Consider the following 40804-nt stretch of genomic DNA (forward strand, 5'->3'; position numbering starts at 1 on the left):
CGGTGATCGAGTCCAGGGTCTGGGCGGTGCTGCCGCCGTTGAAGAGGGTCGCGGAGATCACGGCCGGGCCGGTCGACTCCAGGTCCGGCTGGGTGATGACGAGGGCGTTCTGCACCTTGATGACGCCCACGCTGGTGGCCGCGTTGTCCGGCTTGACCTCCAGCGTCTGGGCGTTGTGACCGGCGCCGCACGCGGCGAGCGAGGCGATCGAGAACGCGATGGCGGCGGCGGCGAGGGCGCCGCGTCGAAGGCTGCTGCTCACGGCGGCGGCAACTCCTAGAACGTGGGCGATACGGGGTCGGGCGGCCGTACGGCTGTAAAGCCGCCCTAAGGGTCTGTCAGCGGGCTTAGGTTACCGAGCCGTTCCCGCGTCGCCGCACCCGACCCGCCTCTACGCACCGCCGGGCTGCGCGGGACCCTCGGCGGGCGTTCTCCGGCGCGCGCTTCCGGCCGGGGTGTGCCGGGTAGTTTGGCGGTGCACCGGTCCGCCATTCACATAAGCGGCGGGGCCCTTGACTTGCGGATTTCCGGGCCGGGATCGGTATCGGCGGGTGCGGAATGCGGGGGGTGCCGGAATATTGATCATCAGCCGTGGTGATCAATTCCGGAAACGTCCCGGACCCGACTCCGCTCACCGAACGGAGTAGCGGAAGTCGACCTCTTGGAGTCGGACAAAATAGGACGTTCGGTCCTCTGGTGGCGACTTCGGGGGCATGTGACGTACGTGTTTCGCTCGGCCTGGACAGCCGCTCCCACCTGCGAATACCCTCTTCCGCTCGCCCCTCGCAGCACGTTCCTGTTGTGGTTGTCAAGCCCCGAGATATGCCCTGACCTGCGAAAACGCCATTCAGAAGACGCCGTATCCGTGTTACTCTGGATAGCCACGGAAGGGGTACCTGTCACATGACGTTCAAGGTTGGCGACACCGTGGTCTATCCCCATCACGGGGCCGCGCTGATCGAGGCCATCGAAACTCGCCAGATCAAAGGCGTGGACAAGACCTACTTGGTGCTGAAGGTCGCCCAGGGCGACCTGACGGTACGTGTGCCAGCGGACAATGCGGAGTTCGTCGGCGTGCGTGATGTGGTCGGTCAGGACGGGCTGGACCGGGTCTTCGAGGTGCTGCGCGCGCCGTACGCCGAGGAGCCCACGAACTGGTCGCGTCGCTACAAGGCAAATCTGGAGAAGCTCGCCTCGGGCGATGTCATCAAGGTCGCGGAAGTCGTGCGTGACCTGTGGCGTCGTGAGCGCGAGCGCGGACTCTCCGCAGGTGAGAAGCGCATGCTCGCCAAGGCCCGCCAGATCCTGGTGAGCGAGCTGGCCCTCGCGGAGAACACGAACGAGGACAAGGCGGAGGCCCTGCTCGACGAGGTCCTCGCGTCCTGACGACGGCGGTCGTCGAGCGACGGCCGTCCCGACGGCGGCGCTCGTCGAGACGGCGGCCGGATTGACGCAGGCGGCGGCCTGTTCAGCGCAATGAAATGCCGCGGTGCCCGATGACGCGATTGCTGTCGCCGGGCGCTGCGGCATGTTCGTACCCGGACGCGCCGCGCACAACCCCCCGATGTCGAGCCGCGGAGCTGTGGTCGATCCCCCGGTCTGTCGCGGGTCGCGGTCCCCGACCGCCGGCCCGAGCCCCGGATGATCTCCTACGGCCCCGATACTGACGTACCGGGCCCGGGCAGGCGACTCGACCGGATGTCACGGAAGGGGTCCGGTCAAGGCGTCGCGCCCGGCACTGCCCCAACCGTCGGCCGGGGTACGCCCTGGCCATACCCACGTCGGCCGAGCACACAAACCTGACAGGAACCGATGTCTGACGAATCGCGCCCTTCGCCTCCGGAACCCCGCACCGCGGCCGTGATTCCGGCCGCCGGACGGGGCGTGCGCCTCGGCCCGGGCGCCCCCAAAGCACTCCGCGCGCTCAACGGCACGCCCATGCTCATCCACGCCGTGCGCGCGATGGCCGCCTCCCGCGCGGTCTCCCTCGTCGTCGTCGTGGCCCCGCCCGACGGCGCCGCGGAGGTCAAGACGCTGCTGGACGCGCACGCGCTGCCGGAGCGGACCGACTTCCTGGTCGTCCCCGGCGGGGACAGCCGACAGGAGTCCGTGAGGTCCGGCCTCGACGCCCTGCCGGACGGCATCGACATCGTGCTCGTGCACGACGCCGCCCGGCCGCTGGTGCCCGTGGACACCGTGGACGCGGTCATCGAGGCGGTACGGGACGGCGCTCCGGCCGTCGTCCCGGCGCTGCCGCTCAGCGACACCGTCAAGCAGGTCGAGCCGCGCACCGACGGCTCGCCCGAGCCGGTCGTCGCCACCCCCGAGCGGGCCCGGCTGCGCGCCGTGCAGACCCCGCAGGGCTTCGACCGCGCCACGCTCGTCCGCGCCCACGAGAGCGTGACCGACGACGTGACCGACGACGCGAGCATGGTCGAGCAGCTCGGGACGCAGGTCGTGGTGGTGCCCGGGCACGAGGAGGCGTTCAAGGTGACGCGTCCCCTGGACCTCGTACTCGCCGAGGCGGTTCTCGCGCGCAGGAGGCTGAACGATGGCTTCTGAGGCGACCGGCGGCTCCCTCCCGGCCGGCGCGCCGGTGATTCCGCAGGTGGGTATCGGGACCGACATCCACGCCTTCGAGGAGGGCCGCGAGCTGTGGTGCGCGGGGCTGCTCTGGGAGGGGGAGGGTCCCGGACTCGCCGGGCACTCCGACGCGGACGTCGTCGCGCACGCCGCGTGCAACGCGCTGTTCTCCGCGGCCGGGCTGGGCGACCTCGGCGCCCACTTCGGCACCGGGCGGCCCGAGTGGGCCGGGGCGTCGGGCGTCACGCTGCTCACGGAGGCGGCGCGCATCGTCCGCGCGGCCGGGTTCGCGGTGGGGAACGTCGCGGTCCAGGTCGTCGGGCCGCGGCCGAAGATCGGCAAGCGGCGGGACGAGGCGCAGAAGCTGTTGTCCGAGGCGGTGGGGGCCCCGGTCTCCGTGTCCGGCGCCACCACCGACGGGCTGGGTTTCCCCGGGCGGGACGAGGGGCTGATGGCGGTCGCCACGGCGCTCGTCGTCCGGGCGGGGTGAAGCCGGGGGGGGGGCCTCCGCGGAGAGCCCCCTTCGCCTCTTCCCCAACCGCCTCCGCCCCTTCCCGCGGCCCGAACGGCCCCGCCCCGGAACGCCGGACGGGCTGCGGGCCCCGCCCCATGTCACGAATACGTGTGCCTTGAGGCGTAAGGGGCTCGGGGCACTGGCCGGCGGCCACTACCCTGGAGTGGTGACTATTCGCCTGTACGACACCAGCGCCCGGCAGATCCGTGACTTCACCCCGCTCGTGCCGGGTTGCGTCTCGATCTACCTGTGTGGTGCCACCGTGCAGGCGGCCCCGCACATCGGGCACATCCGCTCGGGCCTCAACTTCGACATCCTGCGCCGCTGGTTCGAGTACCGCGGATACGACGTCACCTTCATCCGGAACGTGACGGACATCGACGACAAGATCATCGCCAAGTCGGCCGAGCAGGGCCGCCCTTGGTGGTCGATCGGGTACGCGAACGAGCGCGCCTTCAACGACGGCTACGACGTGCTCGGCTGCCTGCCGCCCACGTACGAGCCGCGGGCCACCGGGCACATCACCGAGATGATCGAGATGATGCGCGGTCTCATCGAGCGCGGCCACGCCTACGAGGCCGACGGCAACGTCTACTTCGACGTGCGCTCCCTCCCCGGCTACCTGGCGCTCTCCAACCAGGAGCTGGACAACCTGCTGCAGCCCTCCGGGGAGGGCGAGACCGGCAAGCGGGACCCGCGCGACTTCGCCATGTGGAAGGCCGCCAAGCCGGGCGAGCCCAGCTGGGAGACGCCGTGGGGCCGCGGACGTCCGGGCTGGCACCTGGAGTGCTCGGCGATGGCCCACAAGTACCTGGGCAGCGCCTTCGACATCCACGGCGGAGGCATCGACCTGATCTTCCCGCACCACGAGAACGAGATCGCCCAGGCCAAGGCGTTCGGCGACGAGTTCGCCATGTACTGGGTGCACAACGCCTGGGTCACCATGAGCGGCGAGAAGATGTCGAAGTCGCTCGGCAACTCGGTCCTGGTGAGCGAGATGGTCAAGCAGTGGCGCCCGATCGTGCTGCGCTACTACCTGGGCACCCCGCACTACCGCTCGATGATCGAGTACAGCGAAGAGGCCCTGCGCGAGGCCGAGTCGGCGTTCGCCCGGATCGAGGGCTTCGTGCAGCGTGTCGTGGAGAAGGCCGGGGGAGTGGTCGAGCCCGCCGCCGAGGTGCCGCCGGCCTTCGCCGAGGCGATGGACGACGACCTGGGCGTCCCGCAGGCGCTCGCCGTCGTGCACACCACCGTCCGCCAGGGCAACAGCGCGCTGGCCGCCGACGACAAGGAAGCCGCCGTCGCCCGCCTCGCCGAGGTCCGTGCGATGCTCGGCGTCCTCGGCCTCGACCCGCTGGACCCGCACTGGGCCGGGGAGAGCGACCGCGGCGAGGACCTGCACGGCGTCGTCGACACCCTGGTCCGCCTCGTGCTCCAGCAGCGCGAGGCGGCGCGGGGGCGCAAGGACTGGGCGACCGCGGACGCCATCCGGGACCAGCTCAACCAGTCGGGCCTGGTCATCGAGGACGGCCCGCAGGGTCCGCGCTGGACGCTCGGCCCGCGCTGAGCGGCCGCTCCGCCGGGCCGGGTCGGCCACCGTCGACCAAGATCGATTGTGCCGCCCGGGCCTCCGGGCGGCACACTTCATATACGTACGTACGCACGCCTCACACAGACAGGTAGGTCATGGCCGCTCACAACCGCCGCATGTCCGGCAAGAAGGGCGCGCAGGTCGGCAGTGGCGGCCAGCGACGCAAGGGCCTGGAGGGCAAGGGTCCGACCCCGCCCGCCGAGATGCGCAAGAAGCACAAGGCGAACCGCATCGCCAACGCCAAGGCGAAGCAGGCCGCCCGCCGGCCCGCGCCGCGCGGCCGGGGCGGCAAGGGCACGTCCGAGATGGTCGTCGGGCGCAACCCCGTCGTCGAGGCGCTGCGCGAGGGCGTGCCCGCGGTCACGCTCTACGTCCAGCAGTTCATCGACAACGACGAGCGGGTGCGCGAGGCGCTCCAGCTCGCCGGGGAGCGCGGCGGCATCCACCTCATGGAGGCCCCCCGCCCGGAGCTGGACCGCATGACCAACGGGCTCAACCACCAGGGCCTGGTCCTGCAGGTCCCGCCGTACGAGTACGCGCACCCCGAGGACCTCGCCGCCGCCGCGTACGACGAGGGCGCGGACCCGCTGATCGTCGCGCTCGACGGCGTAACCGACCCGCGCAACCTCGGTGCCGTCGTCCGGTCCGTCTCGGCCTTCGGCGGCCACGGTGTCGTCGTGCCCGAGCGGCGCGCGGCCGGCATGACCGCCGGTGCCTGGAAGACGTCCGCCGGCACCGCGGCCCGTACGCCCGTCGCCCGCGCGTCGAACCTGACGCGGGCCCTGGAGTCGTACAAGAAGGCGGGCCTCGTCGTGGTCGGTCTGGCCGCGGACGGCGAGGTCGAACTCGGTGAGCTGGAGGCGCTGGGCGGACCGGTCGTCATCGTGGTCGGCAGCGAGGGCAAGGGCCTGTCCCGACTCGTCGGCGAGACCTGCGACTTCAGGGTGCGGATCCCGATGCCGGGCGGCGCCGAGTCGCTGAACGCCGGTGTGGCGGCGGGAGTTGTCCTCTACGAGGCGTCACGGCGACGCGTCTGAACAGATGTGCCCGTAGTAACCCCCGTGGGGCAAGAGGGATGTTCCGGATGACCTTGACGCGGTCCGGACAGATCGGCCGGGTCAAAGCAGTGTCCTAATCAGACGTCACTCGGTTAGATGAGTGTGGACACCAGAACACCCCGCACACCCACGGGGGACCGCTCGTCGGGATACGACGACGCTCCCGCGCTGAGCATGGTGAAGGTGCCGAGCGACCCGGCGCAGATCATCGTCAATCATGCGAGCTTCCGCGTGCAGCTAGGCGCGTCGACGCGGACCCGATCCCCCCGTATCGCGCAGCACCCGAGCTCCGCCGCGGCCACCGCGCGCACCCCCGTCGTCGGCACGGGCGGTGCGGCGGGAACGCGCCGTCGCGCCCCCGTCGTCTGGAGCGGGAAGTCCGCGCCCGACGACACGGGTGCCACGCGGCTGCTGCAGGCCGCACGCAGTACGAGCGTGCGCCACGGCGAGGACCCGGCCGGCGACGCCGGCGCGACCCAGGTCATCCCGCGCATCGGCGTCGGCGAACCGGACCGCTACGACGGCGACATGACCGTCGAGACGGTCGAGACCCCGCTCGTGGGCAGCCAGCGCAACCCCGCCTCCGGCGAGACGCGACTCCTGCCGCACATGCGCCAGGTGGGCAGCGCCTACGACGAACCCGCCTACGCCGACGACCGGTTCACGGGCGGGGACCCCGACGCGGAGTTCGACGAGGACGAGGGTGCCGAGGACGGGTCCCGGGTCAGGCGCCACGGCGCGGACCCGGTGCGGCACGCCTACTACCCCGGCCGCCGGATGAACCTCGGCGTCGTGCTGCTCCCGCTGCGCGTCTTCCTCGGATTCATCTCGATCTACGCCGGCATGGGCAAGCTCTGCGACCCCGTCTACTTCGACGGCGGCAAGCGCGGCTCGATGGTCAAGTGGCTCAACTCCCTGCACCCGTGGGAAATGGCCGAGCCGCTGCGGCAGTTCGCCCTCCAGCACCCCGTCGGTGCCGGTCTCGTCATCGCCTTCCTCCAGGTCATCGTGGGCGTCCTCACGATCCTGGGCCTCTGGCAGCGCGTCGCCGCCGTGGTCGGCGCCGGACTGTCGGCCGCGCTGCTGCTCACCGTCAGCTGGAAGACGGTGCCGGTCTACGACGCGCCCGACATCATCTACCTCGCCGCCTGGTCCCCGCTGATCACCGCGGGCGCTCCGGTCTACTCCGTCGACGGACGGCTCGCCGGGGAGGCCTGGCGCAGGCTCGGGCCGCGTGCGGACATCTGGGAGCTGCGGCAGCGGGTGCTGCGTCGCGGCGCGCTCGTCACGACCGTCGTCGTCGGCCTCACGCTGCTCATCGGTTCGCTCCTCGGCGGTGCCGTACGCGACGCCGACCGGGTCGTCGTGCCGGGTCCCGGCGAGGCTCCGCGGAACGAACTGCCCGGTTCCCCGCTCCCGGGAGAGCCCGGCAAGCGGCACCACCGGGCCAGTCCGTCCGCCTCCGAGGCGCCCACCCGGGGTGCCTCCTCGTCCCCGTCGGGCGCGGCCACGACGCCCGGAGCGGTGACGACACCGGGTACGGCGGGCAGCGCGCCCAGCCAGACCCAGGGCACCAACCAGGCGCCGCCCCGGCAGTCCTCCCCCGTCCAGCAGGCGCCGAGCACCACCTCGGGGCCGACGTCGGGCGGCGGCACATCCTCCGGCGGCACCGGCTCGGGCGGTACGTCCGGTGGCAGTTCGGGCGGCAGCAGCTCGGGCGGCTCCGACCGGCTGGTGGGCGGCCTGCTGGGCTGACGTCCTCCCGCCGACACGTCGATGGGCCCCGCACACCGGGTGTGCGGGGCCCATCGACGTGCCCGGGTCCGTGCTGCCGCCGTCGCGGGGCGGGGCGGTCGGTTCAGCGGCCCAGCGCCGCCAGTTCCTTGGCCGCCTCGCGCAGGTCCTTCGCGGTGTCGATGGCGCGCCAGTAGGCCCCCTGCGGGATCGGGAAGCCGGCCAGTCGGCGTTCGCGCGCCAGCCGCGGGAACGTGGTGCGTTCGTGGTCGCCGCGCTCCGGGAGCAGGGAGGCGAACTCGGGGGAGAAGACGTAGACGCCCGCGTTGATCTCGTGCTGCGTCGGCGGTGACTCGATGAAGTCCGTGATGCGGCCGAAGCCGTCGGTCTTCACGGCGCCCCAGGGGATGCGGGGACGGGCCAGCGCGAGGGTCGCGACCGCGTCGCGCTCGGTGTGGAAGTCCGCCATGTCGCGCAGGGAGAAACGGGTCCAGATGTCGCCGTTCGTCGCGTACCAGGGCTGGTCCGGGTGCGGGAGGTGCGCGGCGGCGTACTTGAGGCCGCCGCCGCGGCCGAGGGGTTCCGTCTCGACGACCGTCTTGACGTTGACCGGCAGGTCGGCGGAGTCCAGCCACTTCTGCAGCACCTCGGCGAGGTGCCCGCAGCTGACGACGACGTCCGTCACGCCCTCCTCGGCGAGCCAGACGAGCTGGTGGCCGATGATCGGGGTCCCGGTGCCGGGAATCTCGACCATCGGCTTGGGCCGGTCATCGGTGTAGGGGCGCAGGCGGGACCCCTGACCTCCGGCCAGGACAACGGCTTGAACGGGGCGCGACGCGGCGTTCGGATCGGTCATGCCCGAACTGTACGTGGCGCCCCGTCGGGGGCTTCGACCGGCAATCGTTCCGTAACCGGACGGACGTGAACGGTGCCCGTGGCGGTCCTACCGGGCCGCGAGCCCGTGGGCCACCCCCGATGCGAAGGCGGTGTCGCAGACCGGCCGGGAGAAGGACTGGGCGCGCGTCGGCCCGTAGACCCGCACGGCTGCCCGGCCGAGGGCACGGGCGATCGAGGAGCAGTGCTTCGCCAGCGACGGCCGCCCGTTCACCGCCTGTTGGAGGTGGGTGAGGGCCACGCCCGGGTCCTTCTCCTGCAGTTCCATCAGGAGTCTGTCGCGCAGGACGTCCTGGGGTGCACGGGCGGACTGACGCTTGGAGACGTCGGTCGAGGAGGCGGTGAGCACCGAGTCCGAGGAGGTCCCCGACCAGTTGACTCGGGTGACCGCGAGGGTCCCGGAGAGCACCAGGACGACAGGCAGAACGAGGGCGAGGGTGCGGCCGATCCGGCGGGCGGGGCCACGGCCACGCCGGGTCCGTTGGTTAGTGGTGGAGTGCTTCACGCGAGTGAGGGTAGCGCGGGGTAATGATTTGGCGACATTTAGTCATCAGATCGGGGGACAGGGGTGGGGCGATATTCGGGTGACGGGTTGACGTACACGTATCGAAATGACCGCTCTGCCGGGGTATTTGTCGACAACGGAAAAGGCCCCGCAGCAGGCTGCGGGGCCCTTCTCGTCAACTTCGGTGAATTCACCCCTTGCGGGGGGTTGGCGCGGCCTCAGTCGGAGAGGCGCTCGCCCGTGGAGGTCGAGAACACGTGGGTCTCGCCCGGACGCGGGACGACGTGGAGCGTGGCGCCCTTGTCCGGGACCGCGCGGCCGCTGACGCGGACGACCAGGTCCTTGAGCTCGTCGCCGACCTTGGCGCTGCCGTAGACGTAGCCGTCGGCGCCGAGTTCCTCGACGACGTTGACGGAGACGGCCAGACCGGCCGGGGCGTCCTCGGTCGCCTTGGACAGCGAGGCGGCGGCGGCGCCGCCGCCCTGCTCGACGATGTCGAAGTGCTCGGGGCGGACGCCGACGGTGACCGTGCGGTCGCCCTTGTCGGCGGCGGCCTTGAGCGCGTCGCGGTTGACCGGCACCACGCTGTTGCCGAACTTCACGCCGCCGTCGGTGATCGGGACCTCGACGAGGTTCATGGCCGGGGAGCCGATGAACCCGGCGACGAACAGGTTCGCGGGGCGGTCGTACATGTTGCGCGGGGAGTCGACCTGCTGGAGCAGACCGTCCTTGAGGACGGCCACGCGGTCGCCCATGGTCATGGCCTCGACCTGGTCGTGGGTGACGTAGACCGTGGTGATGCCGAGACGGCGCTGGAGGCTCGCGATCTGCGTACGGGTGGAGACGCGGAGCTTGGCGTCGAGGTTCGACAGCGGCTCGTCCATGAGGAACACCTGGGGCTCGCGCACGATGGCGCGGCCCATGGCGACGCGCTGGCGCTGACCGCCGGAGAGCGCCTTCGGCTTGCGGCCGAGGTACTCGGTGAGGTCGAGGATCTTCGCCGCGTCCTCGACCTTCTGGCGGATCTCGGCCTTGTTCACGCCGGCGATCTTGAGCGCGAAGCCCATGTTGTCGGCGACGGTCATGTGCGGGTACAGCGCGTAGTTCTGGAACACCATGGCGATGTCCCGGTCCTTGGGCGGCAGGTGCGTGACGTCGCGGTCGCCGATGCGGATGGCGCCGGCGTTCACGTCCTCGAGCCCCGCGAGCATGCGGAGCGAGGTGGACTTGCCGCAGCCGGAGGGACCGACGAGGACGAGGAACTCGCCGTCCTCGATGTCGATCTCCAGGGCATCGACGGCGGGCTTCTCGGAACCCGGGTAGATCCGGGTCGCCTTGTCGAACGAGACAGTGGCCATGGTGAGGGGCCCCCTTCACCGGCAGGAACGTGCCGGACGATCCGTTGTAAAGGTGGTGATCCACTACGGAACGGTCCATAGTGGTGTAGTCCACATGGGTGAACTCGGTCAGGACGCTACCTGGCGTTCACCGGGTCTGTCAGTACTCCGGGGCCGGTGAAGTTCGCGGAAATTTTCGACGGGCCCCCGCTGTGACGTGGGTACACTGCACGGGCGTGCTCGCACGCGGTCACCGCACACCTGCGTGCGTGCCTCCTTAGCTCAGCTGGTCAGAGCGCCGCTCTTGTAAAGCGAAGGTCGTCGGTTCGAATCCGACAGGGGGCTCCGTCCCTACCAGGGAAAATGCCCCCGTGATACGGATCACGGGGGCATTGACGGCAGTTCTTGACGGCAGTCCGCCTCAGCGGCGCCGCTTGAGTAGGCGGTCCATGTGGCCCATGGCTTCCCGCCGGTCCCCGTCACTTACGTGCGTATAGACGTTCATCGTCACTGCGATCTGCGAGTGGCCCAGGATCTCCATCACGGTGCGGGGCGCGACGCCCGCCGCGAAGAGCAGGGACGCGCAGCCATGGCGGGTGTCGTGCAGCCGGACTTGCGGCAAGGCTGCGGACTCTGCGATCCGGAGGAACGACCGGTAGAGATTCCGCGGCTCGATCGGCAGTCCGCTGCGAGTGGTGAATACGTGATCACTCTCGTGCCAGTCCGTGCCGGCCTTCGCGCGGCGGTCTGTTTGCCGTAGACGCTGCCAGCGGAGCGGCGCGACGCACATCAGCGGGATTGGGATGACCCGCGCTCGCCTGTTCTTGGTGGTGTCTAGGTACAGCTCCTTACCGCCACGGTTCAGCGTGGTCCGGACCGTCAGCACACGGCGGTCGAGGTCCACGTCTCGCCACTGCAACCCGAGGATTTCCCCACGGCGCAGACCGAGGGCGACCGCCAGGACGAATGCCGGATACAGCGGGTCGGTTCGCGCGGCCTCCAGGAACGTCAACGTCTCGTCCAGCGTCCACGGACGGAGTTCGCGCGGCTCGACGCGGGGCGCGGGAACCAACTGCACGACGTTGCGACTGATCAGTTCCTCACGGCACGCAGCCGTCAGAGCAGTGCGCAGCACGCGGTGTGCCTCTTTCGCCGTGGCCGCCGATGCCTGTGCGGTCACGGCCGTGAGCATCTGCCGCACGTTCGCCGTGGTGAGGGATTCGAGGCGGCGATTGCCCAGCAGCGGCACGAGGTAGAGCCGCACGTGCATCTCGTACTTCACGTACGTGGTCCGCTTCCGGTGCGGCTTGATGTACTCCTCCAGCCAGTACGGCAGCCACTCCGAGAGCTTCGCCGACCGGGAAGGCGTCGGCACCCCCTGTCGGTCTCGGCGTACGAGTTCCTGGCGCTTCTCGTCGCACTCCTCCCAGGTCGAGCCGTACACCGTCTTGCGCTTGCGGGTACCGTCCGGCTGCGGGACGTACACGCGGGCTTCGTAACGGCCGTCTTTGCGCTGCCAGATGCTGCCAGCGCCGTTGGGGTTCCTCTTACGGGTGGCCATCAGGCTGCGTTCTCCTCAATTCGTTCCTGCATGAAGGCGCGCACGCTGTCTGGGGACACGCGGCGAGCGCGACCGATGGTGAAACTCACCAACTGACGCGAGCGGATGAGGTCGTAGACCTTGCTGCGGCTCAGGCGCAGGGCGGTCATGACCTCCGGCACGGTGAAGGCTTCGGGTGTTTCGGGCACGGCGGTGCGCACGACGAACCTCCGGAATGCGGGCGGGGCTCTCGGCCCCCTCTTGGAAGTCCGCTACTTCCGCTACCACCGCTACCGCGCAGGTCAGGGGCCTGTTGGAGGTAGCGGGAAGGGGTAGCGGTAGCGGATGGGTAGCGGGGCGGTAGCGGCAACCGGAGCCGGTTGCCGCTACCGCGTCGTTGCTGGTCAGGCCACGTTTTCGGTGCCTGGTAGCGGAGGTAGCGGACTTTCCGGGGGTGGGGGGCAGTAGCGGGCCCACGCGTCCCAGAGATCGGCGCTGTAGTAGCCCTTCAGCACGCTTCCAGCGGTCTTGATGTTGCGGGAGGCGATGGGCTCGTTATCCGCCGTCATGTACTCCGCGAGCATCTTGGACAGGCGCCGGTTGTCGAGCGGCTTGCCGTGCAGGTCTGCCCACGGGGCGTCGTCCAGGGCGTTCAGCCTGTCGAGGATGGCGACGGTGGGCAGCCGGTCAATGCCGGCCATGACGTGGTCTCGCAGGTCGGTGAGCAGCCGGACTCCGAGGCTGCCTTTGTCGTTGACCTTGGAGGCGGCCACCAACGCGACGCAGGCTTCGCGGGCCCGGTCGGGCCAGTCCCCGCCGGCGGCGTCCGCGATGGCGAGCAACGGTTCCCACACGTCGGCGGGTCGGTCGGTGACGTCATCGGGCATCGTCGGCCAGACGTTCATGACCCGCTCGCTGACCTGCGCTGCCCAGGCGGCGAGCCGGTCGCGCAGGGCGAACCCTTCCTTTTCGTGGATGCGGGTGCGGTAGGGCTCGATCTGTTCGTTGCGGGCCCTGCGGCGCATGCGGATGTTGACGGAGCGGTCTCGGATGGTGTCGGGCAGGTAGCCGAGCCCGGCCACGGCGACGGCGGCGTAGGAGTGGAATGCCTGCACGGTTTGGTTGGCGCCGTCGCCCACGCAACGGAACATCGGCCGATTGCGGCGGTGTCCTGCGTTGATGAATCCCCGGAGCTGCTCGTTCTCCCCGGCCTTGGGGCCGAAGATGGTGTCGATCTCGTCGAAGAGGATCGTGGGCCGCTTGCCGTCGACCCCGGCCACCGCACGGAAGAGCGCGGCGGCGGACGCGTCGACAGCGGCCATCGGGTTGGGCACGAGGGTTTCCACGATCTCCAGCGCCCGGGATTTCCCGGACCCCGGTTCGGGGGACAGGAAAGCCAGGCGCGGGGTGGACTCGAAGCAGTCGAGCAGGTGCGCGTGCGCGTCCCACAGGACCACGGCCACGTAGGCGGCTTCGTTGGGGAAGACGTTGAAGCGGCGGTGGAAGGCTTCCACCTCGTTGAGCAGCGCGGCGCCGTCGATGGCGGTCATGCGGCGTGCCTCCCTTCACACGGCCGGGCGGGCGTTCCGGTGCAGACGGAGCGGTGGGCGTCGTACTCGGTGACCAGCGCGGCGACGGCGGCCGGGTTCGTGGCGGTGCCGGTCAGCCCGCAGGCGCAGGCATAGGCGGCGGTGGGGAGGGCGCCGGGTCGGGTGGACCAGCGGGCGCCGTCGTAGTGGTGCCGGTAGACCGGCGGGGCGAAGATCCGGATACCGGGTGCGTCCGGGGTCGGGTCGACGCCCGGCCGTACCTGGGAGCGGTTCGAGAAAAGGGCAGTTACGACGCCCTGACGGGCGGCGCCTGTCGGCTCGCCCACGCCCGCCGCGTCCACAGGCTGTGGAGCGGCGTTCGGGCCGGTCGGAGCAGGGGTGGGGCAATCCAGGGCGGGGGGAGTTGGCGCCGTCATGCCGCCTGCCTCGGTGTGGCATGGGCGATGACCCAGTCCAGTGCGCTCCGGATGGTGGTGCGGCACTCGGCCGACGGCAGTCCGGTAGCCTCCCCCGCCCCCTGGATTGCCTGCTCCACCACGTGCCGGGGAATGTCGCCCCACGCGACGAACCGGGCGACCTTGCAGGCGCTCTTGTGCAGGGTGACGTTGCGGCCGGTCGGCCCGCCCTCGGTCGCGGCGGCGATGACGGCGCACTCGCGTTCCAGCGCCACCCGTGCGGCGCGCGTGCCGTCATGGACCCGGACAGGCACCGGGGCGGGCCGGTGCGGCTCTGCGAGCAGCGCGACCAACCAGTCCGGCAGTTCCGCGACGGGCGCTTCACAGGCGACCGCGTATGCGCCGTCGGGGGTGGTGCTGCCGGGGGCGACGACGTAGCCGCCCCATGCTCGGGTGTCGATGTGCGGTCCGAGACGGTCAACGCTGCACCTCAACCGGGCCCCGGTGGGGGCGGTGAAGTAGAGGTGTTCACCGCGCGCAGTCCGCACCCGGTAGGTGTCGGGAAGGACCTGCCCGGCGCGCTCGCAGAGCGCTTGCAACGAAGTGGCGCCGTCAGGCGCTCCTTTCGGCTCTTCTGCCTTGACCGGGTCCAGGTCGATGACGAGCAGCCCGGCCGGGCCCGTCGCGATCCCGACGTTGTACGGGCGGTGTGCCCACGCGGCGTGGATCAGCTCGGGGTCGGTGGTGGCGCGCTCTTCCGGGGTGCGGTGGCCGTCGGCGCACCGCCCGGTGCGGGGGCAGGCGCGTTCGGCGTGCCCGGCCGGCCGCTTGCTGCCGGGATGCAGCGGGATGACGGGCCAGCCGCGTTCGGCCGCCGCGAGCGAGGCGGCAAGCAGCGGCAGACACTCCGAGTCGATACTCGCGGTCGTCGGCGGCGAGCCGGGGACTCGCCGGATCTGCACAGGTTGGGTCATGCTGGGAGACCTCCACAGGTCTGTTGACGGTCTGGTGGAAGGCGGCGGCCCCGGTTCTTGGTCGGATGGGGGCCGCCGTCGTCGTTGTGCGGTTGGGTCAGGCGGCGGCGGACTCGTCGCCGCGCGTCGCGGTCAGGCAGCCGTCCGGGGTGCGGACGACCGCGCCGCTCGTGGTCAAGGCTTTGACCGCCTTAGATACGGCGCCCTTGGACAGGCCCGTGAGCGTCACCAAGTCCTTTTGCCTCACTGGGGTGCCGGCGGTCTCGATGGCCTTGAGCACGCGGGCGGCGGCGCCGTCCGTGGCCGGTGTTGCCTCGGGTGCGGTGTCCTTGACGAGGGTGAGCGTCGGGGCGCCCGCGGCTTCCACCGTGGGAGCCACGCTGCGGGACCACGGGGTGCGGTCGGGCAGAGCGATGACCACGGACTTGTCCATGTAGCGGACCTTTACGGGGTCGGGCTTGCGCTTGCCATCCCGGACCAGCGCCACACCGGGTACGGGCAGTTCGTCGGCATTCCATCCCTTGGCCTGAGCGTCCTCACCGAGGACGACGCGGGCTTCGGCCGGCGTGCGCACGGCGAGGCAGATGGAGACGCCGATCTGCGGGGCGATCTGCTTGGGGATGCCGTCACCGATGGTGGGCTTCTGCGTCATCCACCACAGGTCGATGCACGCCGCACGCCCCATACGGGCCAGGGATTCCAGCGCGGGAAGCGCGGACCGGGTGACGGTGCGGGTTTTGCCGTCGCTGGTCTCGGTCTCGTAGGGGACTTTGTCGGCGGCGGTCATGACTTCGGCGCCCTCATCGACCACGACCGTGATGCGCGGCCGGTCCGCGGTGGGGGTCCAGGTGCCTTGTCCCTTGGGCAGCACGGAGAGCCGTTCCAGCATCTCCGTCTCCAGCTCGTCCACCACGTCGATGACCTCACGCGGAGTGGATGCGACGCGGGCGCGGTGGTCCCACAACCGGCCCTCCACGCGCTTCAGGTCGATGATGACGAGCGCGTTCGTGGCGCCCTCGGACGCGTCGTACAGCAGCGGCCGGGACGCCACCGACTTGCCGGCACCGGAGCGTCCGGCGATGAGCAGCCGTTCCCCGAGCGGCACGGTCACCTGCTCCCCGGTCACGGTGTCGATGCCGAGCGAGCGACGTTCGGGCGTCCACGTCAGGTCGTCGCCGTCGGCGGCGCTGCGGGTGCGCAGGATCAGTTCGGCCCATCCGCCCTGCTTGCCTGCCTTGACCTGCATGCGCAGGCTCGTGCGTGCCCCGAGCAGGTTGCGGATGTGGTCTTCCGCGCTGCGGAGCTTGGTTGCGGTCCACGTGCCGTCGAGCCGGACCGCGCACACGATCCCGGCTTCGGTGAGCCGGGGCCGGCCGGTCAGCGTCCCGGCGAGACCGCGCTGTTCAGCGTGCTCCTTCCAGTGCTGCGGCGCGAGCCGCTTCATCAGCGCCGACTCTTCAGCGGTCGGCTTGAGTCCGGTCGTGTCGCGCTCGCGCACCGCGACCCACACGAACAACGCGGTGATGGCGGCGACCACGGCGATGGCCGACCACACCCACACGCGGGCGGCGACCTGCGGCAGCCACACGTAACCGGCCGTGCCGAGGGCGGCGGCGGTCTTGGTGGCGAACAGCCACATCGGGTCGGGCACGCGCCGCTTGGCCGTGCGCAGTTCGCGCTCGGCCCGGTGGCGCAGGGAGGTGACGCCCTCGGGGTCGATGGCGCGCGCGGTGGCCAGCGCGCGGCGGGCGTCCCGGACGAGCGGCTTGCGTTCGGCGCGCAGGGTGCGGCGGCGGTCGGCTTCCTTGCGCCACCGGTCGGCGGTGAAGCGGGCGGCGGTGGCTGCGTACTGGCGGTGTGTACGCCAGACTTGAGACTGACTCACGAGTCCTCTTCTCAGGGATCGGTGGGTTGGTGGTGACGGGCCCTGCGACGGCCCGTCACCACACGCGTGTGTTACGCGGAGTGAGCGTGTTTCCGGTTTCCTGGTTTCCGAGGGGGTCTCTACGCGTGCGCGCGCGAGGACGGAAACTTCCGTCACCGTGCGTCGCTACGGGGGGTGTGGCGGCCGAACAGGCGGCCGGGGGTCAAACCCCACCCGGAAGGGGTGTCAGGCGCCCTACAGGTCGCCTGCGGCTTCCCGCCTGTCACGGGGACGTGAAGGGGCCTACGTGGACGCTTAGTTGGCCTTCGGGCGGGCGAGGCGGAGGGTGATGCCGCCGACGCCGACCGGTCCGGCCACGCTGCCGATAGCGACGGCGGTGTGGACGGCGAAGTCGAGCAGCGCGAGGAACGCGGCCACGAGACCGAACACCCCCACCGCGCCCGCTCCGGCGATGGCGAGGGGGAACAGGTAGTGCCGCAGGGGGCGGCCGTTGTGGTCGGTGGTGTGGACGACGATGACGACCGGTTGTCCGGTGGCTTCGGCTCGGCGGTAGGCGTCGGCGGGTATGTGCGGGGCGATGATCCCCGGCGGGTCACGGTGTGCCATCAGGGCTTCTCCCTCGGGTCAGTCGGTGTCGGCGCAGGGGACGCACGCGCCGAGCGAGGTGGGGATGACGTATCCGGCATCACGTCGGCACGCGGGGCAGGTGCGCCGGGCGCGGTTTGCGCGGGCGAGTGCCGCCCGGCGGGCCGGGGTCATCGGCCGGACCGGTTTGGCGTGGTCGATGCGGTAGAGGTAGGCGATGAGAGGGCCGCGTCGTCGGCGGGGGCGCTGGAGTTCGGCGGCCACGTCCTGACCACCCGGGCGCAGCCCCATGGCCCGGAGCTGCCGGCGGGTGGCCAGACCGTCCGGGGCGAGGCGCCACCGGTAGACGGGCAGCGTGCCGGCGGCGGGTGCGGTGGGCATCAGTGGCCCAGGCGGGCCAGATCGACCGGCACGCCCTTGACGGGCCCACGGAGTTCGGCGTACCGGGTGGAGACCCAGCCGACCGACCAGCCGCACAACTCGGCTGCGGTGCGCACGGACATGCCTTCCGCACGGGCGGCGGCCACGATGGCGCGCGCGTCGTCCTCGGGCAGCTTTTCGTTCACGGGCCCGGCGGACAGCAGCGCGGCGCGTTCACGGGCGGCCCGCTCCTCCCGCGCCCGCCGCTCGCGTTCCGCGCGTTCGGTGGCTTCGCGTTCACGGTGTTCACGCTCCCGCTCACGCTGTTCACGCTCACGCTCGATGCGTTCACGGCGCTCCCGCTCGGCTTGCTCGCGGGCCTGCTCGCGCTCGCGTTCCTCACGCCGTTCGGCGGCTTCCCGCTCGCTCTGTTCACGGGCCATGCGGGCTTCGTGTTCACGCTGTTCACGCTCCAGCGCGGCGGCGTGTTCGCGTTCCTCCCGCGCCTCGGCACGGGCCCGTTCGGCGCGTTCGCGGGCCGCCTGCTCCCGCCGCTCCCGCTCCGCCCGCTGGTCTGCTTCCAGCGCGGCCACGGCTGCGGTGATGGCCCGCCGGTAGGCGAGGCTGGTCTCTGCCGTGACGATCAGCAGCAGCGGCGCCACCGAGTGGACGGCCACGCCGACCAGGTCTTTCGCCAGTGCGGAGTCGGCGGTGTTGAGGGCGAGTGTCATGAGCCCGGTCATCCACCGCAGCACGATGGGCCAGCGTCCGCCGTGCCCGCCGAGGCGGGCCAGCACGTCATCGAGCTTGACCACGATGACCACCGCGGCGTCCACCACGAGGGGGAGGATCGGCGCCGTCCAGTCCCACTCCTTGGCCGTGTGCTCCGCCATGAGCGGCGTGACGGTGAGGATGGAGTAGAGCATCGCGCCGCACACGATCAGCCACGTGCCGCCCGACAGGGCGCGCTCCGCTGAACGCGTTTGAACACTGTTCACGCCGCACCCCCCAACGCCCTCGGAACGGCGGTGTCGGCGCGGTGGAATCCGTTGGAGGCGGCGTTGTAGATGAACGCCTCGCAGCGCCACGTGAACGCGGCGGCGGGGCGTTCATCGCACCGCTTCCACACGTGATCCGCAGGGAACCCGTGGGTGCCGGTGTCGGCGCGCGCGTCCTCGCGCGAGGCGTAGACGGCCTGCGGCTCGCCGTGGTGCAGCAGCACCGTCAACGAGTCCCCGTCCGCCGGCCCGCGCCGCAGGTCCTCGCGCAGCCGCCGGAGTTCGATGTCCTTGAGGAGCAACTCCTGCTGCGCGGCGGACAGCTCCCGCATGGCCTGCGCGAGGATCGCGCCCACCTCGGTGGTAATGGCCTCGGCACGCTCCACGCGGTCTGTGGCGGCGTACAGCTCCCGCACGTGCCGGCCGAACGCCTCGCCTGCCGCACCGCAGGCTTCCCGGGCGGACTCGGCTGCCGCGTCCGCGTCGGCCTCCAGTCGGGCCAGTCGGGCGGTGGTGGTGAGGCGGATCATGCGGCACCCCCCGACTGGCCAGCCGTGCCGTTGAGCTGGTCGCGGTGGGCGGCCAGGACCCGGCGGCGGGCCCGGCGGATACGCCGCTGGTCCAGCTCGGTCAGGGTGCGGTCGATGACGATGATCTGCGCGTCCAACAGGTCCAGCTCCGCGCGGATGACGGGCATCTCGCGCTCGATGGCCTCCAGCTCCGCGTCCGTCGGCTCCATGAAGTCGGCGAACGCGGTAACAGCGTCCTGAACAGTAACGATGTGGTCCATTGGGTCGTGTTCTCCCTCGCAGGTGGAACGGCCCGAACAGCGGCCCCGGGTCTAGCCACCCGGGGCCGCGCGCCGTTGAAGTCGGTAGATCCGGCTCCCCTCAGCGCTGCTCGTACGAGACGAGCAGCGGAGGCAACCGGCCGCAGCGTTGAACTGCGGGAGGTCAAATCGCGCTGTACGTCACACGAGAGATCCCGTGTGGCCGCCTACTTGGCCGAGGAGAGGCGGCGTGATCCCCATTCAGTTGTCAAGGAACCTGCGCTTCCTTCGTACTCACCCCTGCGGGCTTTCCTCTGGGCGCTGTCAGCCGCAAGCGGACGCACTCAATGGTGTTGCACCGCTTGCTCAACTTGTTGGTACAAGCTGATGCAGTGATGCTGCACCTACGGGCAGTGAGTCGTCAAGAGGGTTGGGGCTACATGTACCAACAAGTTGCGCGAGTGCGTCATGATGGGCGTATGAACAAGCAGCCGAAGTACCGGCAAGTCGCTGATGCTCTGCGTCGCGAGATCGACAACGGCACCTTCGCGCCGGGAGCCCGGCTGCCCTCCGAGAACGACCTACAGCAGCGTTTCGACGCCTCCCGGAACACCGTTCGTAACGGGCTTAGCCTGCTGGTCAGTGAGGGGCTGATCTCGTCCAGCCAGGGGCTCGGTTACGAGGTCAAGTCGCACGAGATCTTCGAGCTCAACGCCTCCCGGTTCGAGAACCTGGACTTCCCGCAGAACGGTGACGCCTACTCCACGGACGTGACCAATGCGGGCCGACGGCCGCACCAGACGTTCCGCGTCGAGATGCTGCCGGCCTCCAAGGAGGTTGCCGAACGCCTCAAGATCCCCGTGGGCGCGAAGGCGGTGTTGCGCTTCTGTCATCGCTACGTAGACGACGTCCCTTGGTCGACGCAGGCGACCTACTATCCGTCGTGGCTGGTAGATGAGTCCCCAAGGCTGGCCGAGCCAGGAGACATTGACGAGGGCACGACGAGGTACCTCGCCTCGCGAGGCATCGAACAGGTCGGGTACTTCGATGAGATCGCAGCACGGATGCCCACGCCGGAGGAGGCTCGACTCTTGGAGGTCGGAGCGGGGGTGCCGGTGATGATCTGGACGCGTACGGGCTACTCGGCGGATCGACCGATCCGGTGCACCATCACGACCTTCCGAGGCGACCTCAACCGGATGAACTACGAGATCGGCGACTTGTCCGCCCGAAGTGAGAACGAGCCTCAGTGAGAATCGTCCCAGCTCAGCCCCAGGATGTATCCAAGCTGCTGGCTTTCCGCGAGGAGGCCGCAGCTTGGCTTTCCCAGCTTGGCACCGACCAGTGGCAGCGCCCCTACCCGGCAGACAAGCTGCTGAAGACCGTTGAGGCGGGAACCGTCTTCATGGTCAAAGATGGCGACGTAACAGCCGGAACTATCACCCTCACTCCCGAGGCGGAAGCTGGGCTCTGGACGGATGAGGAACTGACCGAACCCTCGCTTTTCATCAACAAGTTGACCGTTGCTCGTACTCACGCCGGCCAGAACCTTGGTGGGCGCCTGCTCGATTGGGCCGGAGACCGGGCTTTCCGAGCTGGCGCCAAGTGGCTGCGCCTTGACGCATGGACTGACAACGCCGGCTTGCAGGCGTACTACCTCCGTCAGGGGTTTGAGTACGTCAGGACGGTAGTCGAGGGAGTAGCCGTCAACGGTGGACCACGCGTCTCGGGGTGGCTCGCTCAACGTCCGGCGCGGCCGACGGAGCACGGATTCGTGGACGAAACCACTGCTCCAGGTCACGTTGCGTGACAGCGCTCTTTGCTGCCGGGGAGTGGCGCTGGGCTTCAGTTTGAGGAGCTGCCCTGACGTCGGGGGAAGGCGTCGCCGACCGGCCAATGCTCGGCGAGACCGAGGACGGTGTGAGCGGGGGAGACCGCAGGCTGGCGTTCGACGCGGACCTCGACCAACTGCGCGGTTGCCCAGGTTGGGAGCACTGGGGCCGGGAGCGACTTGGGGTCTGGGCTCTGCCAGAGGACAGGGGTGTTCTTCGCCCAGGTCCAAGGGGCTGGGTTGTTGACGATAAGCACGCCACTGACGCGACTGTGGGCGTGGTCGTAGGTCGCAGTCCAGTAACCGTCAAGCTTTCGACCGAAGGTCGGTGTGCTGGCGTGGACATACTCGACCGAAGTTCCGTACAGCGCGGTCTCTGTGTCCCCGTCTTCGGGGACTACGGCGGCATGTCCAACCGCAACGATGAACGGCAGATCTATGTCGCCGTACTTCCCACCCTTCCGCTTGACAGCGTCGAGCACGAGATTCGTGCTGTCGTCGTCCCACACCGAGGGGTAGACGCCGATTGTCCTGCTCGTTGGGTCACCTCGCTTGCCAGGGGCGCGGGGGATAGCCTGAAACGTGATGCCCCAGCCAGCCTCCTGCCAGGTGTACCTGGGCAGCGGCATCCCGTGCCCATGCTCGGCGATGACTTGGTCTGGGTCCAGACTGGCCAGCCACCGCGTCAGTTCGGCTTTGAGTCGACGCTGCGGGGGCGTTGCTGATCCGACGCTGTCGAGCTCGCACGCCACGAAGAAGTTTGGGCTTGGCACACGATCGATGGCATCGCTCAATTGAGGTAGGAGCGAGGATGCGCTATCGCCCAGACGCTGGGTCGTCCAGATGGCCTCTACGACAAACTGCTCACCATCGCGGGTGACCAGGAAGTCGGGGTTCTTGCCGCCCGTGCCTATCTGGTGCTCGATCTCCACGGTGCAACCGGAACCTAGCAGCATCTCGTGCAGGTACAACTCCCACAGCGCTGAGTAGACGTTCGTGTCGGAGTTCCGGTCCAGCAGCCGACTGCGCAAGCCGAGCTGAGCCTGAACAGGGAAGTGTGACCACCACTCGTTGATCACACTTCGAACCTGGTCCCAGTACGGACCGGCGATCCTGTCGAGGAACTCGGCATCCGTCTCCGCCGCACGCTTCGGCGACGCATCGACCCGGTTCCGGTTGCTGTAGACGGCCACGACCAACGATCGTAGACCGCCCCCGCCGGCCGCTCCCATGCATTTTCTGCTCCGCCAACGGGACGGCGAGGCTCAACCGGAACGCGGCCGAGCGCTGCCTTTCTGTCTGGTCTGTCTGGGGCATACCGCGACGCTCACCCACGTGATCGAGGACACGGCGGCAGGTCCAGCACGTGAGGCTTGACGGCACTCTCTGACGGCAACACCAGTACACGTTGCCGTACTTGGAGAGTCCGCCGTGCATCCCGTGTGGCAGGCGGAGGGGTGGCACCGCTGACTATTGGGCCGCTGGGGTGAACTTGTAAAGCGAAGGTCGTCGGTTCGAATCCGACAGGGGGCTCTCGGTGTGAACAGCGCGAACGCCCCGGCCGACGAATCCGCCCGGGGCGTTCGGCGTTCGCGGGTGACACCGGCGAGGGCGCTCCCTCGGCGGATCCCTACGAGGAGGAGTCGCGGTCCCGTAGGGCGCTGATGCCTCCGCCGTCGTTGAAGTGCCGGCGGGCGTGGGCTTGGCGGCGCGCGTCGCGCAGGCCCCGTGTCGCCGCCGTCTCGACGCGATGACCATCCGGGCCGGAAACGCTCCGGCGCCGCTCTCGGCGCACCAGCACGGTCAGTGCGGCCGCCATGACGGACGCGACCGCCGACGCGGTGATCACCAGGTAGACCATCGTCACCCCCGTAGTCGTCCTGGACCGCTCGTCACGGTCCCGGTGCCGGTCGCCGAAGACTGCCCGGGGCGACCGTACGCCTCGGACCGGCGCGCAGGAATGGCGGAGCGTGCGGCCGGCCACGGTCAACGGCGGCTCGCCGCGGTCGGTATGCGCCGGTCAGCCGCCGTCGCCCCGCGGTGCCCGTGGGCCGTGCAGGCGTATCTCCGGGGCCTTCGGGTCGGCGGGTGTCGTCGCCACGGCCACGGACGCGGTCCACGGGGTGGGGAGCGGGAGATCGGTGACGGACCACGGCCGGCTGTCGCCCGGGCGGGCGCCTGCCGTGACGCGTACCGGGCCCGGTGCGGCCGGGTCGCTCTCCAGCCGGGTGAGGTCGGTGGTGACGCCGATGCCGACGGCCTTGAGCACGGCCTCCTTCCGGGTCCAGCAGCGCAGGAAGGCCGCCGCCCGCTTGGGTCCCGGCGGGAGCGCGGCCAGGTGCGCCTCCTCCGCGGGGGAGAGGGCCACGGACGCCAGGTCCCCGGTGGGCAGCGCGCGCCGGCGCTCCACGTCGACGCCCACCGGACGGTCGCCGACCGCCAGGGCCGCGCAGCCGTCGGTGTGGGAGACGCTGATGTGCGGCGCGGCCGGGGGGTGCAGCACGACGGGCGGGCCCGTGCCGGGGACCCCGCAGCACGGGCAGGGGGCGCGTCCCAGCCGGACCGCCGCGGGCGGGACGCCCAGCACGTCGCCCAGGACCCTGCGTACGCCCGCCCGCGCGCCCACGACGGCCGCCCTGGCGCGCGGGGTGCGCGCCCGGTCGGCCCGGGCGCGCTCGGCGGGGCTCAGCAGGGCGAGGTCGGCCGGGTCGAGCGGCACCGGGATCCGCCACCACCACACGTCTGCCGTTGCCATGTCACTCGTCTCCGTCGCGGTGGGAAAGGCGCTGCCGCCGTCCGTATGGTGCACGGCGTCCGGTGCGCGAGTGACGTGCTGGCATCTTCCTGCAGAAAAGTTGCGAGTTATTCGTGTCACTGGTTAGAAAGCTCCACGGAATAACCGTCCGCTGGGAGTGCGTGCGGTAATTCCGACTTCCGTCGGGCGGCTGTTCGTTCCCCCGCTGCCGTCCGCGGAGGTCATGGGCGGAGGCCGGCGACTCTCGGGTCGCCGGCCTCCGCCTTTGTGCTGCCGGGCGGCGGCCTCGTAATTCTGAACGCCCATGGTTGCTGGTCGGTCCGGGGGCCCGGCTCCTAGTGTCATGGCAAGGGAATCGGAAATCCGTTCCGGCGTCCGAGGGTTGATCAGTACTCAGTGTTTTTCCACGGGAGGAATTCCAGTATGTCGAACGGAACCAAGCAGGAGCAGCTCGACGAAATCCGCGAGATCGTCGCCGAGGTGCTCGAGCTGGAGCCGGAGGAAATCACGGAGACCAGTCTCTTCGTCGAGGACCACGAGGCGGACTCGCTGCGCGCGATCGAAATCCTGGCGCGTCTCGAGAAGAAGTACAAGGTCGAGATACCGCAGTCGGAACTGCCCAAGATGGTCAACCTCACCGAGGTGCACCGGATCCTGGGGCAGCACGCGGGCTGGCAGGACTGACCCCATGCGACGGGTAGTCATCACCGGCCTCGGGCCCGTGTCGAGCATCGGTATTGGAGCGTCCGCCTACGGTGAGTCGCTGCGGGCGGGCGTCAACGGGGTGTCCCCCATCGCCTGTTTCGACTCCAGCGGCTTCCCCTACTTCATGGCCGGCGAGGTACACGACTTCCGGCCCGAGGAGATGGTCCGGCGACTGTCTGTCGACGAGTGGGGCCGTACCAGCCTGTTCGCGGCGTCCGCGGCCCGTCTCGCGGTCGCGGACGCCGGGATCGACGAGGAGGAACTGGCCGCCTCCCGGGCCGGGTCGAGCATGGGCACCACCGGCGGCGAGTCGCAGGTGCTGGAGCGGCTCACCGGCGACGCGCTGGAGGCGGGCGTCGGCGCGCTGGACGCCAACCTGGTCCGCCAGGTCTCCAGCGCCCGCCTCTCCCAGGCGGTGAACCGGGAACTGCGGCTGACCGGCGACGCGGTCACGCTCTCCACCGCCTGCTCGGCCAGCAACTACGCGCTGGGCTACGCCTACGACCTGATCAGGACGGGCGAGGCCGACTACATGATCGCCGGCGGCGCGGACTCGGTCGGCCGCTGGTCGCACGCCGGGTTCTACCGGCTCGGCGCGCTCACCGAGAAGGCGTGCTCGCCCTTCGACAAGAACCGGTCCGGCATCATCACCGGCGAGGGCGGCGCGGCGATGTTCCTGGAGAGCCTGGAGTCCGCGCAGGCACGGGGCGCCCGCATCCACGCCGAGGTGCTCGGCTACGGCGTCAACTGCGACGCCAACCACATGGTGGCCCCGAACCGGGACAGCATCGCCGAGTGCATGCGGCTGGCCCACCGCAACGCCGGGGTCGAGGCCCGCGACGTGGACTACATCTGCGCGCACGGCACCGGGACTCCGGCCAACGACCAGGTGGAGGCCGGCGCGGTGGTCGACGTCTTCGGCGACAGCCCGCCGCCGATCAGCTCGACCAAGTCGATGCTCGGCCACACCATGGGCGCCGCGAGCGGCCTCGGCGCCATCGCGTCGGTGCTCGGCATCACGGGGTCGTTCCTGCCGCCGACCATCAACTACAGCACCCCCGACCCCGCCATGCCCCTGATCGACCCGGTTCCCAACACCGCACGGCCCGCGGACGTGCGCATCGCCCAGGTGAACGGCTTCGCGTTCGGTGGCAACAACGCCATCGTCATGCTCGGGAGGTACTCATGACGGCGACGGCAGCCGAGCTGTCCGCCACCACCCCGCCCACCGCTCCGGCCGTCCTGGCCGTCACCGGTCTCGGCGTGCTCTCCGGCGCCGGGATCGGGACCGAGGCCCTGGTGGGCGCCCTCACCGCGGGAAGCTCCGCCCCGGCGGACGTCTCCGGGATGTTCGAGGACCCGCTGCCGCGCCCGGACGCCCACGCGCTGGTCGACTTCAAGGTCCGCGACTTCCTGGGCCGGAAGGGAACCTCCTTCTTCGACCGCAGCACCTCGCTGGCGATGGTCGCCTGCCAGGCCGCCCTCGCCGACACGGACCTGGAGGTCGGCGACGGCAACCGGGCCCGCTTCGGCATCACCCTGGGCACCACGGCGGGCAGTGCCAAGTCCACCAGCGACTACAGCCGGGACACCTTCGTCCAGGAACGGCCCTACCTGGTCAACCCGTTGCTGTTCCCCAACGCGGTGATGAACTGCGCGGCGGGCCAGGCGGCGATCCGGTACGGGCTGCAGGGAGTGAACGCCACCATCGCGGGCGGACCGCTCGCGATGCTCAACGTGCTGCGCTACACCCGCAACCTCATCAGCTGCGGCTACGCGGACGCCCTTCTCGCGGGCTGTGTCGAGGAGTTCAGCCCGCAGTCGGCCTGGGGGGTGCACTACGCGCAGTCCACCGACGGCGGGGAGCTGCCGCCGGGCGAGGGCGCCGCGGTGTTCGTCGTCGAGAGCGCGGAGGCGGTGCGCGCGGCGGGACGCCGGCCGGACGCCGAGGTGCTGGCGGTCGAGACCGGGGTGTACGACCCGCCGGGCGGCGACGGCACCTTCGTGGCGGGCCTGACCGCGTGTCTGGCCCGCGCCCTGGAGCGGGCCGGCGTGGAGCCGTCCCAGGTGTCCACGGTGGCCACGGCGACCGGCGGCATGCCCCGCTACGACGACGCGGAGGACGCCGCCGTCGCGGCCGTGCTCGGCAGCCGGCCCGAGCGGCTGCGGGTCAAGGACGTGACGGGCGAGGCGTTCAGCGCCTCCGGAGCGTTCCAGCTGGCCGCACTGATCGCCCGGCACCGGGCCGAGCCCGCCCGCGACGGAGAGATCTCCGTGATCACCACGCTCGGCGGTGACGGCGCGGCCGGAGCCGCCGTGGTCAGGGGGTGGAGTCGTGCCGACGGCCATCACGGGTAGCGCGATGATCACCTGCCTGGGCGACCTCGACGAGACGGTCCTGGCACTGCGGGAGGGCCGCACCGGTGTCTCCCCGCTGCGCTGCGGCGACCCGGACAAGGTCAACGTCGGCAACGGCTACACGATCGACGACACCGAGGAGACCGCGCCCGGCCTGCCCCGGCTGGCCGGACGCTGGCTCGCGCGGTGCGTGGCGCGGGCCCTGGAGGACGCCGGGGTGGACCCGGCGCGACGCCGGGTGGCGGTCGTCGTCGGCACCGGTCTGCGCGAGCTGCGCGGAGTGGAGCAGTGGTACGCCGACGGCATCCCCCTGCGCCTGGCCGAGCTGCACTTCGCCGAGGCGGTGCGCTCCGTCGCCCCCGAGGTCACCGAGGTGCACACCGTCGCCAACGCCTGCGCGGCCTCCGGCTACGCACTCGCCCTGGCCGCGGACATGCTCGAACTCGGCGAGGCCGACGCCGTGGTGGCGGCCGGCTGCGACACCATGACGGAGAGCATGCTCACCATGATCGGCCGGGTCGGCACGGTCAGGGCCGACATGGTCCGGCCCTTCGACGCCGACCGCGACGGGGTGCTGCTCGGCGAGGGCGCGGTCGCCGTGGTCCTGGAGCGGGCCGGTGAACTCGCCGCCGGCACCGCCCCGTCGGCCCTGGTGCACGGTGTCGGCCTGGGCTGCGACGCCCACCACGAGACCGCTCCGGACCGGTCCGGGATCGTCGCGACGATGCGGGACGCGCACGAGCGCGCCGGTGTCACACCGGACGACATCGGCCTGGTCCTCGCGCACGGGACCTCGACGGCCCTGAACGACCCGACCGAGGCCGGGGCCCTCCTGGACGTGTTCGGGGCGGACGGTCCGCCCGTCACCGGCATCAAGGGCGCCGTCGGGCACACCTCGGGCGGTGCCGCCCTGATGGGCCTGCTGGTCGCCGTGGACGCGCTGCGCACCGGTGTCGTACCGCCCACCGTCGGTCTGCGCACGCCCGACGCCGAGGCCGCGAAGCTCGATCTCGTGCACGGGGGTCCGCGCGAGGTGCGGGCGCGCCTGGCGCAGGTGAACGCCTTCGGCTTCGGCGGAGTGAACGCCGTGACGGTCGTGGAGGCCTGCGATGCCCGCTGAACCGCGTCAACTCGCCCTGGACGGCTGGTCCGTCCACGTCCCCGGCCTGTCCGCGGCGGACCTGCCCGGTTCGCCCGAGGAGCCGGCGTGCCGGCCCGAGGACGCCAAGGAGGTGCTCGGCCGCAAGGGACTGCTCGGCAAGGAGCCGTCCACCCGGCTGGCGCTGTGCGCGGTCCACCGTGCGCTCGGGCTGCCGCCCGGCCCCCTCGCGGAACCGGTCCCGGACGCCGCGGGCACCGCCGTGGTGGTCGCCTCCAACCTCGGCAACGTGGAGACCGTGTGCACGGTCCTCACCGACATGCGCGAGCGCTCCGGGTCCGTGGTCAGCGTGCTGGACGCGCCCAACGCCTCCAGCAACGTGATCGCGAGCACGGTGGCGATCCGCTACGGCTTCACCGGCCCCAACCTGGCCGTGTGCAGCGGCGCCACCGCGGGACTCGACGCGGTCGCCCTCGCCTCGCGGCTGATCCTGGCGGGCCGGGCGCGGCGTGCGGTGGTGGTGGGCGTGGAGCCCGCCGACCCGGTCGCCGTACGGCTCGCCGCGCTGCGCGCGGACGCGCCCGCGCCGCTCGCCGCCGGCGCCGGGTGCCTGCTGCTCGGGCAGCCGGGCGCCTGGCCGCGGTCCACCGGGGTGCGGGTCGGTCCCGTCCTGCGGGCCGGGGAACCCGTCACCCCCCTGCACGCGGAGCCCGGGGACTTCTACGGAGCGGCCGGTGTCGTCCGGCTCGCCACGGCCGCCGCCCGTCTCGCCGCCGTGGGCCCCGAGGACACCCCGGTCACCGTCGGCTGCGGTGACGCCGGGGACGGCTGGGCGACCACCCGGCTCACCCTCGTACGGGCGGAGGTCCCGGCGTGAGCGCGTGGACGAAGGTGGCCGCACGCGACGGCCTGGAGGTCTGGCGCGGGCCGGGCGAGGGCCCCCCGCTGGTGGCGGCCCACGGCATCGAGGACTCCTGGGGATGCTGGCGGGCCCTCACCGAGCGGCTTCCCGGCTACCGCCCCTACGCCCTGCAACTGCCCTGGCACGGAGGCAACTCCTACGCATGGCGGCCCGAGGGCTCGCCGGGCCAGTGGATGCGCCGCGCGCTGGAACTGGTGCCCGAGCGGCCCGTCGCCCTCCTCGGCCACTCCTTCGGGGCCAACGCCATCCTGGAGTACCTGGCCGGCGGTGACGTCCAGCCGGAGATCGCGGCGGTGGTGCTGGCCGCCCCGTTCTACCGGCCCGCCGACTTCCCGCTCACCCCCGAGCTGCGCACCCGCTCGCTCGCCGCGCTGCGCAAGGTGATCGTCGAGGGGCTGCGGCTGGGGCTCGGCGCCCGCGGCGAGGCGCTGGACCCCGAGGTGCGCCGCCTGATGGTGCGCAAGCTCCTCGACCGTGCCGTGCCGGGCGGATTCCCGGTCTTCTACGAGGAGTTCGCGCAGTCCGGACTGCTCGACCTGACCGGCATCACCGTGCCGACGCTCGTGCTGGCCGGCACCCGGGACGAGTCGCTGACGCCCATGCGGGCCGCCGCCCTCGACCGGGACATGCCCGCGGCGACGGTCCGGCTGCACCCCGCCTACGGGCACTTCTGCCACGTGGCGCAGACCGAGCGGATGAGCGGGGAGACCGCCGCGTTCCTCCGCACCGCCCTCGCACCGCACCCGAACACCACCGAAGGAGACCTTCCCGTGCCCGAACTGCTCGACGGCGAGCCCACCAGCTACGTGGGCCAGCCGCGCTACGAAGGCGCCAACATCCGTACGTGGATCGGCTTCAAGCACTTCATGTACCTGGCCGAGGAGGCGGTCCTGCAGTACTTCGCCGACCGCGGCGTGGACGCCAGGACCCTCTACCACTCGTACGGTCTCGGCCTGGAGATCGTCGACTCCTCGGTGCAGCTGCCGGTGGCCCTGGAGGTCGGCGAGCAGGTGTACGCCACCGTGGTCTCCGCCAAGCCGAAGCCCGGCCAGGGCGCGCCGTTCACGGTGTCGCTGACCGTCGAGCGCGAGGGCCGGACGGTCACCGTGCTCAAGGGCAAGGTCCGCGCGGCCCTGGTCACCGTCAAGGACGGTTCGGGCTCCGAGCCGGTCCCGGCCTTCCTCGAACCGTACGTCGTCCCCGAGGTGGCCGCTCTGCACAACAGCGCCGCCGGGAGCGTCCCGATCGCCGCCGGCCAGGAGGTCGCCGAGGTGCTGGCGCCGGAGGGCTCGGGCGCCTACCTGTGGGACTGGCGGGCCCCCTACTACTACTGCCACTTCTCCGACCGCCTCCAGCACTCCGCGTACATCCGGACGCTCGAGGAGGTCGTGGACCGCTATCTGCACGCGCGCGACCTGGCGATCGGGCGGCTTCTGGAGGAGCGCGGCTGGATCCCGGTGGTCTCGCGGGCGCGGGTGCAGCTCCTCGGCGACATCTGGATGGAGGAGACCGTCCACACCGTCTTCAAGGTGGAGGAGATCCTGCGGGACACCATGTACACCGCGCGGATGGACTGCTACGTCCGCCGCGGGGACCGCCTGGAGCGCGCCGCGACCGCCACGATCATGCACGGTTACGCGATCAGCCGCGGCGAGCAGGCCGGCACCGTCGCAGTCCTGGACGAGCAGGTGCAGACGGCGCTGCTCGGAGGTGCCGCATGAGTCTGCGCAGGCCGCCGCGACTGTACTTCTCCCTGCGCAGCCCCTTCAGCTGGATGGCGGTGCGCCGCCTGGAGGAGCGACTGCCGCACGCCCGGGAGCTCATCGAGTTCGTGCCGTTCTCCGAGCCGGACGCGCAGAGCGCGGCGGCCCTGGAGGCCGAGGGCGGTGAATTCCACTACGTGGCCATGAGCAAGGCCAAGCACCTGTACATCCTCAACGACACCAAGCGCCTGGCCGCCAAGTACGGCTACGCCATGAAGTGGCCCATCGACAAGGGCGACGAGTGGTGGGACCTGCCGCACCTGGCCTGGTTCAAGGCCGGGGAGCTCGGTGTGGAGCGCGCCTACTACGACGCCGTTATGGCGGCCCGCTGGGAGCGCGGCGAGAACATCTGCGACCCCGGCACGCTGCTGCGGGTCTGCGACGAGGCGGGACTCGACGGGCCGGCACTGGTCGGCGCGCCGGACGAGCCGCACATCCGGAAGCAGGGCGTGCAGGCGCTCATGCGCATCTACGAGGACGACGTCTTCGGCGTCCCGTACTTCAAGGTCGGCCGCCACCGCTTCTGGGGTCTGGACCGGCTCGACGACTTCCTGGCCACGCTCGACGAGGCGCTGGCCGGCGCGAGGACCAAGGGATGAGGCAGGGATGACCGCGACGACGACCGCCACCGCGACGACCACCGGGGCCGAGGGGGCACCGACAGCCGCGTACCCGCTGGTGGACACGGAGTGGGGCGAGGACCCGCTGCTCGGCGTACCGCAGGAGCTGCGGGAGCGGATCGGCTCGATGGACCAGGACACCGCGGGCGGCTGCGGCTGACGCCGTGCCCCCGCCCCACCGACTCAGAAGGGCAGTGCAGTGACCGAACGTCAAGTGGCCATCGTCACCGGAGGATCGCGCGGCATCGGCCGTGCCGTGGCCGTCCAGCTCGCCGCGGACGGGTACGACATCGCCTTCTGCTACCGCAGTGGCACCGAGGCCGCCGCCGAGACCGAGAAGCTGGTGCGGGACAAGGGCGCCCAGGTCCACCACGCGCCCTGCGACGTCGCCGACTTCGACGCGGTGCAGGAGTTCACCTCCGCCGCCGCGAAGCGCCTGGGACCGGTCGACGTCCTGGTGAACTCCGCGGGCGTCGTCCGGGACAACCCGATGGTGCTGATGCCGGTCGAGGACTGGCACACCGTCATCGACACCAATCTGACGGGCACGTTCAACTTCTGCCGCTCCGTGGGCTTCGGCTTCATGAAGCGCAAGAAGGGCGTCATCGTCAACATGTCGTCGATCTCGGGTGTCTACGGCCACGCCACGCAGAGCAACTACTCGGCCTCCAAGGCCGGCATCCAGGGGATGAGCCTGTCCCTGGCCAAGGAGGTCGCGGCCTACGGCATCCGGGTCAACGTCGTCGCGCCCGGCTTCATCGAGACGGACATGACCGAGGCGCTGCCCGAGAAGGTGCGCGAGCAGGCGCTGAAGTCGATCCCGCTGAAGCGGTACGGCGGCGCGGCCGAGGTGGCCGACCTGGTGTCGTTCCTGGTGTCCGACAAGGCCGCCTACATCACGGGCGAGGTCATCCAGATCGACGGCGGAGTCGCGCTGTGAGCAGCCCGGCCGCCGTCGCCGCGGCCGAGGAGACGGCCGTCACGGGACCCCGGCGGCGTGCCACGTCGGTCGACCCGGCCGACACCGTGACGGTGCACTCGCCGACCGAGGTCACCGTGCGCAAGCGGATCGCGGCCGACGAGCCGTATCTGGAGGGCCACTACCCGGACTTCACCGTCTATCCGGGCGCCTTCCTCGTCGAATCGGTCTGCGAGGCGGTGCTGCACCTGGTGCGGTGGACGTCGGGCGCGGACGCCTGGGCACGGCCCGCCGGCATCCAGTCGGTGCGCTTCACCAGCGCGCTCGCCCCCGGCGACCCCCTGGAGGTGCACTGCGTGTGCCGGCCGGCGGAGGACGGCGGGCTCGCGGTGGAGGCCCGGTGCACGAGCGGCGACGCCAAGGCGGCCCTGATCAGGATGACCTTCCGGACCACCACGACCGCGGACGACGACACGGGGGGCCGGGATGCTTGAGTACGCCGACATCCGCGGGCTGATCCCGCACGCGCATCCGATGCTGCTGGTCGACCGGGTGGTGGAGTGGGAACCGTACGACCGGATCGTCACCCTCAAGGCCGTCACCGGGAGCGAGCCCTGCTACGCGGGCCTGGCCGAGGGGGCGCCGCGCCGCGCCTTCGCCTACCCGCCCTCGCTGCTCATGGAGTCCTGGGGCCAGGGCGGCGCCATCCTCTGGATGCGGCGGGTCGACGAGCAGGGCGAACGCGGCGGGGCACCGATCCTGGCCGCCTCCCGGAACATGACCTTCCACCGCGAGGTCTTCCCCGGTGACACGCTGCGGCACGTCGTCCGGGTCGACCAGTACTCGGGCAGCAGCGTCATCATGAGCGGCGAGTCCTACGTCGGGGACGACCTGGTCGCCGAGATCGGGTACGCCATCGCGGTGCTGCGTCCGGCCGAGCAGCTGAGCTGGGGCGCGGCCTGATGGACACCGATGTGGTCATCACCGGACTCGGCGTCGTCTCGCCCCTGGGCCGCGGCGTCGGGCGGTTCTGGGCGGGCCTGCTGCGCGGCGACGTGCCGGTGCGTCCGCTCGGGTTCCCCGGCGCGGCGATGCCGGACTCGCTCGCCTACCGGGTGGCGGGTCCGACGGCCGCCGAAGTCCCCGGCCGGGCCAGCGGGTTCGCGCTGGAGGCGGCCCGGGACGCCCTCGCCGACGCCGGTCTCGGGGCCGGCGGCCCCGGCGAACTCGACGCCGCCGGGGTCTGCGTGGCCACCGGAAACGGTGACAGCGACGTGCAGGAGGCGTGCCGCGACGGCCGCCGCGAGCCCGGCGGGGACAGCTGGTTCCCCTACGGCACCGCCGGCCTCCTGGCCGACCAGCTGGGCCTGTACGGACCGGGGGTGACCGTCTCCACCGCGTGCGCGGCCGGTGCCTACGCCGTCGCCATGGGCGCGGACATGATCGTCGACGGCGAGGCGGACACGGTCCTGGTCGGCGGCACCGAGGCGATCTCCCGGCCGGCCGTCGGCGCCTTCCTGCGCCTGGGCGCCGGGGACCCGCTGCACTGCCGCCCCTTCGACCGCGACCGGGCCGGAACCGTGTACGGGGAGGGCGCCGCCTTCCTCGTCCTGGAGTCGGCCGCCCGTGCGGCGGCCCGCGGGCGGACGCCCTACGCCCGGGTGCTGAGTTCCGGGTGGAGCTGCGATGCCTTCCACGTCACCGCGCCCGACCCGCAGGGCACCCAGGCCGTGCGCGCCGTCCACGACGCCCTGGAGCGGGGCGGGATGACCTCCGGCGACATCGGTGCCGTGCTGTGCCACGGCACGGGCACGCCCGCGAACGACGCCGTGGAGAGCGGCGTCACCGCCCGGGTCCTCGGCGGCCGCACCCCCGAGGTCCCGGTGACCGCGGTGAAGGCCTCCCTCGGGCACAGCGGGGGAGCGGCCGGCGCGTTCGCCTGCCTGACCGCCGCGCTGGTGGTCCGGCACGGGCTGGTCCCCCCGGTGGGCACCCTGCGCCGCCTCGACCCCGAGTGCGCCCTGCGGGTCGTCCGCGACACCCCCGAGGCCGCGGCACCGGGCACGGTCCTGGTCAACGCCTACGCCTTCGGCGGCAACAACATCTCCGTGGCCATCGGCAGTCCGCCGGCCGCCGCGGACCGGGAGGCGAGCGCATGAGGTCCGACAGCACCGGTCAGGTGGCCGTCACCGGCATCGGCCCGATCAGCACCCTCGGCATCGGCGCCAAGGAACTCGCGGCGGCCCCGACCGTGAACGGCGCCGCCGACGAGGCGCTTCTCCAGGCTCCGACGACCAGGGAGCTCGAAGGTTTCCATCCCGCGGAGTTCCTCGGCAGGCGCGGCTGGCGGCTGCTGCCCCGCGCCACCCAGGTCGCCCTGGCCGCCGCCCGCCTGGCCCTTCCCGGGCCCGACGCCATGGGAGCGCCCGCACCCGAGCGCACCGGCGTCGCACTCGGCACGAACTTCGCCGTCGACGAGGTCGTCGACCGGATCGACCGGGCCCTGCTGGAGGAGGGCGTCTCCGGGATCAGCCCCGTCGAGTGCCCGAACTTCGCGATCAACGTGCCGGTGAGCCAGGTCTCCCTGTCGTACGGGCTCAAGGCGTTCAACGTGACGCTGGTCAACCTGCTGACCGCCGGCTACGAGTCGGTCCTCCTCGGCGCGCGGGCGATGCTCGCGGGGCGGGCGGACGCCGTGCTGACCGGCGGGATCGAGGGGCTGCCGCCCGCCGGGGCGCTCGCCCTGTGCGGACCGGAGGCCGACGTGGCGGGCGCCTGCCTGCTGCACCTGGAACCGGCCGGGGCCGCGCTGCGCCGCGGCGCCGTCGTCCACGGCCGGCTGACCGGCGGGGCCCGCCGGGTGCTGCCGGGCGCCCCCGGTGACGCCGAGCGGGTGCTGGGGTCGGTCCTCGACCGGCTCGGCGCCCCGCCGCCCGCCGCGATACGGCTGCACGTCCCGCTGACCGACGCGGGGGCGCGTGCCGCGGAGGCGAGCGAGCGCTGGGCCGCCGGGCACGGACTGCGGGACGCCGTGACGGTGGTCCGCGGCGGCGCCCAGAGCGGTGTCACCGGGCTCCTCGCGCTGGCGCAGCACCTGGCCCGCCCGGACCGGGCCGCGGAACCCGGGGACGTGGCGTTCCTGACGCTGGGACCGCAGGGGCACCTGGTCGCCCTGCGGATCGCCCGGGAAGGGGGCACCGGATGAGCCGCCCTGCCGGACCGGGCCCGGTCGGCGAGACCACCGTGCTCGGCGAGGACCTGGCCGTGCACCGCTTCGGGACCCCGCCCGCCGCCGCGTTCGTGCACGGCCTGGAGGACGCCTGGAGCTCCTGGACCCCGCTGGCGGGGCTGCTCGCCGGCCGGCTGCGCGGCTACCCGCTGGACCTGCCGTGGCGCACCGGCGGCAACTACCGCTGGCGCAGCCGGGGTTCCACGGCGCAGTGGGTGGAGGCCGGTCTGAACCTGGTGCCCGAGCCGGTGTCGGTCCTGGTGGCGCACTCGCTCGGCGCCAACGCCGTGCTGCAGTGGCTGGCGACGGGCGTCCGGCCCGAACTCGACGCCCTGGTCCTGCTGTCGCCGTTCTACTGGCCGCCCTCCCAGCCCGCGGACTGGCAGATGTTCGACTCGTTCCGTGAGGACTTCGCCACCGTCATGACGATGGGGCTGCGCACCCGGCTGGGCGCGCGGTCGCAGACGATGGACCCGGAGATCTTCACCGGCATGGCGCGCAAGATGCTGGAGGGCATGGGGCCGCAGGCGTTCCTCGCCCTGTTCGACCAGTACAGCGCGGCCACCCAACTGGCCCTGGAGCACGTCGACATCCCCACGCTGATCATCGGCAGCCCGCACGACACCGGGCTCGCGGGGGAACGGGCCGACGCGCTGAAGGCCGACATGCCCGTCGCCGAGTTCCATCTCGACCCCCGGCTGACCCACTTCTGCCACTCGGACCAGCCGGACGAGGTGGCCCGGCTCGTCCTCGCCTTCCTCGACCGTACGGCGGCCGGCCACCGCACGGCCGCCTGAGCGGTCCGCACCCGTCCCCACACGCACCCGCACACAAGGAGATGACCCACTGTGCCGACGCATCCCGCACACCGGTCGGGGAAACCGGCCCTGACGATGGTGGCCGCCCTGCTGGGCCTGTTCATCGCGCTGCTCGACGTCACCGTCGTCACGGTCGCGCTGCCCACCATGGGCACCGACCTGGACGCCTCCTTCTCCGACCTGGAGTGGGTGGCCAACGCGTACATGCTGGCCCTCGCGGTCTTCATCGTCACCGCCGGACGGCTCGGTGACCTCTACGGACAGCGCCGGATCTACGTCGTCGGCGTCCTCGTCTTCCTCGCGGGCTCGCTGGTCTGCGGCGCCGCCGGGGAGCTCGCACCCTTCGGCTGGTCGCACATCACCACTTTGCACGCGGGCCGCGTCGTCCAGGGAGTCGGCGGAGCGGTGATCATGCCGCTGACGCTGGCCATCGTGTACTCGTCCTTCGAGGGCCGGATGCGCGCGCTCGGCATCATGCTGTGGGGTGCGGTGGGCGGCCTCGCCACCGCGCTGGGTCCGCTGATCGGCGGTGTCCTGGTGGACCACGTCGGCTGGGAGTGGATCTTCCTGGTGAACCTGCCCATCGGGCTGGTGGTGGTCGTCGCGGCCCTCGGCATCAAGGACACCCGGCGCGACTTCGGCCCGGGCCGGCCGCCGCTGGACCTGGCGGGCCTGCTGACGGTGAGCGGCTCGCTGCTCTGCCTCAACCTCGCGCTGATCAACGGGGCGGACTGGGGCTGGACCTCGGGCCGGGAACTGGCGCTGTTCGGGGGCTCGGCGCTGCTGCTGCTGGCCTTCCTCGCCGTGGAGTCCCGCTCCGCGGCCCCCATCATGAACCTGGCCTGGTTCCGGCGGCCGTCCTTCGGGGGCAGTGTCACGGCCGGCTTCCTGCTGGGCGCCGGGATGTTCTCGGTGATGTTCTACCTGTCGATCTACCTGCAGAGCGGCCTGGGCCTGAGCGCGCTGGAGACCGGCGTCCGGCTGCTCCCGCTGACCCTCATGCTCATCGTCGGGGCCCCGCTCGGCGGCAGGCTCTCCGCGAAGCTGGGCATGCGCGGTGCCATGGCGGTCGCGTTCTGCCTGATGGCCGTGGGCATCGCCCTGTTCACGCTGACCGACCCCGCGGGGGACCCCGGTTCGTGGACCCGGCTGCTGCCCGGGCTGCTCATCACCGGCCTGACGCTCGGCATCCTGATGCCCGTCTCCTCCGAACTGACCGTCTCCGCCGCCCCGCAGGACCAGGTCGGCGTGGCCGCGAGCGCCGGCACGATGTTCCGGCAGGTCGGCAACGCCGTCGGCGTCGCGATCATGGGCGCGCTGATGAGCACGCAGACCGACTCCGCGGCCGAGGAGATCGAGCAGCTGGCCGCGAAGGGCTCCCTGACACCCGAACGGGCCGCCGCGCTGCGGCAGTCGGCCATCACCGACGGACTGGACCACGGCGCCTGGTTCGCCGCGGCGGTGACGCTGGCCGCGGCCCTGGTCGTCATGGTCTTCGTGCGCAACCTGCCGCGCACTCCCGACCCGAAGGCCCCCGCGGGCGCCGGCCACGTGCCCGTCGCCGGTGTCGCCGTCCCCGACGGCGGCCGGCCCTGACACGCCGGCCCCGTCCGACCACCACGAAGCAGGAACCACGTAGAAAGGCGGGTCACCCGTGATGGGCAAGACCGCGTTCGTCTTCCCCGGCCAGGGGTCGCAGCGGGTGGGCATGGGGCTCCAGCTGCTCACCGAGCGACCCGACTTGCTGGACACCTACTACCGGGCCGCCGACGACATCCTCGGCATTCCGCTGTCCGCGCTGTGCCGGGAGGGGCCGGAGGAAGCCCTGCGCGACACCTCGGTCACCCAGCCCGCGATCTTCCTGACCAGCCTCGCCGCGCTGGACGTCCTGCGGGACAAGGGGTACGAGCCGGACGTCGTCGCCGGTCACAGCCTCGGCGAGTACACCGCGCTGGTCGCCGCGGGCGCGATCGAGTGGACCGACGCACTGCGTCTGGTGCGTCGGCGCGGTCTCCTCATGGCCGGGGTCAACCGGCGGATACCGGGCCGGATGGCGGCCGTGCTCGGCCTGGAGCTCGGTGTGGTGGAGGCGCTCTGCGACCGGGTCACGCTGGAGCTCGGCCAGGTCGTCGAGGTCGCCAACGACAACGAACCGCGCCAGGTGGTCGTGTCCGGGCAGCGCGAGGCCGTCGAACGGGTCCGCGTGGCGGCGCAAGAGGCCGGGGCCGTCAAGGCGCTGGCGCTGGAGGTCGGCGCTCCGTTCCACTGCAGCCTGATGAGCGGGATCGAGGAGGAGTTCGCCGCCGCCCTCGACCGGGTGGAGCTGCGCGCTCCGCGCGTGCCGCTCGTCTCCGGGGTCACCGGCGCCTTCGTCGGCACGGCGGAGGACGTCGCCGGCTGCCTGCGCCGCCAGCTCGCGGGCCGCGTCCAGTGGACCGGCGCCGTCCGCACGATGGCCCGCGAGGGCGTCGGCACCTTCGTGGAGGTGGGCCCCGGCAAGGTGCTCGGCGGCCTGTGCCGCCGGATCGTGCCGGAGGCGGCCGTGCACGCCACGCATGACGCACGTGCCCTGGCGAAGCTGCTGTCCACGGTGCGGCCCCCCGCCGGCAGTCCCCTCGCATCCGTCGTCCCGGGAGTCGCCGTATGACCGCCGTCCAGGAAACCAGCGGCTCGGGCGAGCGTGTCGCCGAGCTGGCCCGGATCAAGGGAGCGCTCCGGGACGGCCCGGATCCCGCCGCCACCGAGCGCCAGCACGCCAAGGGCAAGCTGACCGCCCACGAGCGGATCGAACTCCTCCTCGACGAGGGCTCGTTCAACGAGATCGAGGCACTGCGCCGGCACCGCGCGACCGGCTTCGGCCTGGAGCAGCGGCGCCCCTACAGCGACGGCGTGATCACCGGCTGGGGCACGGTGCACGGCCGTACCGTGTTCGTGTACGCCCATGACTTCCGGATCTTCGGAGGCGCCCTGGGCGAGGCCCACGCCGAGAAGATCCACAAGGTGATGGACCTGGCCGAGTCGGCGGGCGCCCCGCTGGTGAGCCTGAACGACGGGGCGGGCGCACGCATCCAGGAAGGGGTCACGGCGCTCGCCGGCTACGGCGGCATCTTCCGGCGCAACACCCGCTGCTCCGGCGTGATCCCGCAGATCAGCGTGATGCTCGGTCCCTGCGCGGGCGGGGCGGCCTACAGCCCCGCGCTGACGGACTTCGTGTTCATGGTCCGCGGCACCTCGCAGATGTTCATCACCGGCCCGGACGTGGTCCAGACGGTCACCGGGGAGCAGGTGACCCAGGACGGGCTCGGCGGCGCGGACGTCCACGCGGCCACCTCCGGTGTGGCGGCCTTCGTCCACGACGACGAGGAGCAGTGCCTGGAGGAAGTGCGCTACCTGCTGTCCCTGCTGCCCTCCAACAACCGTGAACTGCCGCCGGAGGAACCGGCCGACGACCCGGCGAACCGGAGTACGGAGGCGCTCGCCCAACTCGTCCCGGCCGACCCCGGGCGCTCCTACGACATGCGCAAGGTGGTCGCCGAGATCGTCGACGGCGGCGAGTACTTCGAGGTCAGCGAGCGGTGGGCGACCAACGTGCTGTGCGTGCTGGCCCGTCTCGACGGCCGTGTCGTCGGCATCGTCGCCAACCAGCCCGGCAGCCTGGCCGGCGTGCTCGACATCGAGGCGTCGGAGAAGGCGGCGCGCTTCGTGCAGTTCTGCGACGCGTTCAACATCCCGCTGGTGACGCTGGTGGACGTGCCCGGCTTCCTGCCCGGCGTCGGGCAGGAGCACGACGGGATCATCAGGCGCGGCGCCAAACTGCTCTACGCGTACTGCAACGCCACCGTCCCGCGGGTCTCGCTGATCCTGCGCAAGGCGTACGGCGGTGCCTACATCGTCATGGACTCCCGTTCCATCGGCGCCGACCTGTCGCTGGCCTGGCCGTCGAACGAGATCGCGGTCATGGGCGCGGAGGGCGCGGCCAACGTCATCTTCCGCAGGGAGATCGCGGCGGCCGACGACCCGGAGGCCACCCGCGTGCAGAAGATCAAGGAATACCGGAGCGAGCTGATGAGCCCGTACTACGCCGCCGAACGAGGGCTGGTCGACGACGTGATCGACCCCGCGGAGACCCGGTCCGTGCTGATCCGCTCCCTGCGGATGCTGCGGACGAAACACGCCGACCTGCCGTCGCGCAAGCACGGCAACCCGCCGGTGTGAGCGCCGTGGCAGCCGGCCGGCCGTCCTTCACCGTCGTACGGGGCACCGCGGACCCGGAGGATCTGGCCGCCCTGGTCGGCGTACTTCTGGCGGTCTGCCGGGAACCCTCGGCACCGCCGGAGCGTCGTTCGGGGAGGGCCGGATGGGATCGCGCCCCTCACCGTTCCCTGGCTCAGGCCGGGTCTTGGAGGTCTCGTTCGTAATGCGCAAGGTGCTCATCGCCAACCGTGGCGAAATCGCTGTCCGCGTGGCCCGGGCGTGCCGGGATGCCGGGATCGCGAGCGTTGCCGTGTATGCG

At 71.5% G+C, this 40804-nt stretch carries 45 protein-coding genes and 1 tRNA gene (1 of these 46 cut by a window edge); 28 read left to right on the forward strand and 18 right to left on the reverse strand.

The annotated features are described in order from the left end of the window. Positions 1-262: the 5' end (the start) of a copper chaperone PCu(A)C domain-containing protein gene (locus ACZ4NT_RS30170; RefSeq protein WP_121402191.1), read on the reverse strand. It extends 404 nt beyond the left edge of the window; only the first 262 of its 666 coding nucleotides appear in the window; it begins with the start codon at positions 260-262; the stop codon falls past the left edge of the window. Between the two features lie 641 nt (positions 263-903). On the opposite strand from ACZ4NT_RS30170, the gene ACZ4NT_RS30175 reads away from it, so the two are divergent. From ACZ4NT_RS30175 to ACZ4NT_RS30200, 6 genes are all read left to right on the forward strand, one after another. Continuing rightward, complete coding sequence (locus ACZ4NT_RS30175; RefSeq protein ID WP_003953493.1) at positions 904-1386, forward strand: CarD family transcriptional regulator; 483 nt, start codon at positions 904-906, stop codon at positions 1384-1386. A gap of 426 nt (positions 1387-1812) precedes the next feature. Next, positions 1813-2562: a 2-C-methyl-D-erythritol 4-phosphate cytidylyltransferase gene (gene ispD, locus ACZ4NT_RS30180; RefSeq protein WP_121402192.1), complete on the forward strand. Its 750-nt coding sequence runs from the start codon at positions 1813-1815 to the stop codon at positions 2560-2562. Continuing rightward, on the forward strand, positions 2552-3073 hold the full coding sequence (gene ispF / locus ACZ4NT_RS30185) for a 2-C-methyl-D-erythritol 2,4-cyclodiphosphate synthase (RefSeq protein WP_467728389.1): 522 nt from the start codon (positions 2552-2554) through the stop codon (positions 3071-3073). Before ispD ends, ispF begins: the two co-directional genes overlap by 11 nt. A 190-nt stretch (positions 3074-3263) precedes the next feature. Then, positions 3264-4664 (forward strand): cysteine--tRNA ligase, encoded by a 1401-nt coding sequence (gene cysS / locus ACZ4NT_RS30190; protein WP_121402194.1) that lies wholly within the window; start codon positions 3264-3266, stop codon positions 4662-4664. 119 nt (positions 4665-4783) lie between these two features. After that, complete coding sequence (rlmB, locus tag ACZ4NT_RS30195; protein WP_467728390.1) at positions 4784-5725, forward strand: 23S rRNA (guanosine(2251)-2'-O)-methyltransferase RlmB; 942 nt, start codon at positions 4784-4786, stop codon at positions 5723-5725. A gap of 117 nt (positions 5726-5842) precedes the next feature. Beyond that, positions 5843-7501, forward strand: coding sequence for a DoxX family protein (locus tag ACZ4NT_RS30200; RefSeq protein WP_467728391.1), 1659 nt, complete (start codon positions 5843-5845; stop codon positions 7499-7501). 103 nt (positions 7502-7604) lie between these two features. On the opposite strand, the gene ACZ4NT_RS30205 is transcribed toward ACZ4NT_RS30200, so the two are convergent. The 3 genes from ACZ4NT_RS30205 to ACZ4NT_RS30215 form a co-directional block, all read right to left on the reverse strand. Then, a complete protein-coding gene (locus ACZ4NT_RS30205) occupies positions 7605-8336 on the reverse strand; it encodes a nucleotidyltransferase family protein (RefSeq protein WP_121402197.1) in 732 nt (243 codons plus the stop codon). 87 nt (positions 8337-8423) lie between these two features. After that, a complete protein-coding gene (locus ACZ4NT_RS30210) occupies positions 8424-8879 on the reverse strand; it encodes a hypothetical protein (protein ID WP_121402198.1) in 456 nt (151 codons plus the stop codon). Positions 8880-9097: 218 nt separating this feature from the next. Then, positions 9098-10237 (reverse strand): ABC transporter ATP-binding protein, encoded by a 1140-nt coding sequence (locus ACZ4NT_RS30215; protein WP_467728392.1) that lies wholly within the window; start codon positions 10235-10237, stop codon positions 9098-9100. A gap of 250 nt (positions 10238-10487) precedes the next feature. Between ACZ4NT_RS30215 and ACZ4NT_RS30220 the strand changes: the two genes are divergently transcribed. Next, positions 10488-10561: transfer RNA gene (locus ACZ4NT_RS30220), tRNA-Thr, on the forward strand. Between the two features lie 76 nt (positions 10562-10637). On the opposite strand, the gene ACZ4NT_RS30225 is transcribed toward ACZ4NT_RS30220, so the two are convergent. The 11 genes from ACZ4NT_RS30225 to ACZ4NT_RS30275 form a co-directional block, all read right to left on the reverse strand. After that, complete coding sequence (locus tag ACZ4NT_RS30225; protein WP_467728393.1) at positions 10638-11777, reverse strand: tyrosine-type recombinase/integrase; 1140 nt, start codon at positions 11775-11777, stop codon at positions 10638-10640. After that, positions 11777-11977 (reverse strand): helix-turn-helix domain-containing protein, encoded by a 201-nt coding sequence (locus ACZ4NT_RS30230; RefSeq protein ID WP_467728394.1) that lies wholly within the window; start codon positions 11975-11977, stop codon positions 11777-11779. Before ACZ4NT_RS30230 ends, ACZ4NT_RS30225 begins: the two co-directional genes overlap by 1 nt. 183 nt (positions 11978-12160) lie before the next feature. Continuing rightward, positions 12161-13306, reverse strand: coding sequence for a DUF3631 domain-containing protein (locus ACZ4NT_RS30235; RefSeq protein WP_467728395.1), 1146 nt, complete (start codon positions 13304-13306; stop codon positions 12161-12163). Further along, positions 13303-13632, reverse strand: a complete 330-nt coding sequence (locus ACZ4NT_RS30240; protein WP_467728396.1) for a hypothetical protein — start codon at positions 13630-13632, stop codon at positions 13303-13305. The genes ACZ4NT_RS30235 and ACZ4NT_RS30240 overlap by 4 nt, the downstream gene beginning before the upstream one ends. 86 nt (positions 13633-13718) lie before the next feature. Next, positions 13719-14675 (reverse strand): bifunctional DNA primase/polymerase, encoded by a 957-nt coding sequence (locus ACZ4NT_RS30245; RefSeq protein ID WP_467728397.1) that lies wholly within the window; start codon positions 14673-14675, stop codon positions 13719-13721. A 97-nt stretch (positions 14676-14772) separates the two neighbouring features. Continuing rightward, positions 14773-16560: a MarR family transcriptional regulator gene (locus ACZ4NT_RS30250; protein WP_467728398.1), complete on the reverse strand. Its 1788-nt coding sequence runs from the start codon at positions 16558-16560 to the stop codon at positions 14773-14775. Positions 16561-16854: 294 nt separating this feature from the next. Further along, entirely contained in the window at positions 16855-17166 is a 312-nt protein-coding gene (locus tag ACZ4NT_RS30255) for a hypothetical protein (RefSeq protein WP_467728399.1), read from the reverse strand. A gap of 18 nt (positions 17167-17184) precedes the next feature. Continuing rightward, complete coding sequence (locus tag ACZ4NT_RS30260) at positions 17185-17526, reverse strand: RRQRL motif-containing zinc-binding protein (protein WP_467728400.1); 342 nt, start codon at positions 17524-17526, stop codon at positions 17185-17187. Beyond that, the gene (locus ACZ4NT_RS30265; RefSeq protein WP_467728401.1) at positions 17526-18503 is read right to left on the reverse strand and encodes a DUF2637 domain-containing protein; all 978 of its coding nucleotides are present in this window, start codon (positions 18501-18503) and stop codon (positions 17526-17528) included. Before ACZ4NT_RS30265 ends, ACZ4NT_RS30260 begins: the two co-directional genes overlap by 1 nt. Further along, a complete protein-coding gene (locus ACZ4NT_RS30270) occupies positions 18500-19033 on the reverse strand; it encodes a hypothetical protein (RefSeq protein WP_467728402.1) in 534 nt (177 codons plus the stop codon). The genes ACZ4NT_RS30265 and ACZ4NT_RS30270 overlap by 4 nt, the downstream gene beginning before the upstream one ends. After that, positions 19030-19293 carry a DUF6284 family protein gene (locus tag ACZ4NT_RS30275; RefSeq protein WP_467728403.1) on the reverse strand — a complete coding sequence of 88 codons (264 nt, stop codon included), beginning with the start codon at positions 19291-19293 and terminating at the stop codon, positions 19030-19032. Before ACZ4NT_RS30275 ends, ACZ4NT_RS30270 begins: the two co-directional genes overlap by 4 nt. Positions 19294-19751: 458 nt before the next feature. On the opposite strand from ACZ4NT_RS30275, the gene ACZ4NT_RS30280 reads away from it, so the two are divergent. Together ACZ4NT_RS30280 and ACZ4NT_RS30285 are read left to right on the forward strand one after the other, a co-directional pair. Beyond that, positions 19752-20525: a GntR family transcriptional regulator gene (locus ACZ4NT_RS30280; protein ID WP_467728404.1), complete on the forward strand. Its 774-nt coding sequence runs from the start codon at positions 19752-19754 to the stop codon at positions 20523-20525. Continuing rightward, the gene (locus tag ACZ4NT_RS30285; RefSeq protein WP_467728405.1) at positions 20522-21082 is read left to right on the forward strand and encodes a GNAT family N-acetyltransferase; all 561 of its coding nucleotides are present in this window, start codon (positions 20522-20524) and stop codon (positions 21080-21082) included. Before ACZ4NT_RS30280 ends, ACZ4NT_RS30285 begins: the two co-directional genes overlap by 4 nt. 35 nt (positions 21083-21117) lie before the next feature. On the opposite strand, the gene ACZ4NT_RS30290 is transcribed toward ACZ4NT_RS30285, so the two are convergent. The 3 genes from ACZ4NT_RS30290 to ACZ4NT_RS30300 form a co-directional block, all read right to left on the reverse strand. Beyond that, complete coding sequence (locus tag ACZ4NT_RS30290) at positions 21118-22296, reverse strand: hypothetical protein (RefSeq protein WP_467728406.1); 1179 nt, start codon at positions 22294-22296, stop codon at positions 21118-21120. A 437-nt stretch (positions 22297-22733) separates the two neighbouring features. After that, positions 22734-22970, reverse strand: a complete 237-nt coding sequence (locus ACZ4NT_RS30295) for a hypothetical protein (RefSeq protein ID WP_121402200.1) — start codon at positions 22968-22970, stop codon at positions 22734-22736. Between the two features lie 153 nt (positions 22971-23123). Continuing rightward, on the reverse strand, positions 23124-23858 hold the full coding sequence (locus tag ACZ4NT_RS30300) for a 4'-phosphopantetheinyl transferase family protein (RefSeq protein ID WP_467728407.1): 735 nt from the start codon (positions 23856-23858) through the stop codon (positions 23124-23126). Between the two features lie 423 nt (positions 23859-24281). Here ACZ4NT_RS30300 and ACZ4NT_RS30305 point away from each other — a divergent pair, with 423 nt between their 5' ends. The 19 genes from ACZ4NT_RS30305 to ACZ4NT_RS30395 form a co-directional block, all read left to right on the forward strand. Next, positions 24282-24542 (forward strand): acyl carrier protein, encoded by a 261-nt coding sequence (locus tag ACZ4NT_RS30305; protein ID WP_121402202.1) that lies wholly within the window; start codon positions 24282-24284, stop codon positions 24540-24542. Between the two features lie 4 nt (positions 24543-24546). After that, entirely contained in the window at positions 24547-25752 is a 1206-nt protein-coding gene (locus tag ACZ4NT_RS30310) for a beta-ketoacyl-[acyl-carrier-protein] synthase family protein (protein WP_467728408.1), read from the forward strand. Continuing rightward, the gene (locus tag ACZ4NT_RS30315) at positions 25749-26921 is read left to right on the forward strand and encodes a beta-ketoacyl synthase N-terminal-like domain-containing protein (protein ID WP_121402204.1); all 1173 of its coding nucleotides are present in this window, start codon (positions 25749-25751) and stop codon (positions 26919-26921) included. Before ACZ4NT_RS30310 ends, ACZ4NT_RS30315 begins: the two co-directional genes overlap by 4 nt. Next, positions 26899-28041: a beta-ketoacyl synthase N-terminal-like domain-containing protein gene (locus ACZ4NT_RS30320; RefSeq protein ID WP_467728409.1), complete on the forward strand. Its 1143-nt coding sequence runs from the start codon at positions 26899-26901 to the stop codon at positions 28039-28041. Before ACZ4NT_RS30315 ends, ACZ4NT_RS30320 begins: the two co-directional genes overlap by 23 nt. Next, a complete protein-coding gene (locus ACZ4NT_RS30325) occupies positions 28031-28897 on the forward strand; it encodes a beta-ketoacyl synthase N-terminal-like domain-containing protein (protein WP_467728410.1) in 867 nt (288 codons plus the stop codon). The genes ACZ4NT_RS30320 and ACZ4NT_RS30325 overlap by 11 nt, the downstream gene beginning before the upstream one ends. Continuing rightward, positions 28894-30663, forward strand: a complete 1770-nt coding sequence (locus ACZ4NT_RS30330) for an alpha/beta fold hydrolase (RefSeq protein WP_121402207.1) — start codon at positions 28894-28896, stop codon at positions 30661-30663. The genes ACZ4NT_RS30325 and ACZ4NT_RS30330 overlap by 4 nt, the downstream gene beginning before the upstream one ends. Continuing rightward, positions 30660-31304, forward strand: a complete 645-nt coding sequence (locus ACZ4NT_RS30335) for a DsbA family protein (protein WP_220784154.1) — start codon at positions 30660-30662, stop codon at positions 31302-31304. Before ACZ4NT_RS30330 ends, ACZ4NT_RS30335 begins: the two co-directional genes overlap by 4 nt. A gap of 7 nt (positions 31305-31311) precedes the next feature. Beyond that, positions 31312-31485, forward strand: a complete 174-nt coding sequence (locus tag ACZ4NT_RS30340) for a hypothetical protein (RefSeq protein ID WP_467728411.1) — start codon at positions 31312-31314, stop codon at positions 31483-31485. 39 nt (positions 31486-31524) lie between these two features. Further along, entirely contained in the window at positions 31525-32265 is a 741-nt protein-coding gene (gene fabG, locus ACZ4NT_RS30345) for a 3-oxoacyl-[acyl-carrier-protein] reductase (protein ID WP_467728412.1), read from the forward strand. Further along, the gene (locus ACZ4NT_RS30350) at positions 32262-32738 is read left to right on the forward strand and encodes an ApeI family dehydratase (protein WP_121402209.1); all 477 of its coding nucleotides are present in this window, start codon (positions 32262-32264) and stop codon (positions 32736-32738) included. The genes fabG and ACZ4NT_RS30350 overlap by 4 nt, the downstream gene beginning before the upstream one ends. Continuing rightward, a complete protein-coding gene (locus ACZ4NT_RS30355; RefSeq protein ID WP_121402210.1) occupies positions 32731-33207 on the forward strand; it encodes a hotdog domain-containing protein in 477 nt (158 codons plus the stop codon). Before ACZ4NT_RS30350 ends, ACZ4NT_RS30355 begins: the two co-directional genes overlap by 8 nt. Further along, positions 33207-34403 carry a beta-ketoacyl-[acyl-carrier-protein] synthase family protein gene (locus ACZ4NT_RS30360; protein ID WP_467728413.1) on the forward strand — a complete coding sequence of 399 codons (1197 nt, stop codon included), beginning with the start codon at positions 33207-33209 and terminating at the stop codon, positions 34401-34403. The genes ACZ4NT_RS30355 and ACZ4NT_RS30360 overlap by 1 nt, the downstream gene beginning before the upstream one ends. Beyond that, a complete protein-coding gene (locus tag ACZ4NT_RS30365) occupies positions 34400-35449 on the forward strand; it encodes a beta-ketoacyl synthase N-terminal-like domain-containing protein (RefSeq protein ID WP_121402212.1) in 1050 nt (349 codons plus the stop codon). Before ACZ4NT_RS30360 ends, ACZ4NT_RS30365 begins: the two co-directional genes overlap by 4 nt. Then, complete coding sequence (locus ACZ4NT_RS30370; RefSeq protein ID WP_121402213.1) at positions 35446-36270, forward strand: alpha/beta fold hydrolase; 825 nt, start codon at positions 35446-35448, stop codon at positions 36268-36270. Before ACZ4NT_RS30365 ends, ACZ4NT_RS30370 begins: the two co-directional genes overlap by 4 nt. Positions 36271-36321: 51 nt before the next feature. Beyond that, positions 36322-37887, forward strand: coding sequence for an MFS transporter (locus ACZ4NT_RS30375; protein ID WP_467728414.1), 1566 nt, complete (start codon positions 36322-36324; stop codon positions 37885-37887). A gap of 61 nt (positions 37888-37948) precedes the next feature. After that, entirely contained in the window at positions 37949-38938 is a 990-nt protein-coding gene (fabD, locus tag ACZ4NT_RS30380) for an ACP S-malonyltransferase (protein WP_467728418.1), read from the forward strand. Beyond that, positions 38935-40506, forward strand: coding sequence for an acyl-CoA carboxylase subunit beta (locus ACZ4NT_RS30385; protein WP_121402216.1), 1572 nt, complete (start codon positions 38935-38937; stop codon positions 40504-40506). The genes fabD and ACZ4NT_RS30385 overlap by 4 nt, the downstream gene beginning before the upstream one ends. Before the next feature lie 5 nt (positions 40507-40511). Further along, positions 40512-40709: an acyl-CoA carboxylase subunit epsilon gene (locus tag ACZ4NT_RS30390; protein WP_183116927.1), complete on the forward strand. Its 198-nt coding sequence runs from the start codon at positions 40512-40514 to the stop codon at positions 40707-40709. Further along, positions 40709-40804 (forward strand): biotin carboxylase N-terminal domain-containing protein (locus ACZ4NT_RS30395; protein ID WP_279617129.1); only part of this gene is annotated, 96 nt, incomplete at its 3' end. The genes ACZ4NT_RS30390 and ACZ4NT_RS30395, both read left to right, overlap by 1 nt.

Source organism: Streptomyces sp. NPDC026417 (genome assembly GCF_055567695.1).

What these genes read in the sequence shown, in the direction of transcription:
- ACZ4NT_RS30205 (WP_121402197.1), bottom strand. Translation starts at nt 8,336, where the DNA reads ATGACCGATCCGAACGCCGCGTCGCGCCCCGTTCAAGCCGTTGTCCTG.
- ACZ4NT_RS30360 (WP_467728413.1), top strand. Translation starts at nt 33,207, where the DNA reads ATGGACACCGATGTGGTCATCACCGGACTCGGCGTCGTCTCGCCCCTG.
- ACZ4NT_RS30325 (WP_467728410.1), top strand. Translation starts at nt 28,031, where the DNA reads ATGCCCGCTGAACCGCGTCAACTCGCCCTGGACGGCTGGTCCGTCCAC.
- ACZ4NT_RS30340 (WP_467728411.1), top strand. Translation starts at nt 31,312, where the DNA reads ATGACCGCGACGACGACCGCCACCGCGACGACCACCGGGGCCGAGGGG.
- ispF (WP_467728389.1), top strand. Translation starts at nt 2,552, where the DNA reads ATGGCTTCTGAGGCGACCGGCGGCTCCCTCCCGGCCGGCGCGCCGGTG.
- ACZ4NT_RS30315 (WP_121402204.1), top strand. Translation starts at nt 25,749, where the DNA reads ATGACGGCGACGGCAGCCGAGCTGTCCGCCACCACCCCGCCCACCGCT.
- ACZ4NT_RS30335 (WP_220784154.1), top strand. Translation starts at nt 30,660, where the DNA reads ATGAGTCTGCGCAGGCCGCCGCGACTGTACTTCTCCCTGCGCAGCCCC.
- rlmB (WP_467728390.1), top strand. Translation starts at nt 4,784, where the DNA reads ATGGCCGCTCACAACCGCCGCATGTCCGGCAAGAAGGGCGCGCAGGTC.
- ACZ4NT_RS30305 (WP_121402202.1), top strand. Translation starts at nt 24,282, where the DNA reads ATGTCGAACGGAACCAAGCAGGAGCAGCTCGACGAAATCCGCGAGATC.
- ispD (WP_121402192.1), top strand. Translation starts at nt 1,813, where the DNA reads ATGTCTGACGAATCGCGCCCTTCGCCTCCGGAACCCCGCACCGCGGCC.
- ACZ4NT_RS30280 (WP_467728404.1), top strand. Translation starts at nt 19,752, where the DNA reads ATGAACAAGCAGCCGAAGTACCGGCAAGTCGCTGATGCTCTGCGTCGC.
- ACZ4NT_RS30270 (WP_467728402.1), bottom strand. Translation starts at nt 19,033, where the DNA reads ATGATCCGCCTCACCACCACCGCCCGACTGGCCCGACTGGAGGCCGAC.
- ACZ4NT_RS30260 (WP_467728400.1), bottom strand. Translation starts at nt 17,526, where the DNA reads ATGCCCACCGCACCCGCCGCCGGCACGCTGCCCGTCTACCGGTGGCGC.
- ACZ4NT_RS30370 (WP_121402213.1), top strand. Translation starts at nt 35,446, where the DNA reads ATGAGCCGCCCTGCCGGACCGGGCCCGGTCGGCGAGACCACCGTGCTC.
- ACZ4NT_RS30300 (WP_467728407.1), bottom strand. Translation starts at nt 23,858, where the DNA reads ATGGCAACGGCAGACGTGTGGTGGTGGCGGATCCCGGTGCCGCTCGAC.
- ACZ4NT_RS30200 (WP_467728391.1), top strand. Translation starts at nt 5,843, where the DNA reads ATGAGTGTGGACACCAGAACACCCCGCACACCCACGGGGGACCGCTCG.
- ACZ4NT_RS30245 (WP_467728397.1), bottom strand. Translation starts at nt 14,675, where the DNA reads ATGACCCAACCTGTGCAGATCCGGCGAGTCCCCGGCTCGCCGCCGACG.
- fabD (WP_467728418.1), top strand. Translation starts at nt 37,949, where the DNA reads ATGGGCAAGACCGCGTTCGTCTTCCCCGGCCAGGGGTCGCAGCGGGTG.
- ACZ4NT_RS30225 (WP_467728393.1), bottom strand. Translation starts at nt 11,777, where the DNA reads ATGGCCACCCGTAAGAGGAACCCCAACGGCGCTGGCAGCATCTGGCAG.
- ACZ4NT_RS30385 (WP_121402216.1), top strand. Translation starts at nt 38,935, where the DNA reads ATGACCGCCGTCCAGGAAACCAGCGGCTCGGGCGAGCGTGTCGCCGAG.
- ACZ4NT_RS30310 (WP_467728408.1), top strand. Translation starts at nt 24,547, where the DNA reads ATGCGACGGGTAGTCATCACCGGCCTCGGGCCCGTGTCGAGCATCGGT.
- ACZ4NT_RS30255 (WP_467728399.1), bottom strand. Translation starts at nt 17,166, where the DNA reads ATGGCACACCGTGACCCGCCGGGGATCATCGCCCCGCACATACCCGCC.
- ACZ4NT_RS30275 (WP_467728403.1), bottom strand. Translation starts at nt 19,293, where the DNA reads ATGGACCACATCGTTACTGTTCAGGACGCTGTTACCGCGTTCGCCGAC.
- ACZ4NT_RS30365 (WP_121402212.1), top strand. Translation starts at nt 34,400, where the DNA reads ATGAGGTCCGACAGCACCGGTCAGGTGGCCGTCACCGGCATCGGCCCG.
- ACZ4NT_RS30175 (WP_003953493.1), top strand. Translation starts at nt 904, where the DNA reads ATGACGTTCAAGGTTGGCGACACCGTGGTCTATCCCCATCACGGGGCC.
- ACZ4NT_RS30215 (WP_467728392.1), bottom strand. Translation starts at nt 10,237, where the DNA reads ATGGCCACTGTCTCGTTCGACAAGGCGACCCGGATCTACCCGGGTTCC.
- ACZ4NT_RS30235 (WP_467728395.1), bottom strand. Translation starts at nt 13,306, where the DNA reads ATGACCGCCATCGACGGCGCCGCGCTGCTCAACGAGGTGGAAGCCTTC.
- ACZ4NT_RS30355 (WP_121402210.1), top strand. Translation starts at nt 32,731, where the DNA reads ATGCTTGAGTACGCCGACATCCGCGGGCTGATCCCGCACGCGCATCCG.